45 protein-coding genes and 1 pseudogene (1 of these 46 cut by a window edge) are annotated in these 57,671 nt (G+C 53.0%); 18 read left to right on the forward strand and 28 right to left on the reverse strand.

Annotation, left to right across the window (positions count from 1 at the left end):
- From VSR74_RS05085 to VSR74_RS05095, 3 genes are all read left to right on the forward strand, one after another.
- A protein-coding gene (locus VSR74_RS05085) for a sensor histidine kinase (protein ID WP_347793704.1) crosses the window boundary here: on the forward strand, window positions 1-955 show its 3' portion. It extends 335 nt beyond the left edge of the window; the window shows 955 of its 1,290 coding nt (coding positions 336-1,290); its start codon lies off the left edge, out of view; it ends in the stop codon at window positions 953-955.
- Window positions 955-1,581 carry a response regulator transcription factor gene (locus tag VSR74_RS05090; RefSeq protein WP_347793705.1) on the forward strand — a complete coding sequence of 209 codons (627 nt, stop codon included), beginning with the start codon at window positions 955-957 and terminating at the stop codon, window positions 1,579-1,581. The genes VSR74_RS05085 and VSR74_RS05090 overlap by 1 nt, the downstream gene beginning before the upstream one ends.
- 91 nt (window positions 1,582-1,672) lie before the next feature.
- Window positions 1,673-2,167: a GlcG/HbpS family heme-binding protein gene (locus tag VSR74_RS05095; protein WP_347793706.1), complete on the forward strand. Its 495-nt coding sequence runs from the start codon at window positions 1,673-1,675 to the stop codon at window positions 2,165-2,167.
- 81 nt (window positions 2,168-2,248) lie between these two features.
- Here VSR74_RS05095 and pepN read toward each other — a convergent pair whose 3' ends face one another.
- The gene (pepN, locus tag VSR74_RS05100) at window positions 2,249-4,861 is read right to left on the reverse strand and encodes an aminopeptidase N (RefSeq protein ID WP_347793707.1); all 2,613 of its coding nucleotides are present in this window, start codon (window positions 4,859-4,861) and stop codon (window positions 2,249-2,251) included.
- 265 nt (window positions 4,862-5,126) lie between these two features.
- On the opposite strand from pepN, the gene pncB reads away from it, so the two are divergent.
- The 4 genes from pncB (at window position 5,127) to VSR74_RS05120 (ending at window position 10,955) form a co-directional block, all read left to right on the forward strand.
- Window positions 5,127-6,329, forward strand: a complete 1,203-nt coding sequence (gene pncB / locus VSR74_RS05105) for a nicotinate phosphoribosyltransferase (protein WP_347793708.1) — start codon at window positions 5,127-5,129, stop codon at window positions 6,327-6,329.
- Window positions 6,330-6,495: 166 nt separating this feature from the next.
- A complete protein-coding gene (gene asnS / locus VSR74_RS05110; RefSeq protein ID WP_347793709.1) occupies window positions 6,496-7,896 on the forward strand; it encodes an asparagine--tRNA ligase in 1,401 nt (466 codons plus the stop codon).
- A 599-nt stretch (window positions 7,897-8,495) separates the two neighbouring features.
- Window positions 8,496-9,578, forward strand: a complete 1,083-nt coding sequence (locus VSR74_RS05115; RefSeq protein WP_347793710.1) for a porin — start codon at window positions 8,496-8,498, stop codon at window positions 9,576-9,578.
- 186 nt (window positions 9,579-9,764) lie between these two features.
- Window positions 9,765-10,955: an amino acid aminotransferase gene (locus tag VSR74_RS05120; RefSeq protein WP_347793711.1), complete on the forward strand. Its 1,191-nt coding sequence runs from the start codon at window positions 9,765-9,767 to the stop codon at window positions 10,953-10,955.
- Between the two features lie 45 nt (window positions 10,956-11,000).
- Here the strand turns inward: VSR74_RS05120 and VSR74_RS05125 are convergent, their stop codons facing one another.
- The 7 genes and pseudogenes from VSR74_RS05125 to cmoM form a co-directional block, all read right to left on the reverse strand.
- A complete protein-coding gene (locus VSR74_RS05125) occupies window positions 11,001-11,648 on the reverse strand; it encodes an MBL fold metallo-hydrolase (RefSeq protein ID WP_347793712.1) in 648 nt (215 codons plus the stop codon).
- 15 nt (window positions 11,649-11,663) lie between these two features.
- On the reverse strand, window positions 11,664-12,215 hold the full coding sequence (locus VSR74_RS05130) for a YcbK family protein (protein WP_015965080.1): 552 nt from the start codon (window positions 12,213-12,215) through the stop codon (window positions 11,664-11,666).
- Window positions 12,216-12,397: 182 nt separating this feature from the next.
- The gene (gene ldtD, locus VSR74_RS05135) at window positions 12,398-14,194 is read right to left on the reverse strand and encodes a L,D-transpeptidase (RefSeq protein WP_347793713.1); all 1,797 of its coding nucleotides are present in this window, start codon (window positions 14,192-14,194) and stop codon (window positions 12,398-12,400) included.
- Between the two features lie 215 nt (window positions 14,195-14,409).
- Entirely contained in the window at window positions 14,410-18,858 is a 4,449-nt protein-coding gene (gene mukB / locus VSR74_RS05140; protein WP_347793714.1) for a chromosome partition protein MukB, read from the reverse strand.
- Window positions 18,858-19,562 (reverse strand): chromosome partition protein MukE, encoded by a 705-nt coding sequence (gene mukE, locus VSR74_RS05145; RefSeq protein WP_347793715.1) that lies wholly within the window; start codon window positions 19,560-19,562, stop codon window positions 18,858-18,860. The genes mukB and mukE overlap by 1 nt, the downstream gene beginning before the upstream one ends.
- Entirely contained in the window at window positions 19,543-20,865 is a 1,323-nt protein-coding gene (mukF, locus tag VSR74_RS05150; RefSeq protein ID WP_347793716.1) for a chromosome partition protein MukF, read from the reverse strand. Before mukF ends, mukE begins: the two co-directional genes overlap by 20 nt.
- Window positions 20,862-21,648 (reverse strand): annotated as a pseudogene (cmoM, locus tag VSR74_RS05155) (tRNA uridine 5-oxyacetic acid(34) methyltransferase CmoM). Before cmoM ends, mukF begins: the two are co-directional and overlap by 4 nt.
- Before the next feature lie 122 nt (window positions 21,649-21,770).
- Here cmoM and elyC point away from each other — a divergent pair.
- Window positions 21,771-22,550 carry an envelope biogenesis factor ElyC gene (gene elyC, locus VSR74_RS05160; protein WP_347793718.1) on the forward strand — a complete coding sequence of 260 codons (780 nt, stop codon included), beginning with the start codon at window positions 21,771-21,773 and terminating at the stop codon, window positions 22,548-22,550.
- On the opposite strand, the gene VSR74_RS05165 is transcribed toward elyC, so the two are convergent.
- The 13 genes from VSR74_RS05165 to VSR74_RS05225 all read right to left on the reverse strand — a co-directional run bounded on the left by VSR74_RS05165 (window position 22,527) and on the right by VSR74_RS05225 (window position 37,506).
- Window positions 22,527-23,420: a YcbJ family phosphotransferase gene (locus VSR74_RS05165; protein WP_347793719.1), complete on the reverse strand. Its 894-nt coding sequence runs from the start codon at window positions 23,418-23,420 to the stop codon at window positions 22,527-22,529. The two genes, elyC and VSR74_RS05165, sit on opposite strands and share 24 nt — an antisense overlap.
- A gap of 140 nt (window positions 23,421-23,560) precedes the next feature.
- Complete coding sequence (kdsB, locus tag VSR74_RS05170) at window positions 23,561-24,307, reverse strand: 3-deoxy-manno-octulosonate cytidylyltransferase (RefSeq protein ID WP_347793720.1); 747 nt, start codon at window positions 24,305-24,307, stop codon at window positions 23,561-23,563.
- The gene (ycaR, locus tag VSR74_RS05175) at window positions 24,304-24,486 is read right to left on the reverse strand and encodes a protein YcaR (protein WP_347793721.1); all 183 of its coding nucleotides are present in this window, start codon (window positions 24,484-24,486) and stop codon (window positions 24,304-24,306) included. Before ycaR ends, kdsB begins: the two co-directional genes overlap by 4 nt.
- A 53-nt stretch (window positions 24,487-24,539) precedes the next feature.
- The gene (locus VSR74_RS05180) at window positions 24,540-25,769 is read right to left on the reverse strand and encodes a winged helix-turn-helix domain-containing protein (RefSeq protein ID WP_347793722.1); all 1,230 of its coding nucleotides are present in this window, start codon (window positions 25,767-25,769) and stop codon (window positions 24,540-24,542) included.
- Window positions 25,770-25,812: 43 nt separating this feature from the next.
- A complete protein-coding gene (gene lpxK, locus VSR74_RS05185) occupies window positions 25,813-26,793 on the reverse strand; it encodes a tetraacyldisaccharide 4'-kinase (RefSeq protein ID WP_347793723.1) in 981 nt (326 codons plus the stop codon).
- Window positions 26,790-28,538 carry a lipid A ABC transporter ATP-binding protein/permease MsbA gene (gene msbA / locus VSR74_RS05190; RefSeq protein WP_347793724.1) on the reverse strand — a complete coding sequence of 583 codons (1,749 nt, stop codon included), beginning with the start codon at window positions 28,536-28,538 and terminating at the stop codon, window positions 26,790-26,792. Before msbA ends, lpxK begins: the two co-directional genes overlap by 4 nt.
- A 36-nt stretch (window positions 28,539-28,574) precedes the next feature.
- Complete coding sequence (locus VSR74_RS05195; protein ID WP_347793725.1) at window positions 28,575-30,842, reverse strand: ComEC family protein; 2,268 nt, start codon at window positions 30,840-30,842, stop codon at window positions 28,575-28,577.
- 242 nt (window positions 30,843-31,084) lie between these two features.
- The gene (ihfB, locus tag VSR74_RS05200) at window positions 31,085-31,369 is read right to left on the reverse strand and encodes an integration host factor subunit beta (RefSeq protein WP_015965094.1); all 285 of its coding nucleotides are present in this window, start codon (window positions 31,367-31,369) and stop codon (window positions 31,085-31,087) included.
- A 154-nt stretch (window positions 31,370-31,523) separates the two neighbouring features.
- Entirely contained in the window at window positions 31,524-33,197 is a 1,674-nt protein-coding gene (gene rpsA, locus VSR74_RS05205) for a 30S ribosomal protein S1 (protein WP_015965095.1), read from the reverse strand.
- Window positions 33,198-33,309: 112 nt separating this feature from the next.
- Window positions 33,310-33,993, reverse strand: a complete 684-nt coding sequence (gene cmk, locus VSR74_RS05210) for a (d)CMP kinase (protein ID WP_347793726.1) — start codon at window positions 33,991-33,993, stop codon at window positions 33,310-33,312.
- 189 nt (window positions 33,994-34,182) lie between these two features.
- Window positions 34,183-35,466 (reverse strand): 3-phosphoshikimate 1-carboxyvinyltransferase, encoded by a 1,284-nt coding sequence (gene aroA, locus VSR74_RS05215; protein WP_347793727.1) that lies wholly within the window; start codon window positions 35,464-35,466, stop codon window positions 34,183-34,185.
- A gap of 69 nt (window positions 35,467-35,535) precedes the next feature.
- On the reverse strand, window positions 35,536-36,624 hold the full coding sequence (gene serC, locus VSR74_RS05220) for a 3-phosphoserine/phosphohydroxythreonine transaminase (RefSeq protein ID WP_347793728.1): 1,089 nt from the start codon (window positions 36,622-36,624) through the stop codon (window positions 35,536-35,538).
- Window positions 36,625-36,813: 189 nt separating this feature from the next.
- On the reverse strand, window positions 36,814-37,506 hold the full coding sequence (locus VSR74_RS05225; protein WP_347793729.1) for a DUF421 domain-containing protein: 693 nt from the start codon (window positions 37,504-37,506) through the stop codon (window positions 36,814-36,816).
- Window positions 37,507-38,001: 495 nt separating this feature from the next.
- On the opposite strand from VSR74_RS05225, the gene ycaO reads away from it, so the two are divergent.
- From ycaO to pflA, 4 genes are all read left to right on the forward strand, one after another.
- Complete coding sequence (gene ycaO / locus VSR74_RS05230) at window positions 38,002-39,768, forward strand: 30S ribosomal protein S12 methylthiotransferase accessory factor YcaO (protein WP_347793730.1); 1,767 nt, start codon at window positions 38,002-38,004, stop codon at window positions 39,766-39,768.
- Between the two features lie 399 nt (window positions 39,769-40,167).
- Window positions 40,168-41,025 carry a formate transporter FocA gene (gene focA, locus VSR74_RS05235; RefSeq protein WP_347793731.1) on the forward strand — a complete coding sequence of 286 codons (858 nt, stop codon included), beginning with the start codon at window positions 40,168-40,170 and terminating at the stop codon, window positions 41,023-41,025.
- 55 nt (window positions 41,026-41,080) lie between these two features.
- Complete coding sequence (gene pflB, locus VSR74_RS05240) at window positions 41,081-43,363, forward strand: formate C-acetyltransferase (protein WP_347793732.1); 2,283 nt, start codon at window positions 41,081-41,083, stop codon at window positions 43,361-43,363.
- 207 nt (window positions 43,364-43,570) lie between these two features.
- Entirely contained in the window at window positions 43,571-44,311 is a 741-nt protein-coding gene (gene pflA / locus VSR74_RS05245; protein ID WP_347793733.1) for a pyruvate formate lyase 1-activating protein, read from the forward strand.
- 59 nt (window positions 44,312-44,370) lie between these two features.
- Here pflA and VSR74_RS05250 read toward each other — a convergent pair whose 3' ends face one another.
- On the reverse strand, window positions 44,371-45,219 hold the full coding sequence (locus VSR74_RS05250; RefSeq protein WP_347793734.1) for a MurR/RpiR family transcriptional regulator: 849 nt from the start codon (window positions 45,217-45,219) through the stop codon (window positions 44,371-44,373).
- A gap of 121 nt (window positions 45,220-45,340) precedes the next feature.
- On the opposite strand from VSR74_RS05250, the gene VSR74_RS05255 reads away from it, so the two are divergent.
- Genes VSR74_RS05255 through VSR74_RS05275 form a run of 5 tightly spaced genes read left to right on the forward strand, consistent with a single transcriptional unit; the run spans window position 45,341 to window position 49,136 of the window.
- Window positions 45,341-45,616: a PTS sugar transporter subunit IIB gene (locus VSR74_RS05255; RefSeq protein WP_347793735.1), complete on the forward strand. Its 276-nt coding sequence runs from the start codon at window positions 45,341-45,343 to the stop codon at window positions 45,614-45,616.
- Window positions 45,617-45,633: 17 nt separating this feature from the next.
- Window positions 45,634-46,899: a PTS ascorbate transporter subunit IIC gene (locus VSR74_RS05260; protein WP_347793736.1), complete on the forward strand. Its 1,266-nt coding sequence runs from the start codon at window positions 45,634-45,636 to the stop codon at window positions 46,897-46,899.
- Between the two features lie 10 nt (window positions 46,900-46,909).
- On the forward strand, window positions 46,910-47,707 hold the full coding sequence (locus tag VSR74_RS05265) for a transketolase (protein WP_347793737.1): 798 nt from the start codon (window positions 46,910-46,912) through the stop codon (window positions 47,705-47,707).
- On the forward strand, window positions 47,707-48,618 hold the full coding sequence (locus VSR74_RS05270; RefSeq protein WP_347793738.1) for a transketolase family protein: 912 nt from the start codon (window positions 47,707-47,709) through the stop codon (window positions 48,616-48,618). The genes VSR74_RS05265 and VSR74_RS05270 overlap by 1 nt, the downstream gene beginning before the upstream one ends.
- A gap of 53 nt (window positions 48,619-48,671) precedes the next feature.
- Window positions 48,672-49,136 carry a PTS sugar transporter subunit IIA gene (locus tag VSR74_RS05275; protein WP_347793739.1) on the forward strand — a complete coding sequence of 155 codons (465 nt, stop codon included), beginning with the start codon at window positions 48,672-48,674 and terminating at the stop codon, window positions 49,134-49,136.
- Between the two features lie 63 nt (window positions 49,137-49,199).
- Here VSR74_RS05275 and VSR74_RS05280 read toward each other — a convergent pair whose 3' ends face one another.
- Entirely contained in the window at window positions 49,200-49,793 is a 594-nt protein-coding gene (locus VSR74_RS05280) for an NAD(P)H oxidoreductase (protein WP_347793740.1), read from the reverse strand.
- Window positions 49,794-49,892: 99 nt separating this feature from the next.
- Here VSR74_RS05280 and VSR74_RS05285 point away from each other — a divergent pair, with 99 nt between their 5' ends.
- Window positions 49,893-50,831 (forward strand): LysR family transcriptional regulator, encoded by a 939-nt coding sequence (locus tag VSR74_RS05285; RefSeq protein WP_347793741.1) that lies wholly within the window; start codon window positions 49,893-49,895, stop codon window positions 50,829-50,831.
- Here VSR74_RS05285 and VSR74_RS05290 read toward each other — a convergent pair.
- The 5 genes from VSR74_RS05290 to serS form a co-directional block, all read right to left on the reverse strand.
- Window positions 50,804-51,952 carry an MFS transporter gene (locus VSR74_RS05290; RefSeq protein ID WP_347793742.1) on the reverse strand — a complete coding sequence of 383 codons (1,149 nt, stop codon included), beginning with the start codon at window positions 51,950-51,952 and terminating at the stop codon, window positions 50,804-50,806. The two genes, VSR74_RS05285 and VSR74_RS05290, sit on opposite strands and share 28 nt — an antisense overlap.
- 275 nt (window positions 51,953-52,227) lie before the next feature.
- Complete coding sequence (locus VSR74_RS05295; RefSeq protein WP_347793743.1) at window positions 52,228-53,091, reverse strand: dimethyl sulfoxide reductase anchor subunit family protein; 864 nt, start codon at window positions 53,089-53,091, stop codon at window positions 52,228-52,230.
- A 1-nt stretch (window position 53,092) separates the two neighbouring features.
- Window positions 53,093-53,710, reverse strand: coding sequence for a dimethylsulfoxide reductase iron-sulfur subunit DmsB (gene dmsB / locus VSR74_RS05300; RefSeq protein WP_015965110.1), 618 nt, complete (start codon window positions 53,708-53,710; stop codon window positions 53,093-53,095).
- Window positions 53,711-53,720: 10 nt separating this feature from the next.
- Window positions 53,721-56,165 (reverse strand): dimethylsulfoxide reductase subunit A, encoded by a 2,445-nt coding sequence (gene dmsA, locus VSR74_RS05305; RefSeq protein ID WP_347793744.1) that lies wholly within the window; start codon window positions 56,163-56,165, stop codon window positions 53,721-53,723.
- 200 nt (window positions 56,166-56,365) lie between these two features.
- Window positions 56,366-57,658 carry a serine--tRNA ligase gene (gene serS / locus VSR74_RS05310; protein ID WP_347793745.1) on the reverse strand — a complete coding sequence of 431 codons (1,293 nt, stop codon included), beginning with the start codon at window positions 57,656-57,658 and terminating at the stop codon, window positions 56,366-56,368.
- Window positions 57,659-57,671: the final 13 nt, after the last annotated feature.

A 57,671-nucleotide genomic window follows, 5' to 3' on the forward strand; every position in this document is an offset into this window, starting at 1 on the left:
GCATATCGCCCTGCGCTGGAATAACACCGCACTGTACAACAGCGGTGCCCCGGAGGACGCCGGTTACTGGCGATGGGATAAAACGATTGCCAGCCCTTCTCAACCCTTTGTGCTGTCCGCCGTTGATGGCCCGGAATGGGGACAACTCACCGCAAAAATTATTCTTTTCCCCGCGATCTTCTGGGCGCTTACCCTGTATCTGTTCAGACAGTATCAGATGAACAAAAAACGTCGCGCGATTGCCGATTTACGCGCCAGCTACTCTGAACTGGCGCGGCTGAATACGCTGGGTGAGCTGGCTGCGGGGATCGTGCACGAATTGAATCAACCGCTCACCGCTGCGCTAAGCTATAACCAGGCAGCGCTGCGGCTAATCCAGCAGGATCAGACCAGTGACGTCCCGCCCCTGCTCAGCGCATCGGTTCTGCAAATCAAACGCATTGACGATTTGCTATGTCAGTTCCGTCAGCGACTCACCAGCGAGCACGCGCATTATCAACCCATTAATCTTCAAACGCTCTGGCGTCGGGTACTCACTCTGCTGGATAACGAGATCCGCCAGCAGAAAGTCCAGCCCGCCAGTGCTTTTGCAACGGATCTGCCACTGCTAAACGCTCCACCGCTGTGGGTTGAGCAGATCCTGCATAATCTTTTGAGCAATGCCATTCAGGCTCAGAAAGGACATACCGCCACCCCGTGGGTGCATCTTCAGGTATCAGCAGAGGCAGGCGGCATCACGCTCACCCTTAGCGATGGCGGGCCCGGCTTTTCCCCGGAAGCGCTGCAACGAGCCCTGATGCCTTTCTATACAACCCGCGCTGAAGGAACCGGACTCGGCATGACGTTGGTCGATACGCTGGTTCAGCGCCTTAACGGTAATATCACCCTCGGAAACCAGACTGGCGGCGGCGCATGCATTCAAATCTGGCTTCCCGTCACACCGCAGGAGACATAATGGAACACCCCATCTGGCTTATCGATGACGACGCTGCCGTCGGCGCATCACTCAGCCTGCTGCTGGCAACCGTCGGCTGGAAAACCCAGGCCTTTCAGAGCGTACAGGATTTTCGCAATGCGGCAGGCCCATTGAATCATCTATCCGGCTGTATGTTGCTGGATATCCGTATGCCTGGGAAAAGCGGTTTAACGCTGCTTGATGAGTGGCGCGCCGAGGGACTCACCCTGCCCGTCATCATTATGACCGGTCATGCCAATATCGACTTGTGTCGTCGCGCCTTCAAAAACGGCGCATTTGAGTTCCTGACCAAGCCCGTCGATGCCGATCTCCTGTTTGAGATTGTCGGTACCGCCATGGAACAACAAAAAATCAGTTTTGAGCAACAGCAGAATGCCCGGGAACGGCAGCGCAATCTCGACACCTTAACCCCCAGAGAAAACGCGATGCTGGAGTGGATAGTCCAGGGCTTTTCGAGCAAAGAGATAGCCCGCCAGTGTTCGCTATCTCCGCGAACCGTCGAAGCCCACAGAGCCAGTATTCTGGCAAAACTGGAGGTCAACTCGCTGGCTAAACTCCTGAACAAATATGCCGATCTGCTGCCGTTTCAGCCCCCAACTACGTAGAAATACCTGGAGGGGTGCGTATTCGCCTCAATAGGCGGTGAGTGGCGCAATGCTTATGATTTTCGGACATTACATAAGCAGGAGTTGTCTGATGAAACGTCTATTTTTAAGCCTGTTCGTTGCGAGCGGTATGTTCAGCGTCGCCAGTGCGGCCACAGGCGTAGTAAGCCAGCAAAATCTGACGCTGGCGTTAGCCGGTAAACTGGCTGATAGCGCCATCACGGCCTGTAGCGCAGAGAAATACAATGTCGCCGTTACGGTAGTTGATCGTGCCGGTACGCCTCTGGTCATGAAAAAGATGGATAACGCAGGCCCGCACACACCGGAAGCCAGCCGAATGAAAGCCTGGACGGCGATAACCACCAAAAACAGCAGCGAAGCGGTAATGAAGGCCGCGCAAGCCAACGCGGGCGCTGCCAATATGGGTGATATTCCGGGTCTGCTGCTGCTTGCGGGCGGCGTACCGCTAAAAGTGGGTGATGAGGTCGTTGGTGCCATTGGTATCGGCGGCGCCCCAGGAGGCCACCTCGATCAGGCGTGTGCGCTTGAGGCCATCAAAGCTCATCAGTCTGAACTCGGCGGATAAAAAGAGTTAAAAAAGCCGGGAGGCGGTAACGCCCTACCCGGCTTTCGCAACAACGTTGCATACTGGAGGAGCGAGTATTCGTTACGCCAGTGCTTTCATAATCTTCTCGTAGAGATCCCCGGAAAGATTCTCCAGCCCTTTCAGTTGTTCCAGCGCCGCACGCATCAGAGCCTGACGTTTTTCGTCATAGCGTTTCAGACGGATCAGCGGCTCAATCAGACGCGACGCCACCTGCGGGTTACGACTGTTCAGCTCGGTCAGCATCTCAACCAGGAATTGATAACCACTGCCGTCAAGCGCGTGGAACGCCGCCGGGTTGCTGCTGGCGAACGCGCCAATCAGCGAGCGCAGACGGTTCGGGTTGTTCATGGTAAATGAACGGTGATTCAGTAGCTTACGCACTGTCTCCAGCACGTTATCCGCCGGGCTGGTGGCCTGCAGAATGAACCATTTGTCCATCACCAGACCATCCTGATGCCATTTGTCGTCATATTCCTGCATCAGGGCATCACGGCACGGCAGTTCTGCGGCGACGGATGCCGCTAACGCCGCCAGCGCATCGGTCATATTATCGGCCTGGTGATACTGCTGTTTCACCAGTTTATCGGCCAGTTCACGCTCGCCAAATGCCAGATAGCGCAGGCAGGTATTGCGCAGCGAGCGCTTACCGATGTCTTCATGTTCAACGCGATAGCTCGGCAGTTTGTTGGCGTTATAAATAACCAGGAACTCATCCGCCAGTTCATTAGCCAGCGTGCGGGTCAGCGCTTCACGCACCGCAGCGATCGCTACCGGGTCAATGACCTCGAACAATTCGGCAATTTCATTGGCCGACGGCAGCGTCAGAATTTCAGCCGCCAGCGCCGGGTCGATTTTCTCGTCAAGCAGGATAGCGCGGAAGGCGTCAGCCACATGAACTGGCAGCGACAACGGCTGATTCTGCTGATGACGATTCACGTTGATCTTGATGTAATTCGCCAGCAGGCTCTGTGCGGCATCCCAGCGTGAGAAGTCGTTACGCGCGTGGCGCATCAGGAAAGTAAGCTGCTGATCGCTCCACTTATATTCCAGTTTGACGGGTGCTGAGAACTCGCGCAGTAGCGATGGAACCGGCTGGAAGTAGACGTTATCGAAGATAAAAGTCTGCTCTGCCTGGGTGACGTTCAGCACGTTGTGTACCGGATGCCCGTCCTTCTGCAGTGGGATGACTTTCCCTTCGTTATCGTAGAGCTCAATATCAAACGGGATATGCAGCGGCTGTTTCTCCTGTTGCTCTGCCGTCGCAGGCGTGCGCTGGCTGATGGTCAGCGTATACTGCTCGGTTTCCGGGTTGTAATCATCATGCACGCTGACAACCGGCGTACCAGACTGGCTGTACCAGCGACGGAAATGCGACAGGTCGACGTTAGAGGCGTCTTCCATTGCCTGCACGAAATCGTCACAGGTGGCGGCGCTACCGTCATGGCGCTCAAAATAGAGTTGCATCCCTTTCTGGAAATTCGCTTCGCCCAGCAGAGTGTGCATCATGCGGATCACTTCAGCACCCTTCTCGTACACGGTCAGGGTGTAGAAGTTATTCATCTCAATAACCATGTCCGGGCGAATCGGGTGCGCCATCGGACTGGCGTCCTCCGCAAACTGCAACCCGCGCATGGTGCGCACATTGCTGATCCGGTTAACCGCGCGGGAACCGAGGTCTGAGCTGAACTCCTGATCGCGGAAGACAGTTAGCCCCTCTTTCAGGCTGAGCTGGAACCAGTCGCGGCAGGTCACGCGGTTTCCTGTCCAGTTGTGGAAATATTCGTGGCCGATAACGCGCTCAATATCGAGATAGTCTTTATCGGTGGCGGTATCGGTACGCGCCAGCACATATTTGGAGTTAAAGATATTAAGACCTTTATTCTCCATCGCGCCCATATTAAAGAAGTCGACGGCGACGATCATATAGATATCGAGATCGTATTCGAGACCGAAACGCTCTTCATCCCACTTCATAGAGTTTTGCAGCGAGGTCATCGCCCACGGCGCACGGTCAAGGTTGCCGCGATCGACGTACAGTTCCAGCGCCACTTCACGCCCGGAACGGGTGGTGAAAGTGTCGCGCAGCACCTCGAAGTCGCCCGCTACCAGCGCGAACAGGTAGCACGGTTTCGGGAACGGATCCTGCCACTGCACCCAGTGGCGGCCATTGTCCAGTTCACCTTCCGCCACCCGGTTGCCGTTGGAAAGCAGGAACGGGTATTTCGCTTTATCGGCGGTAATTTTGGTGGTGAAACGCGCCAGAACGTCCGGGCGATCCAGATAATACGTGATGTGACGGAAGCCTTCGGCCTCACACTGGGTGCAGAGTGCTTCACCGGACTGGTAAAGCCCTTCCAGCGCGGTGTTTGCCGCGGGGCTGATTTCATTCACAATTTGCAGCGTAAAACGTTCAGGTAAGCCACTGATGACCAGATGCTTCTCTTCTTCTTTATAGTTCGTCCACGGCTCACCGTTCACATGTAAGGAAATAAGCGTTAAATCTTCGCCATCCAGTCGTAACGGCACATCGGACGCTGCTTGACGGGTAATTTGACTCTGGGCCGTCACAACGGTTTTTGCGGCATCCAGGTCAAAGGCCAGGTCGATATCACTGATCAGGTAGTCCGGCGCACGGTAGTCGCGGCGGTACTTGGCTTGGGGCTGTTGTGTCATAAAAAACCTTTAGCGTCTTTTGTAAAATGTCGTATCCAGTCTATTCCTGTTGTTTAAATCGCGCTATGCAGAATCTTCATCTTTTCCAGACAAATACCAAAAATTGCTACATTTGGATAACGGAGTGGCACGAAATGCTCTAGCGCCATGAATGGTCGTATGATGTGATCGGGGTTCAATAAATGAATAAACAAGGTATACTCCTGCTAATCTCCCTGTTGTTTATTTTACTAAACGCTCCTGTGAGAGGATGCTATTGCGCACCATGACTCAATTCGTGACACCTGTTCTGCATTCGTTGCTTGATACGGATGCCTACAAACTGCATATGCAGCAGGCCGTTTTCCACCACTATTACGACGTCAATGTCGCGGCGGAATTTCGCTGCCGTGGGGACGATCTGCTGGGCATTTATGCTGATGCCATTCGGGAACAGGTAGACGCTATGCGCTCGCTGAAGCTCAGTGATGATGAATATCACTGGTTAGCGGGGCTGCCCTTCTTTAAAGAAGATTACCTGAACTGGCTGCGCGATTTTCGCTATGACCCAACGCAGGTCACCGTCAGTAACGATAACGGCAAACTGAATATCCGCCTTGATGGCCCGTGGCGGGAAGTCATCATGTGGGAAGTACCGCTGCTGGCGGTCATCAGCGAGTTGGTTCACCGCTATCGTTCGCCGGAAGAAGGCGTGCCGCAGGCGCTGGAAATGCTGGAGCATAAACTCGCTGATTTTACGCGTATGACCGCAGACCTCGATATGTCAGCATTCCGCCTGATGGATTTTGGTACCCGTCGTCGCTTTTCACGCGAAGTACAGGAAGCGATTGTCGGACGTTTACAGCAGGAGCCGTGGTTTACCGGCACCAGCAACTATGATCTTGCGCGCCGTCTGAGCCTCACCCCAATGGGCACCCAGGCGCATGAGTGGTTCCAGGCCCACCAGCAAATCAGCCCGGATCTGGCGACCAGCCAGCGGGCGGCGCTTGCTGCCTGGCTGAAAGAATATCCGGATCAACTGGGCATTGCGCTTACCGACTGCATCACGATGGACGCATTCCTGCGCGATTTTGGCCCGGAGTTCGCTACCCGTTACCAGGGTCTGCGCCACGATTCCGGCGACCCGGTTGAGTGGGGCGAAAAAGCGATTGCCCACTATGAGAAACTGGGTATCGACCCGCACAGCAAAGTGCTGGTGTTCTCTGATAATCTCGATTTACCGAAAGCGGTCGACCTTTATCGTCACTTCTCCTCACGGGTGAATCTGAGTTTTGGCATTGGTACCCGCCTCACCTGTGACATCCCCCAGGTGAAACCACTAAATATTGTCATTAAGCTGGTGGAATGCAATGGCAAGCCGGTGGCAAAACTCTCTGATAGCCCCGGGAAAACCATCTGTCATGACAAAGCATTTGTACGCGCTTTGCGCAAAGCCTTCGACCTGCCGCAGGTGAAAAAGGCGAGTTAATCATCAAGGGGAGCCTTTCGGCTCCCTTCTTCTTTATTAATTTCTGAAATCTCCCCTTCACAGTGCGAAATCTGCTTGTCTGATGGCGGATGACAGGTAACATAGATATCTCCCTTATTTAGGGAGCAACTTATTCTTTATTGGACAACTTAACAGAGAGACTATTATGAGCGTTGTGCCTGTAGCCGACGTACTCCAGGGCCGTGCCGCCGTTGACAGCGAAGTCACCGTGCGCGGATGGGTGCGTACTCGCCGAGATTCAAAAGCTGGCTTTTCCTTCCTGGCCGTCTATGACGGTTCCTGCTTTGATCCTGTACAGGCCGTTATTAATAATTCTCTGCCCAATTACAATCAGGAAGTGTTGCGTCTGACCACCGGGTGTTCCGTTATCATCACCGGTAAAGTCGTGGCGTCTCAGGGCCAGGGCCAGAGCTTTGAAATCCAGGCAAGCAGCGTGGAAGTCACTGGTTGGGTGGAAGATCCGGACACCTACCCGATGGCGGCCAAACGTCACAGCATCGAATACCTGCGTGAAGTGGCGCACCTGCGTCCGCGCACCAACCTGATTGGCGCGGTTGCGCGCGTTCGCCATACTCTGGCGCAGGCGCTGCATCGTTTCTTCGACGAACAGGGTTTCTTCTGGGTGTCCACCCCGCTGATTACGGCATCTGATACGGAAGGCGCAGGCGAAATGTTCCGCGTCTCGACGCTGGATATGGAAAACCTGCCGCGTAACGATCAGGGCAAAGTTGACTATGACAAAGACTTCTTCGGTAAAGAGTCTTTCCTGACCGTTTCCGGTCAGTTGAACGGCGAGACCTACGCCTGCGCGCTGTCAAAAATCTACACCTTTGGCCCGACCTTCCGTGCGGAAAACTCCAACACCAGCCGTCACCTGGCTGAGTTCTGGATGCTGGAGCCGGAAGTGGCGTTTGCCGACCTGGAAGATAACGCCGCGCTGGCGGAAGCGATGCTGAAATATGTCTTCAAAGCCGTGCTTGAAGAACGTATGGATGACATGAAGTTCTTCGCTGAGCGTGTGGACAAAGAAGCCATTGAACGTCTGCAACGCTTTATCGAAGCTGACTTTGCGCAGGTGGATTACACCGACGCGGTCACTATCCTCGAAAACTGCGGTCAGACCTTCGAAAACCCGGTTTACTGGGGCGTTGACCTCTCTTCCGAACACGAACGCTATCTCGCTGAGAAACACTTCAAAGCGCCGGTGGTTGTGAAAAACTATCCGAAAGAGATCAAGGCGTTCTACATGCGTCTTAACGACGACGGTAAAACCGTCGCGGCGATGGACGTGCTGGCCCCGGGCATTGGTGAAATCATCGGTGGTTCCCAGCGTGAAGAGCGCCTGGACGTGCTGGATGCCCGTATGGCAGAAATGGGACTCAACAAAGAAGACTACTGGTGGTACCGCGACCTGCGTCGCTACGGCACCGTTCCTCACTCTGGCTTCGGTCTGGGCTTCGAACGTCTGATTGCCTACGTGACTGGCGTACAAAACGTCCGTGACGTGATTGCATTCCCAAGAACGCCGCGTAACGCCAGCTTCTAACGCTCCGCACTCGCATCAAGGCCAGCATACACTGGCCTTTTTTGTGCCCTTAACGTAAATCTTCGTCAATTACCTTAAGGATCAACCCCCTACGCTACGTAGTTTGTTACATCACATTTCTGTTAACGTTTATGCACAAAAAACGTGCAATTTCTTATGGATTTTAGAAATACCTGAGTCGATAGCATTATTTTTAAGCGAAATCATCGGCGCTCTGATACTTAATTTTAACATCTTTGGCAGCTCACATTTACACCAACACGAGCAATAAACAACCAACAACACAATTAAAGATAAGAAATTCATATAGATATCTACTATTTCACTAAATACTTCCTTAACCCCAACAGAACTTTGAGTTGCTTCACAAAGTTCCTTGTTTTTAACTTTTTGTTACACATAATTTCTTTCTGTTACTTAATTAGGATATTTGTAGCACTTTCAGGCTAGCGAAACGGTAGTTTGAATGGAAATATGCCTCTCAGACACAAAAAGACACCAAACTATCATCAATGTTTCTGTAAATTTTTATTGACAGAGGTTATTGGCGGCAGTGGCGAGTGTCGATATAAAAAAAAACCTAATGAGGGTAATAAATAATGATGAAGCGCAATATCCTGGCAGCGGTGATCCCTGCCCTGCTGGTAGCCGGTGCAGCTAATGCTGCAGAAATCTACAACAAAAACGGCAACAAACTGGACTTTTACGGCAAAATGGTCGGTGAGCATGTGTGGACCACCAATGGTGACACCAGCAACTCTGATACCACCTATGCCCGTATTGGTGTGAAAGGGGAAACTCAAATTAACGAGCAACTGACCGGCTACGGTCAGTGGGAATACAACATGGATGCATCCAATGTTGAAGGTTCCCAGGGCACAAAAACCCGTCTGGCCTTCGCCGGTCTGAAAGCCGGTGAGTTTGGTTCTTTTGATTACGGTCGTAACTATGGCGCTATCTACGACGTTGAATCCGCAACCGATATGCTGGTTGAATGGGGCGGCGACGGCTGGAACTACACCGATAACTTCATGACTGCGCGTACCAACGGTGTGGCAACCTACCGTAACTCTGACTTCTTCGGCCTGGTCGATGGTCTGAGCTTCGCGCTGCAGTATCAGGGCAAAAACGAAGACCGCAACATTCAGAAGCAGAACGGTGATGGCATCAGCACCTCTGCCACCTGGGCATTTGGTGAAGGTTTCGCGGTTTCTGCGGGCTATGCTAACTCCAATCGTACCCTCGACCAGAAAACCCAGGCTAACAGCGCCGGCGGCGATAAAGCTGAAGCATGGGCAACGTCTGCGAAGTACGATGCAAATAACGTCTACGCTGCGGTCATGTATTCCCAGACTTACAACATGACGCCGGAAGATACAGGCTTTGCCAACAAAACCCAGAACATTGAAGCAGTGGTTCAGTACCAGTTCGACTTCGGCCTGCGTCCCTCCGTTGGCTACGTTCAGTCAAAAGGTAAAAACCTCGCTTCCCGTCCTGGCTTCGACGGCGGCACTGCTGACCTGCTGAAATATATCGAAGTAGGCACCTGGTACTACTTCAACAAAAACATGAACGTCTACGCTGCGTATAAATTTAACCTGCTGGACGACAACGAATACACCGCGGCTACCGGCTTGTCTACCGACGACCAGGCGGCAGTGGGTATCGTGTATCAGTTCTAATCAGTACGCCACTTTGTTATATGCATAAGAAACAGGGCTTCGGCCCTGTTTTTCTCATTTCAGCCAGTGAATAATCGCGACTTTTGAAAAGGCTCGCGCTTTTCATTGCAAACGGTTGGCATTTTGTAAATCTACCGTTAACCTGATAGCGGATTTCTCCAAGTCACCCATAAATGGAACCTCGTCATGTTTGAGAACATTACAGCCGCCCCTGCCGACCCTATTCTGGGTCTGGCCGATCTGTTTCGTGCCGATGACCGCCCGAGCAAAATCAACCTCGGGATTGGAGTTTACAAAGATGAAACCGGTAAAACCCCGGTTCTGACCAGCGTAAAAAAAGCAGAGCTTTATCTGCTGGAAAATGAAACAACCAAAAATTATCTCGGCATTGATGGTATCCCGGAATTTGGTCGCTGCACTCAGGAGCTGCTGTTCGGTAAAGGAAGTGAAATCGTCAACGCTAAACGTGCGCGCACGGCGCAAACGCCAGGCGGTACGGGCGCGCTTCGCGTCGCGGCGGATTTCCTCGCCAAAAACACCAGTGCAAAACGTATTTGGGTAAGCAACCCAAGCTGGCCGAACCATAAAGGCGTCTTTAACGCTGCGGGTCTGGAAGTTTGTGAATATGACTACTATGACGCACAGAATCATGCGCTCAATTTTGATGGCCTTATCGCCAGTCTGAGCCATGCACAGGCGGGCGATGTGGTTCTGTTCCACGGCTGCTGTCATAACCCAACCGGTATCGATCCAACCCTGGAACAGTGGCAACAACTGGCGAAACTCTCTGCCGAAAAAGGCTGGCTGCCGCTGTTTGACTTCGCCTACCAGGGCTTTGCCCGGGGTCTGGAAGAAGATGCTGAAGGTCTGCGCGCGTTCGCTGCGCTGCATGATGAGCTGATTGTCGCCAGCTCCTACTCCAAAAACTTCGGTCTGTACAATGAGCGCGTCGGTGCCTGTACGCTGGTGACGGCTAATGCTGAAAACGCCGATCGCGCCTTCAGCCAGATGAAATCCGTTATTCGCGCCAACTACTCCAACCCACCGGCTCACGGTGCGTCCGTTGTCGCCACTATTCTCAGCAATGACGCCCTGCGCGCCATCTGGGAGCAGGAACTGACCGACATGCGTCAACGCATTCAACGTATGCGTCTGCTGTTCGTCAACACGCTGCAGGAGAAAGGCGCTAACCGTGACTTCACCTTTATCACCAAACAGAATGGGATGTTCTCGTTCAGCGGCCTGACCAAAGATCAGGTGCTGCGTCTGCGTGAAGAATTTGGGGTGTATGCGGTAGCTTCTGGCCGTATCAACGTCGCCGGGATGACGCCAGATAACATGGCTCCGCTGTGTGAAGCGATTGTCGCCGTGTTATAAGCGATGAAACGATAAAAAAAGCCGCTTAAGCGGCTTTTTTTTGATTTACCAGACCGGCATCTCATCCTGTAAAAACGGATTGTGCAGCCGCTCATAACCGAGCGTCGACAGCGGCCCGTGACCGGGAATAAACGTGACGTCATCGCCCAGCGGCAACAGCTTACGTTTAATCGCGTCGATCAATTGCGCATGGTCGCCGCGCGGAAAATCGCTGCGCCCCACCCCGCCTTTAAAGATAACATCACCGGAAATCAACAAACGTGCCGCATCGTCGAAGAAGACGATATGCCCCGGCGTATGGCCTGGACAATGGAGCACCTGCAACTTCACGTTACCCACGCTAACGGTTTCGCCTTCATTCAGCCAGCGATCGGGCGTCAGGGGCTGACACTCTTCAAGGCCAAACATCCGGCTCTGTTGCGGTAATCCCTGTAACCAGAACTCATCTTCTTTTTCCGGCCCAATCACGGGAATACCGTAATGCGCAGCCAGCTCCGCCGCCGCGCCTACGTGATCAAGATGCCCGTGAGTGAGCAAAATCTGAACCAGGGTGACGCCAGCGGCCTCCACCTGCTCTTTGATTTTCTCCGCGTCACCGCCCGGATCGACCAGCGCCGCAAGTTTCGTTTGCTCGCACCAAATCAATGAACAGTTCTGCGCGAACGCGGTAACCGGAATAATACGATAGTTCATAAGGCTCCTGTTTCGTTACCAGTGCCGCACCGGCCCGGTATCAATATGCACAAAGTTGCTACGTGGGTAGTATCCTACACCACCTGCGCGCATAGATAACGCGGCTTTGCGAATATTGCTTAACGAAACACCTTCAATATGAAAATCCATCGCCCGTCCTTTCGTGTGGTAGCTGTTTTTTGCTACACCACGGCTATGGGCACGTAATTCATTATTCGTATCAATGGCGCGATAGCCAGAGATTAACTGTACCGGGCGATTAGAGCCTAAAAGGCCCTGTAATCGATAAAGCTGATCGAATAATGAAGGGTCGATAGAGGTTATTTTATTCGCGCGAAAATCACGGAAGAAATGATTGAGTTTTGCTAATTCATCCTGAATATAGCCTCTGCCGTCAAAAAACTCGGCTTTAATCAACTCACCCGTATGGAGATTGTTCAGCGTCAGGATCCGCGGACGTGGGGTCGAGAGGGTAGCAAGTGCCGGCGTCGGCAAGATGGCAGCAGCGCCCAGCGCAGCCCCACCCAGCGCCAGCAGTTTGCGGCGATTAGCGTCAAATTTGTCCATGATAATCAGGTCTACAAGTAAATGTGATCGAAATTTATGCACTTCTGGCGCACGTAGGGCACCTTACCGGGCATTACTGCCAGCGTCAAGGCGACCATCCCAGCGCAACCCGCGCCGCCAGGGCTTTCCGGGGCGAAGGTTACGACATAGATACGACCACTAAATTACCTGAACTACTTCATTTATCTGATTAATTGTTCCGCTTTTGGCAAAATTTGTGCGCCAGATCGCGCTGTCACATCATAATTGTAAATATCTGTACGATATTGTGTCCTTCCGTCAGCATCCACAAAAGCGGTGAGGTAATAAAGATTCACCGGGATATTTTGACGAATATTCACGTAGCGCGTATTCCCCTGTTTTAATGCATCGGAAATACGAGCATCATTCCAGCCCGCGTCACCTAATAGCATACTGGCAAGTTCAGATGCCTTATTCACACGAACGCAACCTGAACTTAACGCCCGGCTATCTTTCTGGAACAAATTATGGTTCGGGGTATCGTGCAAATAAATGGCATCCGAACTTGGCATATTGAATTTATAGCGGCCCAGGGAATTACGCGGCCCCGGCGCCTGCTGGAAGCGGAACGGCAAATTGGAGGCGGTAATCGTTGACCAGTCCACTCGCCATGGGTCGATAGTCTCACTGCTGCTCCAGCCGCGCATCATCGTATAGTTATGCCGCTCCAGATAGCCGGGGTCATTGCGCAATTTCGGCAGGATATCGTTACGCGCCAGAGTCGGCGGCACATTCCATGGCGGGTTCACCACCACATTATTCAGCGCACTGCTCATCATCGGCGTTTTGCGATCAGGTCGACCGACAATTACCCGGGAAGACAACACCTGGTTGCCATCAAGGTAATAGACCAGCGAATAGGCTGGAATATTAACCATAATGCCGGTAGAGAGCGTCCCTGGCAGCAGACGCAGACGCTGAATATTCAGGGCAACCACTCCCGCACGTTCAGCACTGGAAAGATTCAACGCATCACGCGTGGCTCCGCCAATCACGCCATCGCTGCCCAGCCCCTGAGATTTCTGGAAGCGCTTAACGGCCTCCACCAGCGTGGCATCATAGGCCGCAGGCCCCGATTTAGCGGTTTTAGTTTTTGCCGATGGGCTGACCGCAGGTTCATCACCTGGCAACGCAATGTTCGGCCCGGAATCCAGCATCCCGTTGCGTTGTAAAATCTCACGCAGCGCAGGCACATCGCTGCTCCACTGACCGGGACGTAAAGAGGCTCCCGTCTTCAGTTTCGGCCAGGGTTTAACATCGGATAACAGCGACAGCAGCGTCTGATGCATCGCCTGATATTGCGGGTGCTGTGGCTCAAGCCCGGCAAGAAATTGCGGCAATGTCCCTTCAGCCAGCGCCAGTTGCCACTGATTGATGACCGACAGCGGCGGCGTCGCCATGGTGTAAGGTTTCGCGCTGTAGAGCCAGCGATTCCCCTGAACGGGGATCCCGCTGATAAAGTGCAGGTAGCCCATCAGGGCATCTGACAGCACAACATCGCGCGCCATGCCACTGACGGCAGGGTCGGTCAGTAACTCAACCCATTTAGTAAACTGCGGCTGAAAACCGGCGATGGCGACTTCGGCCAGTTGTTGCTGAAACGCACGCACCGCATCACGATTTTCCCACATCGGTTTCATCTCGTGAGCGGCGTAGAGCGTGACCAGCGGATTCAGATAGACAGGCGTATAGCCAGCAGGGAGCCATGATTGAATATCAGCGCGGCTTTTCGCCGCCGCGCCTTCAGGGAGCGGTTGAGTCCCTAACAGATTCGCCATAACGGAGGCCTGGCTTCCCGGCACAGCCAGCGCAGGCGCCGTTTCAGCGACCGTGGCGGAACTGTCTGAAGGCACAACTTCTGGCTCATCGGCCTGAGCGTTAAACAGTGGAGCAAACGCCATTGCCAGACAGATGCTCAATGTCGACAATCGACAACTCTTCATTTTATTAAGCAACATCCCTTGCCCCCTGTTATTGCTTTGGTGCTCGTCAATAACGAGCTTACTGTCAGTATATAAAAGCAAAAAAGTTTTTGCCTGACCAAGTGTAAAGAAGTCTAAAGATAATACCTCTTCCACTCCTAAAAGCAGATAGCTAAATGGGGCTTAAACCCTGAATAAGAAAAAACCCGGCGGCTTTCGCGCACCGGGTTCCATATTTACGCCCTTTTACATCACGAGGCGTCAGCCGTTCCCGGCAGCGTCTCTGGCAATTGCGGGGCAAAACCACGCAAGCCGACGACATGAACATGCTCGTGCGTGCCCACAACTTTACGCACCAGTTTATAGGTGGTGCCTTTTTCCGGACTGATGTTTTCTGGTGCGGCAATAATCAACTGCATTTCCAGACGCTCGCACAGCTCAAACAGCGTAGCGATAGAACGGGCATCCAGACGCGCAGCTTCATCAAGGAACAGCAGACGGCACGGTGACAAATCTTTCCCGCGCAAGCGTCGTGCTTCATCTTCCCAGCTCTGTACGACCATCACCAGAATCGACATCCCGGTACCGATAGCTTCACCGGTTGAGAGTGCGCCGGACTCCGCACGGAGCCAGCCGTCGGAACCACGGTTAACTTCCACTTCCATCTCAAGGTAGCTACGATAATCGAGCAGTTCCTCACCGATGGTTTGTGGAGTACGTTGCCCCATATCGATTTGCGGGTTAAGACGAGAGTAAAGCTTTGCCAGCGCTTCAGAGAAGGTCAGGCGATTACTGTTGAAGAGATCCTGATGCTGTTCGTGTTGTTCAGACAGCACATTCAGCAGCGTCGCATGCGTTTCCCGCACGTTGACGTTCAGACGCACGCTGTTGACCTGACCAAACGATACATTTTGCAGGCCCTGGTTCAACTGGCGAATACGGTTCTGCTCGCGCTGAATGGTTTTGCGGATGATATTCGCCACGCTGCGAGAGCTGATCGCCAGCTTCTGTTCGCGCCCGGTCAGCTCTTCGGTCAGACGGCTCAGTTCAATTTCCATCTGTTCAATCGCTTCGACCGGATCATCGGTGCGGATGATATCCTGGCGGATACGCTCGCGCAGATGCTGGTATACAGCAACAAAGAACTGAATTTTGCGCTCCGGACGTTTAGGATCTTCCGACATACGCAGCACATCGCGTAAATGTTCGTTATCCGCCACCGCCAGACGCAGCGCGCCCAGCGCTTTATCCGACATAGAACGCAGATCATCAGCGGAAAGATAGGCCAGTTCACGGCGGTGAAGGCGACGCTCAACGCCGTTATCTTTCACCAGACGCATCACCGCGCACCACCCGGCCTTCGCGCTAACCACCTGTTCACGCATCTCCAGGTAATCACGCTCCAGCTTACGCAGCTTGCGGTTCAGGTTGTCCATCTCCGCTTCGCAGAAGGTCAGCGCTTTTTCCAGTTGATTACGACGCGCACGGTTATTGCTGAGCTGCGCATGCAGCTCATCACGCCGGATACGCGCCCGCTCTTCCGCCCCGCTGTCGGCACGAACGCCGATATCCTGCAACTCTTTGTAGAGATCGTTCAGCAGCTCTTTTTTGGTGTCATAAGAACTTTTCAACGATGCCAGAACCTGGCTGTACTGGCTGAGCTGTGCGGCATGGGTACGCATCGCGTCGCGAGCGCGAGTACGTTCGCTCTCCGCCTGCTCCAGGCGCTGGCGCAGTTTTTCGTTGAGATCGCTATTCCCGCTGAGCATTTCCGCGGAGTCGGAGTAACTAAAGTGCGCGCGGCGCTGTACCACTTCCGTCAGGGCAAATGCCTGCTGACGCGCTTCGCGCTGTACCTGCTGCGACCAGGCGTAATCCTCTTTCAGTTGTTCAAACTGCTCCGGGTCACTCTGCAGTACCGAAACGACCGGTTCCAGCTTCGCCAGTTGATTACCGTGCTGCTGAATAAAGCGCGCGGCTTCCTGCGCTTCATCCAGACGTTCCTGAATTTCATCAACGCGATCGGCCAGCGTTTCATCCGCCAGCAGACTCAGACGCGGCAGCAGGCGGTTCAACTGGGCGACGCCCTCTTTCGCCTGCTCAAACTGAGTACGCTGCTGTTGGTTATCGCTTTCGTGCGTATTCAGGGCACGTTCCAGCTCGCCACGGCGGGTATTCAGTTTACGAATTTCCGCTTCCGGATCGTCGTCAAATGCCACCGACAGATGACTACCGATAAAGCGGCTAAAAGCCTGATGTAAACGCTGAGTTTTTTGTACATCGAAGGAGAGCGTGGCAAACCGCTCTGACAACACCTCACGCTCGGCATGCAGACTTTCAATACGGTTTTCACGCGCAGCGCGGCCAAACAGTGGCAGCGTCGGGAAGCGAGAGTAACGCCACTGGCGATCGGCAATCTTCACCACCACCGCTTTTTCCAGCTCATCCACGCTAAAGACGCTGTCATCGAACGACTGCGGATCGCCCTCGATCAGATAGAGATCTTCCGGACAATCTTCCAACCCTTCAAGCTGCTCGGCAATTTGCGAGAGATCCGGCACCACAATCGCGTGACGGGACGGGCCGTAAAGCGCCGAGAAGTACGGCGCATCGTCAAGGCTGACATCGTCATAAATTTCTGACAGCAGCACGCCGCCAAAGCGTTCGGCCAGCGCGTTAAGACGCCCATCTTCCGAGCCGCCAGGCTGACTTAAGCGTTCGATCTCTTCGTCAATTTCACGTTTACGAGTACCGACTTCATCACGCTCAACAATCGCTTCGCGCTCACGCTCCAGCAGTTGCTGCAAATACTCGGTCACATCGGAACTGGACTCGAACTGCTCACCGCTCTGTTCACAAAGCTGGTTCAGGCTGTTCTGCGCCGCCAGCCAGACCGGCGCGCGGTGCATCAGCGCAGAGATGCGCGACTGCAACGTTTCCAGCTCCTGGCGCAGGGACATGCGCTGCTCGCTGGCGCTGGAAACGCTGTCGGAAAGCGCAGTAATACGCGCTTCCAGCTCCTGATGCAGGTTTTCCAGATCTTCAATATCGTAGTGTTTACCCTGACGTTTGCAGAACTCGGCCAGCAGACGTTCCGCTTCTTGTTGCTCGCGCAGACGCTGTTCCAGTTCGTTCAGGCGGCTACGCAGAGCATGGCTCTGTTCCGCCAGGTGACGCTGGTTAACACCGTCACGCAGCAGTTCGCGGGCCACGTTCCAGGCTTCATCACGGGCAACCGGGCCGTTAATCGCCGCAACAATTTGGTAGGCTTGTTCGAACTGGCTGTGGGCGGTTTGCGCCACGCTCATTTTCTGTTCGAGAGAGAGCAGTTTTTCAGTCGCTTCTTGCTCTTTGGCCTGGAAAGTTTCCAGCCATTGATCGGCGCTGTCTGGCGTTAGATCCGGCAGGTGGCACAGCTCTTTGGCGCGAGCCAGCGCCTGCTGCGCCTGGTTGTACTGAATGGCGCGAGTTTGCTGTACGTCCAGCGCCTGCTGGTAGTCAGCAAGCTGGCTTTTCAGCTCATCCACTTCCAGTTCAGCGGCTTCGGCACGGGCTTCGTTATCTTCCTGCTGCTCCGCCGCTTCGGCGACCACTTCGTTCTGTTCTTCAAGACGAACCTGTAGCTCTTCTAAATCCGCTTCGTAGCGCTCAATTTTTTCCTGCTGGCGCAACGCGGTCTGTACCAGGTTCAGGTGATCGCTTGCCGCCTGGTGATCGGCCTCGAGATCGCCTTCCGCGCCGTTGTGCTCCTGCAACTCACGGGCCATATCGACGTGTTTATACTGCTCCGCCGCCAGTTGCTGACGCGAGGTAAACAGTTCACGACGATATTCCAGCGCTTTATCCAGATGAATGCGGCGCTCGTTGGCGTGACGCATATAATCCGCCGCCACGTAATCCGTCGCTTCGGAAATCAGGTGCTTGAACAGGTCTCGGTCTGACTGGGTGACACGAATCGCTTCCAGCGTCATGCGGTTTTCACGCAGCGCCGCTTCCATATCCTGGAAGGCTTTACGCACACCGCTGTTTTCCGGCAGCAGGTAGTCGCGCAGAGAACGGGTAATGGCGCTGGAGATCCCGCCGTACAGTGAGGCTTCAATCAGGCGATAGAACTTGCTACGGTCAGACGCGGAACGCAGACGACGCGCCACGATGCCCAGATCGAACATCAGCGAGTGATAATCAGTGATTGAGTTGAACTGCTTAAACTGGACGCCTTCGATGGCTTCAAGCTTTTCTTTCAGCTCCTGAAGAGTCAGTACGCGCGCCTGGCGCTCGTTGAGCGTTTCGGTGAGCAGCGACGTCGGCTGCATGGAGGTCGGCAAGCCCTGAATGGCGAACGGTTTGATGTCGACTTTACGGTCGCGCCCGGCGACCTGCTGCAGACGTACACCCACCACCACGCGCTGATGGCGCGAGTTCATGACATCCAGTACCGAATAGCAGACGCCTGCTTTCAGTTTACCGTGCAGGCCTTTATCACGCGAACCGCTGGTCGCGCCCGCTTCGGTGGTGTTACGGAAGTGCAGCAGGGTTAAATCCGGGATCAGCGCCGTGACGAAAGCCGCCATGGTGGTGGATTTCCCTGCCCCATTACCGCCCGACAGGGTGGTGACTAATTCATCAAGGTCAAAGGTACGGGCGAAGAACCCGTTCCAGTTAATCAGCGTTAGCGAACGAAATTTACCGCGATCGATCATTACTCTTCCTCCCCGCTATCCGGCTGACTGTCTTCATTCTCATCATTGAGTTGCAGATGGTTTTCAATTGCCATCGCTTCGCCGTCGCGGATCATACGCAGTTGCGCTTCACGCGGATCGTCGCCAGAGCGCACATCTGCGCCAAAGCGAAATACGGATTCGGTGATGCGGAATTTACTGCTGTCGTGTCCCATAAACCACACCATTCCCAGACGGCGCAGACGGTTGAGGGACGAACGAACTTTCTCCTGCAATTTCTGGCGATCGAGATCGGAACCGGTGGAGCGGTTGTTCACCAGCTTCAGCAGTTTGGCTTCATCCGCTAAGGTCAGCAGCTCATCGTAGAGCTCCTGCTGGGTGAAGATCCCCTCATTCGCCAGGCGCTCCGGGCTCAGGTAGAGGTAACAGAGGATTTTACCGACCATCATATCCAGTTCAGAAAGCACCGAACGCGGGATAAGCGTAGTCGAACGCGGGCGCAGGTAGAAGAACCCTTCCGGCGCACGAATCAGCTCAACGTTATAGCGAGCATAAAACTCTTCCAGATACTCCTGGAAATCCATCAAAAAGGCGTGATTATCCAGCTCATCCAGACCGATATGCCGACCCGCACGCAACGCGCTATCCAGCGCCGGAAAAATAGGATTGGCCAGGGCCTGCGCCAGCTTGACTGGCATCACTTGTTCAATATTTGTCGATGACATGCGCCTGTACCTTGGCTCCGTAATCATTAATTGGCTGCCATTTTGCGGGCAACCCGGTGAAATCTGCTTGTGCAAAGCCTAAACGAACCGCCTGATCGACCACGATACGCGCCACATCAAAGTGCCGCGCCCGCGGATACTGGAGCAGGTATTCTTTCACGACAAGACCCAGATCCAGCGGCAATTCTTTGGTTTTATAAATGGCCAGTTGTTGTTCAATCAACGCCGCCAGTTGCTCGCGGATTTCGTTAAACTCTTCGTACTCTAAATCAGGCGGAAGTTCACCCATTACTTCTTCATCGCGCAACGTCATCTCTTCATCACGCATATCCAGCAGGCGATCGGCGCTGGCGTAGGTCAGTGCCCACGGTGCATCGAAGTACGTTTGAACCGACTGACGCAAGCGCTGGGCAAACACCCGGTTTTTATCCATATCGATAGCGGTACGAATAAACTTATGTACGTGGCGATCGTAGCCAATCCACAGATCAATCGCCTGCTGGCCCCAGCTCACAATGCGGTCGAGCTTGCTCTGCAAGTCAAAGACCAGATGATCGACAAAATGCAGGTCATCATGGCTCAGCGTCGCGTCCTGGATGCGCAACAGGTTTGCCTGCAGCTTATCGCCCGCCGCGTCCAGCGTATCCTGCAGTTCGCGCAGGGTGCCGGACGTTTCAGAAAGCAGCATCTCACAACTGGAGATGGCTGCGCGCCAGTCTTTATTCAGCAACTGGGCGATATCGTCTTTTACCGATTGCTGCTGCTCATCCATGATGCGCTGCGTGAGATCGATACTGTCGAAAATTTCGGCCACGGAATATTTCAGCGGCGCATAAACGTTACGGTGCCAGTGGAACTCATCACCGCCTTCGGTGGCGGCATCGGCGGCACGCTTGAGTTCACCTGCCACAATAGAGAGTTGCATCGACAGGCGTAACGTTGAAAATTCACGCTGGCGAATATAGTAATCGGTGATGCCGATCCCAAGTGGTGTCAGACGGTAAATCGAGTTACCTTCCGTCACTTCGCTGGTAAAGCGGTTCAGCAGACGTTGTCGAACCAAATCGTTAATCGCGTTGTTGGCACGCGTACTGATGGTTTCACTGGTTTGCTCAAACGCATCACTCACATGACGAAACGCGTCCACCAGCTCGCCTTCCGTCATTTCACCCTCCAGTCGTTCACCGTTCAGCGTCGCAACAGCCAATAAAAACGAGAGCCTGTCGACCGGAAGCGAGATGGCAAAATCGTTTTTTCTGGCCCAGGCAACCAGTTCGGGGACTGTCTGGGAAAATTCACTCATAGTTTATCCTTGCTTCTGCGGCTTCAGCGCGGTGACATGAATATAACGCCCCAGGCTAATGTAAGGCTCCTGACGGCAATAGCGCGTCTCTAATTCCAGCAACATCTCATAGTTGTCGTGTTGCCGATGCTTTTCGCGCAGATAGTCATGAAACACTCGCACGCCGGTTTTCCCGGTGACCTGCCAGCCAGCCTCTTCCAGCCAGCTATAGACCTGTTGCGGATCGCGCGGATAGTTCGGCGACAGCGTCCGCTTTTTCTTTTTCGGCATACCGATCATGACATAGTCAAAATTGCCGGCCACCATGTTATGCATCAACAAGCCGTTTGCATTGTAGAACATTAATGATAATGCGCCGCCCGGACGTAGTACGGACCATAACGCATCAAGCGCGTCTTTCGGTTCCGCCACCCACTCCAGCACAGCATGAAACAATATCAGATCAACCGGGGTTTCCAAATGCTGAGCCACATCCTGAACCGCGCATTGTATAAAATGCATGTTGTCGCTCACACCTTTGTCGCTGGCAGCCTGTTTTGCACGGGCAATCATCTCAGCGGAAAGATCGCACAGAATCACCTCGTGACCAAGCTGGGCCATTTTAATCGCCGTCTGCCCTTCACCGCCACCCGCGTCCAGGACGCTGAGTTTTCGTGAACCAAACGTTTCCAGCAGCCGGTTCAGATCCTGCCATAAAATGGCCTGACGCAATTGACCTTTGGTGGTTCCATAGATATTGCGCGAAAATTTTTCCGCGATGTCATCAAAATTGCGATCCTGCACAGGACGACCCCACTCGCCAACAACAAGGCGGCTATTTTGTCACACCCACGGCGATAATGAAGCTATCTGTTGTAATATCCCTGCGTTGATCCACTTAGATGGTTAAAAAAGGAACCATTCAGATGCTTTTTATGCTGAAAAAGTATATTGGCGGGATGATGTTGCCACTGCCGCTGCTGCTTTTACTGACGGGGCTAGGATTATTCCTGGTTTGGTTTACGCGTTTTCAGAAGACGGGCAAAACGGCGATCACCGCAGGCTGGCTCCTGATATTGCTGTTAAGCCTACAGCCTGTTGCCGATGGCTTACTGAAACCTATTGAGGATAAATATCCCACATGGCGCGGAGAGCAACACGCTGAATATATCGTGGTGCTGGGCGGCGGATACACCTGGGATCCGGAATGGGCCCCCAGTTCAAACCTTATAAACAACAGCCTGCCACGCCTCAATGAAGGCATTCGCCTGTGGCGAGCGAATCCGGGTTCAAAAATGATCTTCACCGGCGCCCGTGCGCTGACCAACCCGGTCAGCACTGGCGAAGCCGGTGCCCGCGTGGCGGAAAGCCTCGGTGTCCCACGCAGCGAGATAATTGTACTGGACACCCCAAAAGATACGGAAGAAGAAGCGGCGGCGGTGAAAACCGCGATTGGCGATGCACCGTTCCTGCTGGTGACATCCGCTTCACATCTGCCGCGCGCGATGATCTTCTTCCAGCACGCCGGCCTTAACCCGCTTCCCGCACCGGCCAACCAGCTCGCGATCCAATCACCGCTGAATCCGTGGGAGAGAGCGATCCCCTCCCCCGTCTGGCTGATGCACAGCGATCGCGTCGGCTATGAGACGCTCGGGCGCATCTGGCAGTGGTTGAAAGGGATTTCAGGAGAGCCAGGGAAGCAGTGATTTGCTCGCCAGCTCGAAGTTCGCGCGATTAAAACGCCCGGTATTGACCAACTGGGCAACTTCATCCCACAGCAAGTAGAGCCAGCGTCGCCAGAGGAAGGATTCCGCCACTGGCGCGCGCTGGAGGTAGCGCCACAGTAGCCCTTCCGCCAGGCCCCCCTCCGTAAGACGAAACAGTTCGAACTCGCGTGGAGCCCACAGCATCGCCCCCGGGCCAACCATCGCCAGCAACTGATCGCTGCGCGCGTCTTTGAGCATACTGCGCAGCGTTAAGTTACCGTGAATAAGGACGCTGTTATCGTTGAAGCCTTCAAACAAGGCAGGCAAACATTCGCGTGTACGGAACAGGATGCGTTTGTCCTGCATTGTCATCCCGGTGTTTTGATAGAGGTTGAGTGTTCCCCAAAGCACCTCGACGCGCTGGCGATACCAGTGCGGCCAGAGATTTTCCTGGGTGCTATCGACAAACCCCACCAAACCGCCGCTATCTTGCCGATGCCAGGCCAGTAACCCCTCGACAATCTGATCTTTTAGTTGCTCCCAGCGCTCCGGAGTACGGGCTGGCGCCTCCACCGGCACACCACGCAAACGTTCCAGCAACAGCACGTCCGGGCCGGGGTGTTCCTCATGAGTCATCACGCCATAAACGACCGGCATACGCACGGTGCCGCTGCGGGCGAGCATAGAAATTTTCCATGCCAGTTGCCGCGCCAACCCAGGCGTTGTGAAACTTCTGGCCAACAAAGGAAGTGGATGACCGTGGGCGTCGTACAGTGACCACAGCGCGGTATCGGGCTTTTCGTTGATGCACTCCACCCGGCTGAGTTGTTCACCCAGAAGGTGGCTGAGTTCGGCACGCAGTTGTTCCATTTCAGTTTGCCCTCATAAAAGCTACTGCTTTTATAATGAGCACATGACAGGCAGTTGTCACCGGATAAGATCAAAACTGTTACAGAAAACAGGGGAATACGTAGCGGTAAGCAGCCCCCGCAGAAACGGGGGCAAGAGGATCATTTCATTTCAGCACGAACGCGCGCCAGGTCTTCCGGCGTATCCACACCAGTGCCCGGCACTTCCTGCGCAACGGCAACGTGAATTTTTTCGCCGTACCACAGCACACGCAGTTGCTCGAGCATCTCGATCTGCTCAAGCGGACTCGGCGCCCAGCCGACGTAACGACGGATAAATCCGGCGCGATAGCCGTAAATGCCGATATGGCGCAGCAAGGAGTCTCCCACCGTTTCACGGCTTTGCGCGAAGCGGTCACGATCCCACGGGATGGTAGCGCGGGAGAAATAGAGTGCATAGCCCTCTTTGTCCATCACCACTTTCACCGCATTCGGGTTAAAGGCTTCTTCTGCGTTGTCGATAGGTACCGCAAGCGTCGCCATACCGGCTTTACTGGCCGCCAGGTTGTCCGCCACCTGACGAATAATAACCGCAGGGATCATCGGTTCATCACCCTGTACGTTCACCACAATGGTGTCATCGCTAAAGCCGCACTTCTCTACGACTTCCGCCAGACGTTCGGTACCGGACTGATGATCGGCTCGGGTCATGCACACCTCCCCGCCAGCCGCTTCCACCGCTTTAGCGACCTCAGCGTGATCGGTCGCCACAATGATGCGATCCGCACCGGATTCGCGAGCGCGTTCCAGTACGTGGACAATCATCGGTTTGCCATTGATATCCTGCAACGGTTTACCAGGCAGGCGCGTAGAAGCGAAACGCGCCGGAATAATGACGACAAAACTCATGGTCTGCTCTCTTCTACCGCCAGCGGACGGGCTTCATGTTCTAACAATACCGGGATCCCATCACGGAACGGAAACGCCAGATTATCAATTTTGCAGATCAGTTCCTGCTTATCCTGGCTGTAGTAGAGTTTGCCGTTACAAACCGGGCAAGCGATAATTTCTAGTAAACGGTGATCCATGGTTCCTCCTGATGCACCGGGTAGGCCTCGATGCAGCATATCATAGTGCCATCTCAGGCAACGTCAATTTCCCAACCATCCCGCTGATGCGAAAAGAGCTTTTCCGGTAGCCGCTGAAGGCGGATCCGCTCTGCGCCCTGCCAGCGAGCAAAATCATCCAGCGCCTGTTTGATGCCCTTTTCCAGTGAGGCGCTGATCCGCGTCCCTTCTTCCAGATAAAGTGCAAAAATTTCCAGTACGCCCTCTTTACGGTGCATTTTACTGTCGATGCGCCCTACCAGCTTACCCTGATGCAATATCGGCAAAACAAAATAGCCATACTGGCGTTTCGAAGCCGGGGTATAGCATTCGAGGCGATAGGTAAAATCAAAAAACTGCTCGGCGCGTTTACGATCCCAGACGATGGGGTCGAAAGGCGAAAGTACGGTACTGTGCGTCGCCTTCAGCTTCCCTTCCGCCGCCCGAGCAAGCAGTGGCAACATATCCGCATGCACCCACATTTCGCCCAGTTGTTCGACCTGTACGGGGATCGCCTGCTGTGCCTCCTGCCAACGCGCCAGTAACGACGGCAGGTCGGGTTGTCGCAGACGATAGTAATCCGCGAGCCATTGCGGGCGGAAAATCCCCAGGCTGCGCGCGCTGTTTTCCAGCATTATCGCTTCGGCATCATCCTGTGAAAGCGCATGCAACTCATCCTGCCAGCCTGGCATCACCCGATGGGTCAGATCATACACGCGCTGGAAGTTTCGCCGTTCTATCACCATCACTTTTCCGGCGGTGAATAGTCCCTCGAGGTGACGTTTGTGGGGCTTCCACTCCCACCAGCCGCTTGCGCCTTTGCGGGGATGAACAAAATCCGCCGAACGAACCGGGCCGTTTTTAGCAATATGGGTAATCAGTGAGTCAATTTCTTCGGCGTGTTCCGCCATCCACTCCGCATGATATTTCCAGCCCATATTATGCGGTGAGAGCATCTTATGACGCACTAAGGGGAAATCTGAACGGGGTAAGAAACAGGCTTCGTGTGCCCAATACTCCATCAACTCACCGCGCGTCAGCGCGTCATCCAGCCAGTTCTGCGGATAGGCGCCAAGACGGCTGAAGAGCACCAGATAGGGGCTGCGAGCGACAACGTTGATGGTATCAATTTGCAGCAGCGACATACGCTGAATAGTGGAGAGAATATCTGCTGGTTTTGGCCGACGCCGTGGGCGATTTAATAACCCCTGTGCGGCAAGGTGGAGATGGCGCGCTGCGCTAAGGGTCAGATGCAACTCTGGCATGTTACGTCCCCATATTAAGCCCTTGCGCCATCCGCCCCGGCGGTTATTTTTGCGCCAGAGCGATCAGTTCCTGAAGCAGTCTTTGCGCCTGCTGCCCGCCTAATTCGGCATCAACCGGCAGATACCACCAGTTATCCCGGGCGAAAGCCCGACACTTCACGGCGTCTTTTTCAGTCATAATAAGTGATTGCCCCGGCGCGGTTAGCGCCAGGACATCAGACTCAGTGAGCGCCTGATGGTCGGCCAGCGCCACGGTTTTCACCGGATGCAGGCCACTGTTTTCGAGCGTGGCAAAAAAGCGTGGTGGATGACCAATACCCGCCATCGCCACCACATTGTGCAACGCTGTTAGCGGGGCGTGTTCACCAGTCAGCAAATTCACCGCCAGGCCTGGTTGTAGGCGCATGGGTATTTCACCCGCCAGCGGCGTACCGCCGTTGGTGATCACCGCATCTACCGACTTTAAACGTGAAGCGCGTTCGCGCATCGGCCCGGCAGGAAGCCACCAGCCATTACCAAAGCGGCGTATACCATCCACCACCACAATCTCTTTATCACGCGCCAGGCGGTAGTGCTGTAAGCCATCGTCGGTGATGATGAGTTGCAGAGGATGGGCGGCAAGCAGCGCGTTAACAGCGTCAGAACGGACAGGCGATACGGCCACTGGCGCGCCCGTGCGCTGAAAAATCAGCACGGGTTCATCACCCGCCTCAGCGGTGGTGGTTTGCGCGTTGAGCAACAACGGATAGCTTTCCGCTTTCCCGCCATAGCCGCGAGAAACCACACCAACGCGAATACCCTGCTTTTGCAATTGCTCAACCAGCCAAATCACCACCGGCGTTTTCCCGTTACCGCCTGCTGTCAGGTTGCCTACGACAACCACGGGCACCGGTGCTCGCCAGGCTTTTTTAAGGCCCAGCTTATAGCTCAGACGGATAAGCCCACTCACCAGGCCATATAGCCAGGAGAGCGGTAACAGTAGCAACCAGAGCGGTGATTCGCCCGACCAAATGCGCGCTATCATTCGCCAAATTGCATCTTATGCAATTGTGCGTAGACGCCGCGATGTGCAAGTAAGTCTGCGTGGCTACCGCGTTCAACAATGCGACCATCTTCCACCACGACAATTTCGTCCGCCTGTTCGATAGTCGACAGGCGGTGCGCAATCACCAGCGAAGTACGGTTTTTCTGTAGCTCGTCAAGAGCAGCCTGAATGGCGCGTTCCGATTCCGTATCCAACGCAGAGGTGGCTTCGTCCAGGATCAGTATCGGGCTGTCGCGCAGCAGCGCACGGGCAATCGCGATACGCTGACGCTGACCACCGGAAAGCAGTACCCCGTTTTCACCAATAATCGTATCCAGCCCCTGATCCATCTTGTTGATGAAGTCCATGGCATAAGCCATTTCAGCCGCTTTCTCGATCTGCTCACGACTGAACTCTTCGGTACGCGCATACGCAATGTTATTCGCCACCGTGTCGTTGAACAGGTGAACATTTTGCGACACCAACGCCACCTGATTACGCAGCGAAGGCAAAGTGTATTCACGCAGATCGTGACCATCCAGCAGAATTTGCCCCTGGTCGATGTCGTAGAAACGGGTGATCAAGCTGGCAATCGTCGATTTACCAGAACCTGAACGGCCAACCAGCGCAACCGTCTTTCCTTCCGGGATGGAGAGATTGATATCGCGCAGCGCAGGCGCTTCACGCCCAGGGTAAGTAAAGGTGACATCACGGAACTCGAGATCCCCTTTCGCGCGCTTAATAACGCGCGTCCCTTCGTCTTTTTCCTGTTCGCTGTCGAGGATGGCAAACAGCGTCTGGCAAGCGGCCATCCCGCGCTGGAACTGAGCATTGACGTTAGTCAGGGATTTCAGCGGACGCATCAGTGCAATCATCGATGAGAAAACAACGGTGATAGTACCGGCAGTCAGGGTTTCCATCACGCTTGGGAAACTGGCGGCATAGAGTACGAATGCCAGTGCCAGAGAGGCAATAAGCTGAATGATCGGGTCAGAGATAGACGATGCCGAGACCATTTTCATGCCCTGGGTACGCATCTTATTGCTGACCTTATCAAAGCGTTTCGTTTCGACTTCCTGCCCACCGAAAATCAGCACCTCTTTGTGCCCTTTCAGCATCTGCTCCGCACTGGTGGTCACCTGCCCCATCGTGTTTTGCATGTTTTTACTGATGCTACGGAAGCGTTTAGAGACCACCCGGATAGCGATTGACACAACCGGTGCCAGCACGATGAGGATCAGCGACAACTGCCAACTGTAATAAAACATCATGATGAACAGGCCGATAATCGACGCCCCTTCACGCACCACGGTAATCAGCGCACCGGAAGAGGACGAAGCCACCTGCTCAGAGTCGTAAGTGATACGCGAAAGCAGCGTCCCCGTCGATTGCTTATCGAAGAAAGAGACGGGCATCCCCATCATATGACTGAATAAGCGGCGACGCATGGTCATCACCACTTTGCCGGAAACCCAGGAAATACAATAGCTTGAGATATAACTGGTGATGCCCCTCAGGATCATCAACCCGATAACCACCAGCGGCATCCACAGCAGCACTGACCTGTCAGTTTTACCAAAACCCTCATCCAGTAACGGTTTAAGGAGCGATAGCATGAAGGTATCGCTGGCTGCGTTGAAAACTAATGCAACCGCAGCCACAATCAGCCCCGCTTTAAATGGCGCAATGGTTGGCCAGAGTCGGCGGAAGGTCTGCCACGTGGAGAGATCTTTGTCGTTCTGCATTCAAAAAACCAGCTTATGTTGAAATAGCCGCATATTCTACCCGTTATCCTGCCCCTCGCCAAACCACTGATGATACCAACGAGGTAAAAGTTGATCGCGTAAGCCCTCAATTTTCCATCCTTCAGTGGAAAAAGTGACCGTAATCTGCCCCTGATGCGGGGTGTCGAACCATGCATAATTATGCTGTCGGTAGCGAGCTTTCACTTTAGCCGAAGGCAGGCGCCACGCGTTATAGCGTGATGCCGACGCCAGGGCTGCTTGACCGTCGACCTGCTGTATTAACGCGATGCCCGACGAGGTATTACTGCCGTGATGTGGCACCTGAATAATTGTAGACCTAAGATGCTGCCAGTAATGGCTTTGCATGGCCATTTCCGCCGATAATTCAATATCTCCGGTCAGTAACAGGCTGTTTTTCCCATCATCAACACGAATTACGCAGGATCCATTATTACCCGTTTGTCTTTTACCCGGTAATGGCCAAAGCACCTGAAAAGATAAATCCTGCCAACGCCAGCTATCGCCGCGAAAACATCCGCGATGCCCTACCCAACCCAGAGGGCTACGAACCCAACTTTTCGGCCAGGCATTTTGCAGGCTGTGGAAGCCGCCCCGGTGATCCAGATGTTCGTGGCTCAGAATAATGCCTTCAGGGGTAAGATGCCGCCAGCGTAGCCAGGGAATAATCAGTTGCGTTCCACTATCACCACCGGGCCATGCCAACCCGGTATCGTAGACGATGGCTTTTCCATTACGCGAAATGATGACTGAAAGCCCCTGTCCAACATCAAGCATCGTGGCCTGCCAGCGAGAGCCCGGCGATGTGCGCCAGAGAGGGAAAGTCAGCAAAGCAAACGCTGACAGATAAAGTGCCGGAAAAGTCCACCATCCGTGCAAGCGCCAGATAATCAGTATTATCCACGGTATCAGGGTTGCCCATTCCCAGCGCGCATCCACACTTAGCCAGCCCTCCGGAAGTATTCGCAGATAGGCAAACACCCAGCCCGTCACCCTATCAGCGCAAACCCAGACCGCCGTTTCAATCCCCCAGGAGCCACAAAGATGAAGCAGCATCCCCAGTAGCACCAGCGGTACAACGACAAACGTCACTATTGGCACGGCGAAGATGTTTGCCACCAGAGACGTCGTGCTGACACCATGAAAGAGCATAACTTGCAACGGGGTAAGTAACAGCATTAACCCCAATTGCAGATAAATCATCTCTTTAAGAAAACGCTGTAGCGTATTGCCCTTCCACCGCGGCGGTGGCGCCCACTGATACCAGAAGATAAGCGTGGCGACTGCAAAGGCGGAGAGCCACAGACTGTCGGAAAGCACCGCCAGCGGGTCTGTAAACAAGATTGCCGCTATGCAGCATAACCAGACTTCCCAGCCGCTCCACCGCCGCCCAGACAGGCGCAGCAGCGTCCAGATGGCTCCGGCAACCACTGTGCGTACCGCTGGGGGCTGTAACCCGGTAAGCCAGGCATACAGAAAGCTTCCGATTAACGCGCCAAACAGCGGCAATCGCCAGTTAATCAGGCGACATGGCAGGAAAAATTGTATCGCCCGAATGATTAACCAGCCCAGCGATGCGCCAAGCGCAATATGCAACCCCGAAATAGCCATCAGGTGTGATGTTCCGGTTTGTTGCATCAACAGCTTTATTTCCGGATCAACGCTCAGACGCTCACCGAGACCCAGCGCCAGAAGCACATCCCGCCATTCGTATTCAGCCAGTGTGGCCCGTAGAGATGCCAGAAACTGCGCCCGCAGGCTGCATGTCACATCCAGCGGAGTGGCTTCGATTAATCGCCCGGTAAGCGGCTGGTGCTGTGACAGCGCGTAACGTTGAGAATCAAACCCGCCATCGTTGAGTTGACCATGTACGGCTCTGGCGCGAATCTGCATTGCCCAGCGCTGCCCGGCGCAGGGCTGCTGCGGTAAATAGTTACCATAGAGCGTTATCTGCGGGGCGGGGAAAAGGCGCTGTCCGTTAAGTCGCACGATTTTCCCCTGATGCGTGGTTTGCCCGTCAGTCTGGCCGAGCACTATCTCCACGAACTGATTCCGCCCGGGAATGCGCTCTGCAGGAAGCTGAACCTGCCAGGCAGCCAGTATGCCCCAGCAAAACAGCAGCCCGACCATGCACGGGATGCGAACTAATCGTCTGCGACAAAGCAGCGCCAAAGTACTCAGCACGATTATCGCCCCCTCAACGACAGGCAACGCCGGCAGCACTGGCAGCCAAAGCAGAGGAAGAACACCCAGAATCACGCAGCAGGCAAAGTATGGTACACGCATCAACATCTCCTTGTTGCATGGAGTGTCGCGCGTGAATGCGGCGCTGTCGCCGGGCAAAATCAGAAGTGTCGAGCCGCCTTCCGGATATCTTTTCAGTTACTGAAAAGACGATGCGGTTTTGCGAGAAAGATTCAGGAAAGCGTGATGTGGGAAGAAGGTTTTATCGCAGGGAGGAAATGAAAAAAGCACCCGCAGGTGCTTTTTTCGCAATCAAGTTAAACCGTTAAGTGACGGTTCAAAACTCAATCGTAAATATTGGCGCGATCGCGCAGTTCTTTACCAGGCTTAAAGTGCGGCACATACTTGCCTTCCAGTTCCACTTTATCGCCAGTCTTCGGGTTACGCCCGGTACGTGGTGCTCGATAGTGCAGAGAGAAGCTGCCGAAACCGCGGATTTCAATGCGCTCACCCTGTGCGAGGGTTGAGGCCATATGCTCCAGCATCTCTTTTACCGCATCTTCCACTGCTTTCGCAGGGATATGTGATTGCTGGCTGGCAAGTCTTTCAATCAATTCTGACTTGGTCATAATTCCTCCGGTTTCCTTAATAAGGAAAATTAGCTAACAGCGTAAACAAGGGCGGCCGTAGCCGCCCTTTGTGCTTGATTACAGAACGAAAACCGTAATCTGTCAAGTAATCTCATGATTCTTCGACTGATAATCAGAGCGAAGAGTAAGAGAATTACTCGCCTTTAGCTGCTTTGAATGCTTCAGCCATTGCGTTGGAGAAGTTGCCGTCTTCCTGTTTGTTGTTAACAGTAGCGATTGCATCTTTCTCGTCAGCTTCGTCTTTAGCACGTACAGACAGGCTGATTGCACGGTTTTTGCGGTCAACACCGGTGAATTTAGCTTCAACGTCGTCGCCTACGCTCAGAACCAGAGTTGCATCTTCAACGCGGTCACGGGATGCTTCAGAAGCACGCAGGTAACCTTCAACGCCGTCAGCCAGTTCTACGGTTGCGCCTTTAGCGTCAACTGCAGTTACTTTACCGTTTACGATAGCGCCTTTCTTGTTCAGAGCAACCCAGTTGTTGAACGGATCTTCTGCGAGCTGTTTAACGCCCAGGGAGATACGTTCACGTTCTGCGTCAACCTGCAGTACAACTGCAGCGATTTCGTCGCCTTTTTTGTATTCACGAACTGCTTCTTCGCCTGCAACGTTCCAGGAGATGTCAGACAGGTGAACCAGGCCGTCGATGCCGCCGTCCAGGCCGATGAAGATACCGAAGTCAGTGATAGACTTGATTTTACCTTCAACACGGTCACCCTTGTTGTGGGTTTCCGCGAACTGCTGCCATGGGTTGTTTTTGCACTGCTTCAGACCCAGGGAGATACGACGACGTTCTTCGTCGATATCCAGAACCATAACTTCCACTACGTCGCCAACGTTAACAACTTTGGACGGGTGGATGTTTTTGTTGGTCCAATCCATTTCGGAAACGTGAACCAGGCCTTCAACGCCTTCTTCGATTTCAACGAAGCAGCCGTAGTCGGTCAGGTTGGTCACGCGACCAGTCAGTTTGGTACCTTCCGGATAACGCTTAGCGATAGCTACCCATGGATCTTCGCCCAGTTGTTTCAGGCCCAGAGATACACGAGTACGTTCGCGGTCGAATTTCAGCACTTTAACAGTGATTTCGTCGCCAACGTTTACGATTTCGCTCGGATGCTTAACGCGTTTCCATGCCATGTCGGTGATGTGCAGCAGGCCGTCAACGCCACCCAGATCAACGAATGCACCGTAGTCAGTGAGGTTCTTAACGATACCTTTAACTTCCATGCCTTCTTGCAGGTTTTCCAGCAGTTGATCGCGTTCTGCGCTGTTTTCGGATTCGATAACGGCACGACGGGAAACAACAACGTTGTTACGTTTCTGATCAAGCTTGATTACTTTGAACTCAAGCTCTTTGCCTTCCAGGTGCAGAGTATCGCGAACCGGACGAACGTCTACCAGAGAACCTGGCAGGAACGCACGAATACCGTTCAGCTCAACAGTGAAGCCACCTTTAACTTTGCCGTTGATAACACCGGTAACAGTTTCAGCTTCTTCGTATGCTTTTTCCAGCGTGATCCAGGCTTCGTGACGCTTAGCTTTCTCACGGGACAGCAGAGTTTCACCGAAGCCGTCTTCTACTGCATCCAGAGCAACGTCAACTTCGTCACCAACCTGGATTTCCAGTTCGCCAGCCGCGTTTTTGAACTGTTCTGCCGGAATAGCAGACTCAGATTTCAGGCCCGCATCAACCAGAACGACGTCTTTATCGATAGAGACAACAACGCCACGAACGATGGAACCCGGGCGGGTTTCGATTTCTTTTAAGGATTCTTCAAAGAGTTGAGCAAAAGATTCAGTCATGTTTAATCTTCAGGTTTCATATTTAACGTCCACCTGGCTCCGTGCCGGATGGGGTTGTTTAACATACCCGCTGTCAATCCATTGCAACGGGGGTACTGCAAATTCGGTCGCTTTACGCGAGAGCCAACTTTTGGCGCGCGTATTGTAGCGCTTTTTCAATCACTTGCTCAATGCTTAAGGTGGTGGAATCCAGCACTAAAGCATCAGCAGCAGGAACCAGCGGCGCCACGGCGCGGTTGCGATCGCGGTCGTCACGTTCCTGTATCTCGGCCAAAAGGCGTTCAAAGTTAACACTAAAGCCCTTTTCCTGCAACTGCAGCATTCGGCGATTCGCGCGCTCTTCCGAGGAGGCATCAAGGAATATTTTTACTGGCGCATCAGGGAAGACCACCGTGCCCATATCGCGGCCATCGGCAATCAGACCCGGGGCTTCACGAAACGCGCGCTGGCGGCGCAGTAACGCTTCGCGAACACGAGGGAAAGCCGCCACTTGCGACGCGGCATTCGCCACATCCTGGGTGCGGATTTCACCGCTAACGTCTTCCCCTTCCAGAATCACTTCCAGGTTGCCTTCCGTAGAGACAAAACGGACATCCAGGTGAGCGGCCAGCGGAACCAGCGCATCTTCCGACGTCAAATCGACGTGGTGATGCAGCGCGGCCAGCGCCAGAACACGATAGATGGCTCCCGAGTCCAATAAATGCCACTGTAAAGCCTCAGCCATCGCTTTACACAGGGTGCCTTTACCCGCACCGCTTGGTCCATCAATTGTGATTACCGGGGCAACTGCCGTCATCTTTATCTCCTTCAACACAAGGCGTATAGAACCTAAACGCGCGCATTATACGCATGTCTACGCCTGACAGTTACCTTTGTCTGCGAATTACGAAATTAACGCCAAAAATGGTAGGAATAGTGAACACTAATTATAGCGGGCTGGCGCAGGGCCAGCCCGAAAGATGACAATGTTTTACTTTTTGCTTGATTAAGCCAACGTACTAATACGCGCCAACTGTTCGAAGTAGTCCGGGAAGGTCTTCGCCGTACATTTCGGATCGAGAATAGTCACCGGCGTGTCTGACAATGCCACCAGTGAGAAGCACATCGCCATACGGTGATCGTTATAGGTGCCGATTTCCGCAAATTGCAGTTTTTCCGGCGGCGTGACGCGAATGTAATCTTCGCCCTCTTCCACTTCCGCACCCACTTTGCGCAGCTCGGTCGCCATCGCGAACAAGCGATCGGTCTCTTTGACACGCCAGTTGTAAATATTACGCAGCGTGGTCGTGCCCCTGGCAAACAGCGCCGCCGTGGCGATGGTCATCGCGGCATCCGGGATATGGTTCATATCCATATCAATGGCGTTCAGTTCACCACGAGTACAGGCGATGAAATCGTCGCCCCAGGTGATAGTTGCGCCCATTTTTTCCAGCACATCGGCAAAACGAATATCGCCCTGCACGCTATTACGACCAATGCCGGTGACTTTTACCGTACCGCCACGGATCGCACCGGCCGCCAGGAAATAGGATGCAGAAGACGCATCGCCTTCAACCAGATACTGACCCGGTGACTGATATTGCTGACCACCACGTACAACAAAGTGTTGGTAGTGCTGGTTTTCCACCTCAACACCAAAGGTTTTCATCAGGTGCAGGGTGATATCGATATACGGTTTGGAAACCAGATCGCCTTTAATGGTGATGGTAGTGTCGTTTGGCGCTAACGGCGCGGTCATCAACAACGCAGTCAGGAACTGGCTGGATACGGTGCCGTCAACCTCAACATTGCCGCCACTAAAACCGCCCTGCAAACGCAGCGGAGGGTAGTTTTCCTGTTCCAGATATGTGATTTGCGCTCCGCCCTGACGCAGCGCGTCAACCAGATGACCGATCGGACGCTCTTTCATGCGCGGTTCGCCGGTCAGCACGATATCGTTGTGACCCAGACAGAGCGCCGCCGCCAGAGGGCGCATCGCCGTGCCCGCGTTCCCGAGGAACAATTCCAGTGATTCATTGGCCTGCAACGGGCCTGCGTTCCCCGTGACTTCACAACGGGTGCGATCGGCAGACAAGGTGTAATGAATTCCCAGCGCACTCAGCGCATTCAGCATGTGGCGGACATCGTCGCTGTCCAGCAGGTTGGTCAGGACAGTGGTGCCGCGCGCTAAAGCTGCCAGCAGCAAGGCACGGTTAGAGACACTCTTTGAACCTGGCAGGTTAATGGTGCCATCAACACGCGCAATGGGTTGTAACGTCAGGGATTCCATGAAACTCAACTCTCAAATTCGCAAATAAAACCCCCCGCAGAAAGGCTGCGGGGGATGAAAAAGTAAAAATTAACCGTGACGACGTTCGAAGTCCTGCATGAAATCGGTCAAGGCCTGAACGCCCGCCAGCGGCATCGCGTTGTAGATTGACGCACGCATCCCACCGACAACGCGGTGGCCTTTCAGCGAATGCAGACCCGCCGCGAAGGACTCTTCAAGGAAGACTTTATCCAGTGCGCTGTCCGCCAACTGGAACGGAATATTCATGCGCGAACGGTTAGACGCCGCCACATCGTTACGATAGAAATCGCTGTGGTCGATAACGCCATAAAGCAGTTCAGCTTTCTGCTGGTTGATGCGATCCATTGCCGCCACGCCGCCCTGCTCTTTCAGCCATTTGAAGACCAGACCCGCCAGATACCAGGCAAATGTCGGCGGCGTGTTGAACATCGAGTCGTTCTCGTTCAGCACGGAGTAATCCAGAATGGACGGACAGGCAATGTTGGCTTTGCCAAGCAGATCTTCACGCACAATGACCAGCGTCAGGCCTGCCGGGCCGATGTTTTTCTGTGCGCCCGCGTAGATCACGCCGAAACGGCTGACATCAATCGGACGAGAAAGAATCGTTGAGGAGAAGTCCGCCGCAACGACCACATCTTTACCGAAATTCGGCGTTTCATCGATGGCGATGCCGTCGATGGTTTCATTTGGGCAGTAGTGCAGATAAGCGCTATCCGCGGAAAGCTGCCATTCGCTCATCGGCTTAACAGCGCGTTTGCCGTCAACGGTGATTTTGGCGTCAATCACATTCGGCGTGCAGTATTTCTTCGCTTCTTTTACTGCGCTGGCCGCCCAGTAACCGGCGTCAACATAGTCTGCGGTGGTTTTATCACCCAGAATGTTCAGCGGCACACCAGCGAACTGCCCGCGACCGCCGCCATGGCAAAACAACACTTTATAATTGGAAGGGATATTGAGCAGGTCACGGAAATCCTTTTCTGCTTCTTCCGCCACGTGGATAAACTCTTTTCCACGATGGCTGACTTCCATTACTGATGTACCCAATCCGTTCCAGTCGCGTAATTCATTCTGCGCCTGTTTAAGGACATCTGCCGGTAGCATTGCCGGACCTGAACTGAAATTAAAGACCTGAGCCATTTCCCCTCACCGCGTTGCAATGTTGTCTACCCGTGTGCATTCACACGGGTATAAGTTATTCCTGTGGATATCGGTTTTATCATTCAGTGACACGCGCCGCAATGGGTAATACTGAGAGGTAAGAAAATGTGCCGTAGTTCACACAACAGATTCGTCCATATTGACGGAATAAAATGGAGAAATCCGCTATCAGGTGATACGTTTCGCGGTGCTGGCCTTCGACCATTCTGGATTTGCACAGCGTGGACATAATTGATGCTCCCCGGCTTTCAGATTGAAAATTGCGCTGCAACGAATGCAGGCATAGTCAGCCGTCTCCGGCACGACACGGTATCGCTCAGTACAGGAGGCCGGCAGAATCACCAGTCCCGCTTTCACCTCATCATCGGCGTAGTAATAAAGGCTGATTTGCCCATTCGTTTCCATGATAGCCAGACGAAGTTGCCCAAGTTGCTCGACACCCCCGAGCCTGAGCTCCATAAAAAACTCAAACTCTGTCATGTTCGCCGATTGCAGTTTCTCCCATGCCAGCTCACCCTCTTCGACGATTACGACGGGCTTACCTTCCAGTAAGTCCTCCAGCTTTTCGCTATGTGACATTAGCCACATCACGAGGCGATAGAGTGCCGCAAGCGTTAAGAAAACGGCCAATACGGGCAACATGGGCACATCGTCATAAAACGCGACATCGCCTGCCGCAGAGCCTAATGTAAGAATAATCAGTACTTCAAACAGAGACATCTGGCGCACACCACGTCGCCCTGTGATTTTCAGAAAGAGAAAAACAAGCACAAACGTATAAAGCGAGCGGAGCGCTACTTCGCCAAGGAAATCCAGAGGGACTTTATCCAGCGCCATACGGTGAAGGTCGAACGATTTCATTTTTATACCTGACAGGGGAGTTGCGAATAAGAATAGACCAGGCGGGGTGACACTGTGGGGATGGGGATTTTGTGAGCTGCTTGTACGGCAGTGAACTTAACCAACTGTGCTGGAAGACTTCCGAGATGTTTCTAAGCTGCCCATACGGCAGTGAACCGACGCGTCTGCGTCTTCCTGCCGTCGAGAATTTTCTAAGCTGCCCATGCGGCAGTGAACTCAACCCTTCCCATTCTATCCGACTGTTTTCTTAGATAAAAACGCTAATACCACCCCTTGCCCCATTTTTTTCTTACCTCATAAACCCCGAATAAAAATCAACAACTTACAAGCAGCCGCAAATAAAGAGTTTCGTGGCAGCCAAAATATTCACATCTTCCATCTCGCTTTCTGAGGTCACACTCCGCCCCTGTTCGACCTTAAAATCAATGAAGATAGCGTCATTCATCCAAACCCCGTATCATTGCGCACCTTATGCACAATAGAAATGAGACCGTCATGACGCAAACCTATATCCCCGGCAAAGATGCCGCACTGGAAGATTCCATCGCTCGCTTCCAGCAAAAACTGCTCGACCTGGGCTTTAACATCGAAGAGGCCTCCTGGCTGAATCCGGTGCCAAACGTCTGGTCTGTGCATATTCGCGACAAAGCGTGCTCGCTGTGCTTTACCAACGGTAAAGGCGCAACCAAAAAAGCCGCGCTGGCGTCTGCATTAGGGGAGTATTTCGAGCGCCTGTCGACTAACTACTTCTTCGCCGATTTCTGGCTGGGCGAGAAAATCGCTAACGGCCCATTCGTGCATTATCCGAACGAAAAATGGTTTCCAATCCCGGAAGATGACGAATTGCCGGAAGGCCTGCTCGATGCGCGTCTGCGTGCGTTCTACGATCCGGACGATCAACTGACCGGCAGCCTGATGGTCGATCTGCAATCGGGCAACACCGATCGCGGTGTTTGCGGCCTGCCGTTTACCCGCCAGTCCGATGGTGAAACTATTTATATTCCGATGAACATCGTCGGCAATCTGTACGTTTCTAACGGTATGTCAGCGGGCAACACTGCTAACGAAGCGCGTGTGCAGGGCCTGTCGGAAGTGTTTGAGCGTCACATCAAAAACCGCATTATCGCCGAGAGCATCAGCCTGCCGGAAATTCCGCAAGAGGTGATGGCGCGCTACCCGGGCGTCGTGGCATCTATCGAAAAACTGGAAGCGGAAGGTTTCCCAATCTTTGCTTACGACGGTTCTTTAGGCGGCAAATACCCGGTTATTTGCGTCGTGCTGTTCAATCCGGCAAACGGCACCTGCTTTGCCTCCTTCGGCGCGCATCCGGACTTTGGCGTCGCGCTCGAGCGTACCGTCACAGAACTGCTTCAGGGCCGTGGCCTGAAAGATCTGGACGTGTTCACACCGCCAACCTTCGATGATGAAGAAGTCGCCGAGCACGCCAACCTGGAAACCCACTTCATCGACTCCAGCGGTTTGATCTCCTGGGATCTCTTTAAGCAGGATGCCGACTACCCGTTTGTGGACTGGAATTTCTCCGGCACCACTGAAGAAGAGTTCGCTACCCTGATGGCGATTTTCAACGCGGAAGATAAAGAAGTGTACATCGCGGATTACGAGCATTTAGGTGTATATGCCTGCCGTATCCTGGTGCCGGGCATGTCCGATATCTATCCGGCGGAAGATCTGTGGCTCGCTAATAACAATATGGGTAGCCACCTGCGCGAAACCATTCTGACGCTGCCAGACAGCAAGTGGGAAAAAGAAGAGTACCTGAATCTCATCGAACAACTTGATGAAGAAGGGCTGGACGATTTCACCCGTGTGCGTGAATTACTGGGCCTTGCGACCGGCAAAGATAACGGTTGGTATACGCTGCGTGTCGGCGAACTGAAAGCCATGCTGGCGTTGGCAGGCGGAGATATGGAACAGGCGCTGATCTGGACGGAATGGACGATGGAATTTAACGCATCGATATTCAGCGCGGAGCGGGCTAACTATTATCGTTGTCTGCAAACCCTGCTGCTGCTCTCGCAGGAAGAGGATCGTCAGCCACTTCAGTACCTGAATGCCTTTGTGCGCATGTATGGCGTTGACGCCGTAGAAGCCGCCAGTGCCGCACTGAGCGGTGAAGCGCCGTTCTACGGTTTACAGGCTGTCGACAACGGCCTGGAAGCCTTCCCTGCGCACCAGTCACTGCTTGAAGCCTACGAAAAGCTGCAGTGTGCAAAAGCTGCGTTTTGGTCAAACCAGGGCTAAAAGCCCTGAGAATAAGTAGGTTTAAAGATTACTCTACGCTATATTATGGGGCCGTTTAACGGCCCTTTTTTTATTTTAAAAAATACGCAAACTGATTTGTGATAATTAAGTTACGTATGGGTAAACACTATTATTGGTAGCTTACCAATAATGTTAATTTAAATGATCATTACTCCATTTTAATTAACTGCCAAAACGGGAGGTAAACGAAAAAAATCAACTGAAATTGCAAACTTTAAAATTTATTTTTACTTTGATAATCAAAAAGTTATGCCGCTTTCGATGAAAAACCACTCGATTTGCGGGCCTATAAGCCAGGCGAGATATGATCTACATCAAATTCTCATCTATAATGCTTTGTTAGTATCTCGTCGCCGACTTAATAAAGAGAGAGTTAGTGTGAAAGCTGACAACCCTTTTGATCTACTTGTTCCTGCAGCGATGGCCAAAGTGGCCGAAGAAGCAGGTGTCTATAAAGCAACGAAGCATCCGCTGAAAACCTTTTATCTGGCGATCACTGCGGGCGTGTTCATCTCCATTGCTTTTGTTTTCTACATTACTGCCACCACAGGAACCGCGGGGATGCCTTTTGGCGTCGCGAAACTGATTGGGGGTATCTGCTTCTCACTAGGCTTGATTCTCTGCGTCATTTGCGGGGCTGACCTCTTTACCTCGACGGTGCTGATTGTTGTGGCGAAAGCCAGTGGTCGAATCACATGGGGTCAACTGGCGAAAAACTGGTTGAACGTCTATTTTGGTAACCTGGTAGGATGTCTGCTCTTTGTTCTGCTAATGTGGCTTTCCGGCGAGTATATGACCGCCAACGGGGGATGGGGCCTGAATGTCCTGCAAACCGCTGACCACAAAATGCACCATACATTTATCGAAGCCGTTGCACTCGGTATCCTGGCGAATCTGATGGTATGCCTGGCCGTCTGGATGAGCTACTCTGGCCGCAGCCTGATGGATAAAGCCATGATTATGGTTCTTCCGGTTGCCATGTTTGTTGCCAGCGGCTTTGAGCACAGTATTGCAAACATGTTTATGATCCCAATGGGGATTGTGATTCGCAACTTTGCAAGCCCGGAGTTCTGGACCGCAGTTGGTTCAACCCCGGATAGTTTTTCTCACCTGACTATCATGAACTTCATCACTGATAACCTCATTCCGGTAACCATCGGGAATATCATTGGCGGAGGCCTGTTAGTTGGGCTGACATACTGGGTCATTTACCTGCGTGAAGGCGACCATCACTAAAGTGAGCGTTGTGTCAGGCAGTAAATAAAAAATCCACATAAAAGGTAGGTGTTACATGTCCGAGCTTAATGAAAAGTTAGCCACAGCCTGGGAAGGTTTTACTAAGGGTGACTGGCAGAATGAAGTCAACTTACGTGACTTCATCCAGAAAAACTACACTCCATACGAGGGTGACGAGTCCTTCCTGGCAGGTGCTACTCAAGCAACTACCGAGCTGTGGGACAAAGTAATGGAAGGTGTTAAACTGGAAAACCGCACTCACGCGCCAGTTGACTTCGACACCGCTGTTGCTTCTACCATCACCTCCCACGACGCGGGCTACATCAACAAGTCGCTGGAAAAAATCGTTGGTCTGCAGACCGAAGCTCCGCTGAAACGCGCGCTGATTCCGTTTGGCGGCATCAAAATGATCGAAGGTTCCTGCAAAGCGTACAACCGCGAACTGGATCCAACCATCAAAAAAATCTTCACCGAATACCGTAAAACTCACAACCAGGGCGTGTTCGACGTTTATACTCCGGACATCCTGCGCTGCCGTAAATCCGGTGTTCTGACCGGTCTGCCAGACGCATACGGTCGTGGTCGTATCATCGGTGACTACCGTCGTATCGCCGTTTACGGTATCGACTACCTGATGAAAGACAAATTCGCTCAGTTCTCCTCTCTCCAGTCTGACCTGGAAAACGGTGTGAACCTGGAAGCGACTATCCGTCTGCGTGAAGAAATCTCTGAACAGCACCGTGCGCTGGGTCAGATCAAAGAGATGGCTGCTAAATACGGCTACGACATCTCTGGTCCGGCTACCAACGCTCAGGAAGCGATTCAGTGGACTTACTTCGGCTACCTGGCCGCGGTTAAATCCCAGAACGGCGCTGCAATGTCCTTCGGTCGTACCTCCAGCTTCCTGGATATCTACATCGAACGTGACCTGAAAGCAGGCAAAATCACAGAACAAGAAGCTCAGGAAATGATTGACCACCTGGTCATGAAACTGCGTATGGTTCGCTTCCTGCGTACTCCTGAATATGATGAACTGTTCTCCGGTGACCCGATTTGGGCAACTGAATCCGTCGGTGGTATGGGCGTTGATGGCCGTACCCTGGTGACCAAAAACAGCTTCCGTTTCCTGAACACCCTGTACACCATGGGCCCGTCTCCGGAACCGAACATCACTATCCTGTGGTCTGAAAAACTGCCGCTGGCGTTCAAAAAATACGCTGCGAAAGTGTCCATCGATACCTCTTCTCTGCAGTATGAGAACGATGATCTGATGCGTCCTGACTTTAACAACGATGACTACGCTATCGCTTGCTGCGTAAGCCCGATGATCGTTGGTAAACAAATGCAGTTCTTCGGTGCGCGTGCTAACCTGGCGAAAACCATGCTGTACGCAATCAACGGCGGCGTTGATGAAAAACTGAAAATGCAGGTTGGCCCGAAATCTGAACCGATGAAAGGCGATGTGCTGAACTACGACGAAGTTATCGACCGTATGGATCACTTCATGGATTGGCTGGCTAAACAGTACGTCACCGCACTGAACGTCATCCACTACATGCATGACAAATACAGCTACGAAGCTTCTCTGATGGCGCTGCACGACCGTGACGTTATCCGTACCATGGCTTGCGGTATCGCGGGTCTGTCCGTTGCGGCTGACTCCCTGTCTGCAATCAAATATGCGAAAGTTAAACCGATTCGTGACGAAGACGGTCTGGCTATCGACTTCGAAATCGAAGGCGAATACCCGCAGTTTGGTAACAACGACGCTCGCGTCGATGACATGGCTGTTGACCTGGTAGAACGTTTCATGAAGAAAATTCAGAAACTGACTACTTACCGCAACGCTATCCCGACTCAGTCTGTTCTGACCATCACTTCTAACGTTGTGTATGGTAAGAAAACCGGTAACACCCCAGACGGCCGTCGCGCAGGCGCTCCGTTCGGCCCAGGTGCTAACCCGATGCACGGCCGTGACCAGAAAGGTGCTGTTGCCTCTCTGACCTCCGTTGCAAAACTGCCGTTTGCTTACGCTAAAGATGGTATATCTTACACCTTCTCTATCGTTCCGAACGCACTGGGTAAAGACGACGACGTTCGTAAAACCAACCTGGCAGGCCTGATGGATGGTTACTTCCACCACGAAGCTTCCATCGAAGGTGGTCAGCACCTGAACGTTAACGTAATGAACCGCGAAATGCTGCTCGACGCGATGGAACATCCGGAAAAATATCCGCAACTGACCATCCGCGTATCTGGCTACGCAGTACGTTTTAACTCCCTGACTAAAGAACAGCAGCAGGACGTTATTACTCGTACCTTCACTCAGTCCATGTAATGGATTTGACTGAAATCGCGATTTAAAAAGCGTACAATAAAGGCTCCACGCAAGTGGGGCCTTTCTTATAAGTGCCCCACTCTCTCCGAGCCTATTTTGCGGGTTAATCTCTATAATGAAATTAACGTGCAAAATAAACTCAAGACGGCCTGAAGTCATGATCGTCACCCCTGCCGGACGCGGGGAAAAACTGGAGATAACACTGCAATGTCTGTAACTGGTCGCATTCACTCCTTTGAATCCTGTGGCACCGTTGATGGCCCGGGTATCCGTTTTATCACCTTCTTCCAGGGCTGCCTGATGCGCTGCCTTTATTGCCATAACCGCGATACATGGGACACGCACGGCGGCAAAGAAGTCACCGTTGATGAACTCATGAAAGAGGTGGTGACCTATCGCCACTTTATGAACGCGTCCGGCGGCGGTGTAACCGCATCCGGCGGCGAAGCCATTCTTCAGGCAGAGTTCGTGCGTGACTGGTTCCGTGCCTGCAAAAAAGAGGGCATCCACACCTGCCTCGATACCAACGGTTTTGTGCGTCGCTACGATCCTGTTATCGATGAATTGCTGGAAGTCACCGACCTGGTGATGCTCGATCTCAAACAGATGAACGACGAAATTCACCAGAATCTGGTTGGCGTCTCCAACCATCGCACACTGGAATTTGCACAGTATCTGTCGAAAAAAGATATCAACGTCTGGATCCGCTACGTGGTGGTTCCAGGCTGGTCAGACGATGACGACTCCGCGCACCGTCTGGGCGAGTTTACCCGTGATATGGGCAACGTCGAGAAAATCGAACTGCTGCCGTACCACGAGCTGGGTAAACATAAGTGGGTTGCGATGGGCGAAGAGTACAAGCTGGATGGTGTCCATCCCCCCAGGAAAGAGACCATGGAACGCGTGAAAGGCATTCTGGAGCAGTATGGTCATAAGGTGATGTACTAAAGCCTTTAGCGTGGCAGATTATACGCGGAAAAAAATCCGTGAAATCTGCCATGCTTTCCCTACGACATAAAATACTCAGACAACTTATTCGTCACGCTTTCAATCGAGAAGATGCGTTTCTGATGTGCTTTTCGGCACTGAATATAACGTTCATCCTGCTCTGCCAGCGCACTGAGAATACGATCTGCCACCATCATCGCGCCCGCAATTTCCGCAAAACCAGACTCACCATCTCCCTGAAGCGCCACAGCAGCCTGTAAGTTCCAGTCCGAGAGACGATTCAACTGCACAAACGACCCACGCGTCAGCGACAATATTTTGATCCCCTGCTCTTTCGCCAGAGACAGCGCCTGCATCATATCGGTAGACGTTTGTTCGGTATGGATAACAATGATTCCCGTCTTCTGGTTATCGGCGAGAGGAGAAATGGCCGTCGGATAGGATCTGTCAATAAAACTCGCAATTTTCCCCATCTGCACCAGGTGCATCTGGAGGAAAAGCGCGACCGGCACAGCAGTCCCCACCGCATAAATAGCAATATTCCCCAGTTGATTCAGCCATGATGCAATGGCCTGCAGCTCAATGCTGTCGATAATGGCATTGCTGTCACGAATACTGGCCAATACCGCAGAGGTCTCGTCATCACTCCGTTCGTCAGATCGGGCAGCCCCCTGCTCCAGCGCCAGCGCGGTTCTGAAGTCAGAGAAACCTTTGAATCCAAACGCCCGACAAAATCGGGTAATGCTCCCCTCGCTGGTATCGATGGAATCAGCCAGCTCGGTAATGGTGTGCCTCATCACAAAATCGGGATTTTCAGTAATAAAACGCCCTACCTTTTCGAGGATCGGGCTTAGCCCGGATGCCTCATTTCGTATATTTATCAACAAATTACTGCCTGTCTGGCTCATTTTTCGCCTTTTTACACAAAATGCATATGCTGTCACATATTTCGGCCGGGATTGTGATAATAATTTTTACCGAGTTAATGATAGTTAAAAATAATTATTTTCACAAACAGAAGGACATCCTATGAAAGGGCTTATCGTCTGTCGTACCGGCATGGGCAGCTCACTCATGCTCAAAATTAAAGCACAAAAAATCATCGATAAACACGGATGGGACATCGATCTCGAACACGATGTGCTTTCCGGGCTGGCGACCTGGCAAGGCGTTGATTTTGTCATCACCATGCGCGATCTCACCGATGAAGTAGAAGCAGCCGGGTTCAGGGCTATCGGTATTACCGATTTGATGAACAGCGAAGAAATGGAATCTGCGCTCACCAGCGTCGTTCAGAACAACTAATCTCTCTCGGGGGAAATATGGATCTCCTAAAGTTCATTGTATTCGACATTCTGGGTGTAACCCCACTTTTAGTTGGCTTTATTGCATTAATCGGACTGCTTATCCAGCGGAAACCCATCGAAAAAGTCCTTTCCGGTACGTTTAAAACCATCGTGGGATTTCTGGTATTTGCCGGAGGTGCCGGGCTTGCGGTGACCTCGCTGGGAAACTTTCAGACGTTATTTAGCGATGGATTCGGCCTGAAAGGTGTCATGCCATTAGCGGAAGCATTAACTGGGCTTGCTCAAACCAAATTCGCCATGTGCGTCTCGCTCATCATGGTCATTGGTTTTGGCTGGAACCTTGTATTCGCCCGCATAACCCCCTTTAAATACATATTCCTTACCGGGCAGCATAACCTTTACCTCTCCGCCCTGCTCACCGTTACGCTTAAAGCGTTGGGCTACAGCGACATGACTACCATCATTGTTGGTTCCGTGCTTCTGGGACTCGCGGCCTGCCTCTATCCGGCCATCGCGCAGCCCTGGATGCGGAAGATCACCGGCAACGATGAAATTGCCATGGGCCATTACGTCACCCTGGCTTACGCTATCTCAGGCTGGATAGGCGCAAAAGTTGGCGATCCGAAACAATCGACAGAGAAATTAAATTTACCGGGCTGGCTGGGGATATTTAAAGACTATATCGTCTCTGTATCCATTTCTGTCAGTATCTTCTACTACATCGCAGCGCTTGCTGCCGGTAAAGCTGCCGTCACCGCCGCGGCAGGCGGCATGCACTGGCTGGTTTATCCGCTGTACCAGTCGCTAACTTTTACCGCATCGTTGTACATCATTATCACCGGGGTTCGCTTGCTTTTGTCTGAAATTGTTCCTGCATTTCTGGGCATTTCAGAGAAATTTATTCCCAATGCAAAGCCCGCGCTGGACTGCCCTGTTGTGTTTCCCTATGCGCCGACAGCAACCGTGCTGGGTTTCATCTCATCGTTTATCGGTGGCTTAGTCGTCATGGGTTTCCTCGCCATCCTCGGCCAGACGGTCATTATCCCTGTCGCAATCCCTTATTTCTTTATTGGTGCGACCGCCGCGGTATTTGGTAACGCCTCCGGTGGCTGGAAAGGCGCAATTGTTGGCAGTTTTGTGACCGGGATATTGATAGGCATTGGGCCAGCATTGATTTACCCGATCATGGAATCCGTAGGTTTATCAGGCACCAGCTTCCCGGAAACCGACTTTGTTGCCCTCGGATTGGTGGTGTACTACATCGGCAAAATGCTGCCATAGGAAGGAAAAAATGAATATAGAGCAACTTGAGTCTCACGCACTCGCAGCACGTCGCGACATTGTTAGTATGATTTACGAATCCGGAATCGGACACCCTGGAGGCGCTTTATCGATCATCGATATCCTGACCTGGATCTATAACGAAGAGGTTGATTTTACCGCCTCCCCTCGGACTCGCGTGGTCATGAGTAAAGGTCATGCCGTGGCAGCACAATACGCCATGCTGTATCAGAAAGGGCTCATAGCGCGCAGCGAATTTAAGACGTTCAGACAAATTAATTCCCGCTTACAGGGCCACCCCAGCATCAAAGCGATGCCTGAGGTTGACGCTACCACAGGGCTGCTCGGGCAGGGGTTGTCCATTGCCTTCGGCATGGCTGCCGCGAAGAAACAGCGTGGAGAAACTGAACGCGTATTCGCCATTATTGGTGATGGCGAAATGCATGAAGGGCAAATCTGGGAGACTTTGCAACAGGCTGGTCATATGAAAATGGACAACCTGGTCGCCATTATCGACTACAACGGATTCTCCTCACATGACCCGGTTAATCAGGTCGTCAACCTTGAGCCCCTGGCAGATAAAGTGCGTCATTTTGGCTGGCACGTTCTTGAGCTTCAGAATGGTAACGATATGCACCAGGTAGCCAATACACTGAGCTTATCCCGCCATCTGAAAGGTAAGCCAATCGCCATCATCGCACATACCACCAAGGGCTGTGGTGTGAGTTATATGGAAAATAACGGCGACTGGCACTCAAAAACGCCATCAACGGAGCAATATCATCAGGCAATGGAGGAATTACAATAATGAAAGCCCCACGCGATGAAATTGGCAAAGCACTTATTGCCCTGAAAAATAAAGGTTATCCTATAGTCGCTATCGACAGCGATCTCGCGAGCTCAACGCGAACCGATCAATTCCAGTCTGCGTACCCGGCGTGCTTTTTTGAAATGGGGATCGCCGAAGGTTCCGCGATGAGTTTTGCCGTTGGGCAGGCAATCGAAGGCAATATTCCCTTCTACGTCAACTTTGCCATGTTCGTTACCGGAACCGCATGGACTCAGTTGCGTCAGGCTTGCTACGCCAAAGCCAATATCAAACTGGTTGGTAGCCACCCGGGGATGGACGATGGCCCTGATGGCGCTTCACACCATGCACTGGAAGATCTGGCCCTGACTCGCGTCCTGCCAGGGTTGACGATTCTTACTCCTGCCGACGCCGACGAAATAGAAGGCGCTTTCGAACAGGCGGTGAACATCGACGGGCCTGTTTACATCCGCGTTGCGCGTGAGCCCATGCCAATACGCGATAAATCTGTTATTCCGCGTGTTACCGATATTGCCGCCATTGCAGAGAACGGCAATGACTTTGCCATTCTCTTTGAAGGCACGGTAATGGAACAGGCTATGGAGGGTTACGAAAAGCTCGTGGCCGACGGTAAGAAAGGCAAGCTTATCCATGTTGCCAAACTTAAGCCGTTTAATCACGACGCTTTTTACGCGTTGATTGAGGGTTGCCCTTCGCTCGTTACCATTGAGAATCATACGGTCAACGGGGGGCTGGGTGGACAAATCGCGGAAGCCATGACGCAGATGGGCATTGCTGCAAAACTGTGTCGTTTGGGAACCCAGGATACGTTCACAGAATCCGGAAATAGCCGCGAGCTAAAAGCTAAGTACGGGATCTCTGGCGCAGCCATTTACCAGGCGCTGAGTTAGTCACTGCACGGGCTGTTCCCATCCAGGAGCAGCCCGCTCTCAGGAGCGTTGCTATGGATAACCCTTTCTTTAGCGCTTATCAGCACATAAATCATCCGATTGACTGGAAGCACGCCATCAAACTGGCCTGTTTTCCGTTAGAACAACAAGGGAAAGTGTCTGCTGGCTACGCTGGCGCGATCATTCAGGCAACAGAGGAAAACGGCCCGTGGTATATTCTTAGCCCCGAATTTGCGCTTCCACACGCCCGTCCTGAAGAAGGCGTCCTCAGCCAGCAAAGTTGCTTATCGCTATTGTGCTGCAGCGAGAAAATTGAATTTCCTGGTCATCCGGATGTTCGATTTATCATTGTGCTGGCTGCCGCGAACAGCCAGCAACATATCCTCATGATCCAACGGTTAGTGAGTTGGTTAGATGAACGCGATCGTTTACATCAGTTGAGTCATATTCACCATCAGGATGAACTCTCTAAACTCGTCACATCGATGTCGTGGCCAGTTACTGACGTGACGACTTAATGGCTATGCCAACAATATAACCCATCCACCAAACCCGCACGTGGTGCGGGTTTGGCTGGCGACTTACAGCGTTTTTACCATCTCACGCGATTGTGTAAACAGCGCTTGATAGTGCTCTTCGCGATTATCAATGTCTTCCTCCACGCCAATCGTGTTGTACAAATAAGTCACATCCACATCAGTCACGCCGAGATAACCTGCAACATTGATCAAATAATCACTCATATTTTTACGCCAACCGTAAAGCTCAAACTTATCTTCCGCACCGCCCACTAACGCGACCCAGCGAATTTTTTTAAAAGGCAAGGCGCCTCCCTCACCATAGACCAGGCCATTATTCCATACCCGATCGATATACCCTTTCAATATTGCAGGGAAGCTATACCACCAGACCGGGAACACAATGACCGCCGTATCATGTCCCTGCATCTGCGCAAAGAGTTTATGCACTTCCGGGGCATAAGTCTTATGCGGGTTGGCCCAGTCCGGTTCATCCTGCATGCGCAATACCGGATCGAAATCCATACGATAAAGATCGAGCGTATCAACCGTAATCTGCTGATCTTCCGCCTGCTGCTGAATTTCCTTTACCACCTGCGCAGTGAGAGAATCACGGCGAGGGTGCGCCCAAATCAAATAGATATTTTTGGTTTCCATTGTTACCTCAGCTATATGGGATTTGCCAGCCACTTTACTGAGGTGAGATAATTCTGTGAATTTGATTATTCAGCATGGGTTAGTGAGGGATTTTCATCAATGAAAGCCAATATCGCCGATTTCGCCACCTTTCTTGCTGTTGCCCGTCATCAAAGTTTTCGCGGCGCGGCGGATGCATTGGGTCTATCGCCTTCCGCCATTAGTCACGCCATTAAACAACTGGAACAGAGACTAAAAATCCGTTTATTCAACCGCACGACACGGAGCGTTGCGCTAACGGAAGCGGGACGCAGTCTCTATGAACGACTTCGACCCGCTTTTGAAGATATCCAGACCATGCTGGATGAAGTAAATAACTTCCGTGAAACGCCGTCAGGAACTCTGCGTTTTAACGCGGCTCGCATCGCGGCACGCGTTTTTCTAATGCCGCTGCTTACAAAATTCACCCGTCGTTATCCTGACATAAAGATTGAAGTCTCTTCGGACGATCGCCTGGTTGATATTGTGGCTGAGGGATTTGACGCCGGGATTCGACTGGGCGCCATTGTCGAACAGGATATGATTGCTGTCCCCATTGGCCCACCTATTCGCTTAACGGTCGTCGCGACACCCGCGCATTTCGCTCGTTTTGGTCGGCCTGAGCATCCGCGTGATTTGTTGCAACACCCCTGCGTTGTCTTCCGTTATCCCAGCGGCAGGCCCTATCACTGGGAGTTTCATGGGCCAGAGGGTCAACTGGATGTTGCCACAACAGGAAATATCACCGTTGATGACATTGATGCCGAACTGGATGCCGTGTTAATGGGTGCAGGTGTTGGCTACCTGTTGAACGAACAAGTGGATGAACATCTCAAAAGCGGAAGGCTGGAATCGGTGCTGGAAGAGTGGCTGCCCGCCCGGCCGGGCTTCCAGCTTTACTACCCGAACAGGCACTATATGTCCTGTGGGCTTCGGGCATTTCTCGACTTTATTAAACAGCCCGATAATGATGAGATTAACGGGCCGAATAATCAGGCATGCGCCACCGGCGTCGGATGATGCCCGGCTTTGCGCAGCAACATAAGAAGATAAATAAACGACACACAAGCGATCATCACAAACAGCAGGTTGTCGGAGTAGTTCTGCATCAGCATCGCCGTCAGCGTTGGGCCAAGCAGGCTACCGATGGTATAGCTCAACAACAGCGCCTGGTTCATTGACACCAGTTGGTGATGTTCAACTTTCTCACAGGCCCATGCCATCGCGACCGGGTAGAGCGTAAACCCGGATGCGCCGAGGATAAACAACGCAGGCGCCATCGCCGCGTGACTCAGCATCGCCAGGCAGCCGAGGATCACCACAAAGACCTGAACGCGAAGAACTAACAGGCGACCATAACGGTCGGCCAGTCGCCCGACTGGCCACTGACCAACGATACCCGCACTCACCATCACCGCCATCCAGAAACCAATGCCGGAATCGCTAACGCCCTGGTGGTTGAGATAGAGCGGCATCAGGCCATAAAGCGACCCCAGAACAATCCCGGAAATGATGCAACCGTTAACGCCCAGACGCGCCTGGCGCAGCGAGAACATCGACCAGACACGCGTTGAGGTATGGGATTCATCCTGCTGATTATTAATACGGGCAAACAGCATCGGCAGTATCGCTGCCAACACCAGGCCCGTCATTACCGGTAAAACGGTCACCAGGTCTGTTGGCAGTTTGCTGACCATCAACTGGCCGAGTACGGTACCGACGTAGTAGACCATCATATACGCCGCCAGCAAGCGACCACGATTGCGTGACGTTCCGCTACACATCAGCGCACTTTCTACCACCACCCAAATCATGGCGCAGCCGACGCCCGCGACAAAGCGCCAGAACATCCAGCTCCAGAAACCGACCATCACCCCTAACCCCACGCAGCCAGCGGCGAAAATAGCCGACGCGATGTAGTAGCTACGGTTAAACCCCATGCGTTGAATTAAACGCCCGGTCAGCAGTGTTCCCACCAGGTTACCGGTGAAATAGGAGGAGCCAACCATCCCAACCTGCCAGGTCGGAAGGTTTTCATGGGCGAGCCAGAGCGGGACGAGCGTATTTAATACGGCAATCGCCAGCGTCAGCAGAAGTAAGCCACAGAGCAGTAACTGCACCGGGCGAGTGTAGGTGGACATGGGTATAAACCGTGAGGGTGATCAGATTTCGAGCGCATCATGCCACGGCCATTTTTAAAGTCAATCGCCCGGATGGCGGGGGCTGCGGGGTTTTCAGGCCAACGATTGATGTTTCTTATCCAGCGAAGCGCAAACTAATTCACGCCAATTATCATTCTATTGTTTTTATTGGCTAATTGCCGGAACATGCCGGAAGGATTGGTCGAAAAATTTCATGGTAAAAAGCATAAAAAAGCCAGGGCGGTATACCCTGGCTTTCAGAAACAAACATCGACTTAACTGGCTATCGCCATTCCAACGGTCATATGCAGGCCGTAGAAAACGCCACGACCAATTAGCTCACCGGCAATAACCAGAACGACCGCAATACTCAGCAGCGGCAGTGCAGGCTGGTAGCCGCGCAACTGCGGAGCCACCCAGCATGCCAGCGCCAACGCAATCAGCACCACACGCCAGGCCATCAACGAGCCATAATCCGGCACCAGCGCCGATGCCTGCTGGATAGAACTGTGGATCGTTGCCAGCTCAGCGCCCTGCATCAATGCAACCACCACGCTCACCACCAGCGCCACGATGCTGATAGCAGGCAGCAGACGCATCGCCCAGCCGCTAACATCCGCCGCGCGCAGCAGCAGGTAGCCCAACAGCGGCCCGCCGATGAACAGCGTCAGGAAGAAGCTCATCGGTGTCCAGACACTGTACCAGGTCGGCACGGTATCAATGCTGTTATACACGCGCGCCATCATCCAGACGAATATGACGCCCAGCACGGCAGTGAGGATCAGCCATAAGCCACGCAGCGCAGGAGACAGTTTTTTTGCCATCGCCAGCAGCCAGCCCAGGCCGCCCACCGCAAAGAAGATTGCGCCACTGGCAATTTCATTACTCAGCGCAGAAGAACCCACACGGTTGAGTGAGTTAAACGCACGCATCGGAGAGCCCAGGTGCAGCGTCGAGGCGATAAAGGCGATCCCCATCAGTACCCACAGGGCAAGCATCCCGGTAATTATGCGTTGCTGTGCGTTGGGACGTAAATCGCCCTTCAGCAGCGCCAGCGCCAGCACAATGAATGCTCCCACGACACACTGACCAAAGACCGTGAAGATCATCAACGGCCATTCATGCCATCCACTTCCCATCTCACACCTCCTTCGGATTGGCTAAATAGCCGGTGGTGTCGCCGGTTGGGCGACTGTTGGCATTCGGCTTAATGACGATGCTCGGTTTGGTAAAATGCGCGGACGGCAGCGGTGCAACGGCGGCAAGGTTGCCGTGTTTTTTACGCAGTTCGTCAATCGGGCCGAAATCAAGCGCGCGCAGCGGGCAGGACTCAACACAGATAGGCTTTTTACCGTCAGCCACGCGATCGTGGCAGCCGTCGCACTTAGTCATATGCCCCTTCGCCGCATTGTACTGCGGCGCGCCGTAAGGACAGGCCATATGGCAGTAGCGGCAACCGATACAGACGTCTTCGTCCACTACCACAAAACCATCTTCGCGTTTATGCATCGCACCGCTCGGACAGACCTTGGTACAGGCCGGGTCTTCACAGTGGTTGCACGAAATAGAGAGGTAATAGGCAAAGACATTCTGATGCCAGACGCCATTATCTTCCTGCCAGTCGCCACCCGCGTATTCATAGATACGACGGAAGCTGACATCCGGCCCCAAATCTTTGTAGTCTTTACACGCCAGCTCGCAGGTTTTGCAGCCGGTGCAACGACTCGAATCAATATAAAAACCATATTGGGTTGTCATCGATTACTCCTTACACCCTTTCAACCTGAACGAGATTTGTATGTGACGGATTACCCTTCGCCAGCGGCGACGGTCGCTGCGTCGTCAGAACGTTGATACAACCCGCCTGATCCACACGTTTAGCATCCGGGTCATACCATGCCCCTTCGCCCAGTGCGACAACGCCCGGCATCATACGCGGCGTCACTTTCGCCTCGATGTGCACTTCGCCACGGTCGTTAAAGATGCGCACACGATCGCCGTTGGCGATACCGCGTTTCTGCGCATCCAGTGGGTTGATCCACATCTCCTGACGGCAGGCCGCTTTCAATACTTCTACGTTGCCATAGGTGGAGTGAACACGGGATTTATAGTGGAAGCCGGTCAACTGTAACGGGAATTTTTCCGCCAGCGGATCGTTATAGTTCTCGAATCCCGGGGTGTAAATTGGCAGCGGATCGATAACATCCCCTTCTGCCAGCTCCCAGGTCGCGGCAATTTTCGCCAGTTCCTGAGAGTAAATCTCAATTTTACCCGATGGCGTGGTCAGCGGATTCGCCTGCGGATCTTCACGGAACGCTTTATAGGCGACGTGATGGCCTTGCGGATCGCGCTGTTTGAAAATGCCCTGTTTGCGGAAGGTATCGAAATCCGGCAGCTCAGGAATCGCTTTACGCGACTGCTCGTACAGATGGCGCATCCACTCTTCCTGGTTGCGGCCTTCAGTAAACTGCTGCTCGACCCCCATCCGTTTGGCAATCTCACTCGTCATGTCATAGATGGTTTTACACTCAAAGCGCGGTTTGATGGCCTGATCGGCAAAGATCACATACGACATATTGCCGCAGGAGGCATCCAGCGCGAAGTCCATCTGCTCAGAGGCGGTGCAATCCGGCAGAATAATATCGGCATATTTCGCTGAAGAGGTCATATGGCAGTCGATCACCACAATCAGCTCGCACTTTTTGTCATCCTGGAGAATGTCATGGGTACGGTTAATCTCTGAATGCTGGTTGATCAAGCAGTTACCTGCGTAGTTCCAGATCATTTTGATCGGCACATCGAGCTTATCTTTCCCGCGCACACCATCACGCAGCGCCGTCATCTCCGGGCCACGCTCAATCGCGTCAGTCCACATAAACATGGAGATGCTGGTTTCAATCGGGTTTTCCAGCGTCGGCATGCGTACAAACGGCAGGGAATATGAACCTTCGCGCGCGCCACTGTTGCCGCCGTGGATACCTACATTGCCCGTCAGAATGGAGAGCATGGAAATGGCACGAGTCGCAATTTCACCGTTCGCATGACGCTGCGGCCCCCAGCCCTGGGAGATAAACGCTGGCTTAGCGGTGGCGATTTCACGCGCCAGCTTCACAATGCGTTCAACCGGAATACCGGTAATCGAGGCGGCCCATTCCGGCGTTTTCGCCACGCCGTCATTACCCTGGCCGAGAATATAGGCTTTATAGTGGCCATTTGCTGGCGCACCTTCCGGCAGCGTTTTCTCGTCGTAGCCAACACAATATTTATCCAGGAACGGTTGATCGACCAGATTTTCGTTGATCATCACCCACGCCAGCGCAGAAACCAGCGCGCCATCGGTACCCGGACGGATGGGGATCCATTCATCTTCACGCCCCGCACCGGTATCGGTATAGCGAGGGTCGACGATGATCATGCGCGCATTCGATTTCTGTCGCGCCTGTTCGAGATAATATGTTACCCCGCCGCCGCTCATGCGCGTCTCGCCCGGGTTATTCCCGAACAGGACAACCAGTTGGCTGTTTTCAATGTCGGATGGGCTATTACCGTCTGCCCAGCCGCCGTATGTATAGTTCAGACCTTCAGCAATCTGTGCGGATGAGTAATCACCATAATGGTTCAGATAGCCGCCGCAGCAATTCATCAAACGCGCAACCAGGGTATTTCCTGGCGGCCAGGAGCGCGTCATCGTGCCCCCCAGCGTACCGGTACCATAGTTGAGGTAAATAGATTCGTTACCGTAGTCTTTGATCAAGCGCTGCATGTTGTTAGCGATGGTGTCAAACGCCTCTTCCCAGCTAATGCGCTCAAATTTCCCTTCACCGCGTTTCCCCACGCGTTTCATCGGGTATTTTAAACGATCCGGGTTATAGACACGGCGACGCATGGATCGCCCACGCAGACACGCGCGAACCTGATGTAAACCATCGTAGTTATCATCACCGGTATTATCGGTTTCGACGTATTTGATCTCACCGTCCACGACATGCATACGCAACGGGCAACGGCTGCCACAGTTAACGGTACATGCACTCCATGCGATACGCTCAGCGGCATTCTTCGGCGCTAACGCATCAGCGGCGCTTACCATTCGGCTGAACGGGAGCGTGAAGGCACTGCTGGCCATTGCCAGGCCGCCGATTGCCGTGGTTTTCATTAAACCACGACGGCTGACCTCGGCTGCCAGCAAGGCATCGGGGGTCTTAATTTTCATGGATACTCACTTCGTTGCTCACATTGAAAACAAAATCGATATATAGAAATTTATATAGCGATATTATGAAATTTTAGTTTTATATGCTGCTTGTTACTTCGGAGGGAGTATTTATCTTTTGAATGGAAGAGGTATTGTTCAGTGTCAATGATGGGTATAAAAAAAGCGCCCGAAGGCGCTTTTTACATAAGAAGTATCGATTAACCGATAAATTCCAGGCCGTTCATGTATGGGCGCAGAACTTCCGGCACCTCAATACGACCATCAGCCTGCTGGTAGTTTTCCAGCACCGCAACCAGTGTACGACCCACTGCCAGGCCGGAGCCGTTCAGAGTATGCACAAGGCGGGTTTTCTTATCCGATTTGCTACGGCAACGCGCCTGCATACGACGCGCCTGGAAATCCCAGACGTTGGAGCAGGAGGAGATCTCACGGTAGGTATTCTGCGCCGGAACCCATACTTCCAGGTCATAGGTTTTGCAGGCGCCAAAGCCCATATCCCCTGTGCACAGGATGATTTTGCGGTAAGGAAGACCCAGCAATTGCAGCACTTTCTCTGCATGACCAGTCATCTCTTCCAGCGCCGCCATGGAATCTTCCGGGCGAACAACCTGCACCATCTCAACTTTATCGAACTGGTGCATACGGATCAGACCACGCGTGTCACGACCATAAGAACCCGCTTCTGAACGGAAGCATGGCGTGTGTGCGGTCATTTTGATCGGCAGGTCGTCTTCGTCGATGATTTCATCGCGTACCAGGTTGGTCAGCGGCACTTCTGCCGTTGGGATCAGCGCATAGTTGCTGCTGTCGGCTTCTTCTTCCAGCGGACGCGTGTGGAACAGGTCGCCGGCAAATTTCGGCAATTGACCCGTACCGTACAGCGTGTCCTGGTTTACCAGATACGGCACATAGTTCTCGCTGTAACCGTGCTGTTCGGTGTGCAGATCCAGCATGAACTGCGACAACGCACGGTGCATACGCGCGATTTGGCCTTTCATCACCACAAAGCGGGAGCCCGTCAATTTAACGGCCGCAGCGAAATCGAGTCCGCTGTGCATTTCGCCCAGCGTTACGTGGTCGCGAACCTCAAAATCAAACTCACGCGGTGTTCCCCAGCGGCTGACTTCAACGTTGTCGTTTTCGTCTTTACCAACCGGCACGTCATCGTGCGGGATGTTCGGGATGGTCAGTGCGATATCGCGGATTTCCGCCAGCAGCACGTCCAGCTCGGATTTTGCGGCATCAAGCTGCTCACCGAGTTTGTTCACTTCCAGGCGTAATGGCTCGATATCTTCCCCGCGCGCTTTCGCCTGGCCAATGGATTTCGATCGCGAGTTACGCTCCGCCTGCAGATTTTCGGTTTCTACCTGCAGTACTTTACGACGCTCTTCAAGAGCGCGAAGTTTATCTACATCCAGCTTAAAGCCCCGGCGTGCCAGTTTTTCTGCGACTGCGTCTGGCTCGGTACGCAGCAGATTGGGATCGAGCATGCTTATCCTGTGC

The organism is Pseudocitrobacter cyperus, from assembly GCF_039889165.1.
GTDB lineage: Bacteria > Pseudomonadota > Gammaproteobacteria > Enterobacterales > Enterobacteriaceae > Pseudocitrobacter > Pseudocitrobacter cyperus.

Bases quoted from the DNA above. Each gene is read 5' to 3' on its own strand.
- dmsB (WP_015965110.1), bottom strand. From the start codon at position 53,710: ATGACAACCCAATATGGTTTTTATATTGATTCGAGTCGTTGCACCGGC.
- VSR74_RS05295 (WP_347793743.1), bottom strand. From the start codon at position 53,091: ATGGGAAGTGGATGGCATGAATGGCCGTTGATGATCTTCACGGTCTTT.
- VSR74_RS05120 (WP_347793711.1), top strand. From the start codon at position 9,765: ATGTTTGAGAACATTACAGCCGCCCCTGCCGACCCTATTCTGGGTCTG.
- VSR74_RS05130 (WP_015965080.1), bottom strand. From the start codon at position 12,215: ATGGACAAATTTGACGCTAATCGCCGCAAACTGCTGGCGCTGGGTGGG.
- VSR74_RS05095 (WP_347793706.1), top strand. From the start codon at position 1,673: ATGAAACGTCTATTTTTAAGCCTGTTCGTTGCGAGCGGTATGTTCAGC.
- VSR74_RS05180 (WP_347793722.1), bottom strand. From the start codon at position 25,769: ATGCCAGAGTTGCATCTGACCCTTAGCGCAGCGCGCCATCTCCACCTT.
- VSR74_RS05125 (WP_347793712.1), bottom strand. From the start codon at position 11,648: ATGAACTATCGTATTATTCCGGTTACCGCGTTCGCGCAGAACTGTTCA.
- VSR74_RS05225 (WP_347793729.1), bottom strand. From the start codon at position 37,506: ATGAAATCGTTCGACCTTCACCGTATGGCGCTGGATAAAGTCCCTCTG.
- dmsA (WP_347793744.1), bottom strand. From the start codon at position 56,165: ATGAAAATTAAGACCCCCGATGCCTTGCTGGCAGCCGAGGTCAGCCGT.
- pflA (WP_347793733.1), top strand. From the start codon at position 43,571: ATGTCTGTAACTGGTCGCATTCACTCCTTTGAATCCTGTGGCACCGTT.
- VSR74_RS05165 (WP_347793719.1), bottom strand. From the start codon at position 23,420: ATGGAACAACTGCGTGCCGAACTCAGCCACCTTCTGGGTGAACAACTC.
- serC (WP_347793728.1), bottom strand. From the start codon at position 36,624: ATGGCTCAGGTCTTTAATTTCAGTTCAGGTCCGGCAATGCTACCGGCA.
- VSR74_RS05090 (WP_347793705.1), top strand. From the start codon at position 955: ATGGAACACCCCATCTGGCTTATCGATGACGACGCTGCCGTCGGCGCA.
- msbA (WP_347793724.1), bottom strand. From the start codon at position 28,538: ATGCAGAACGACAAAGATCTCTCCACGTGGCAGACCTTCCGCCGACTC.
- pepN (WP_347793707.1), bottom strand. From the start codon at position 4,861: ATGACACAACAGCCCCAAGCCAAGTACCGCCGCGACTACCGTGCGCCG.
- ldtD (WP_347793713.1), bottom strand. From the start codon at position 14,194: ATGTTGCTTAATAAAATGAAGAGTTGTCGATTGTCGACATTGAGCATC.
- rpsA (WP_015965095.1), bottom strand. From the start codon at position 33,197: ATGACTGAATCTTTTGCTCAACTCTTTGAAGAATCCTTAAAAGAAATC.
- ycaO (WP_347793730.1), top strand. From the start codon at position 38,002: ATGACGCAAACCTATATCCCCGGCAAAGATGCCGCACTGGAAGATTCC.
- mukB (WP_347793714.1), bottom strand. From the start codon at position 18,858: ATGATCGATCGCGGTAAATTTCGTTCGCTAACGCTGATTAACTGGAAC.
- mukE (WP_347793715.1), bottom strand. From the start codon at position 19,562: ATGTCATCGACAAATATTGAACAAGTGATGCCAGTCAAGCTGGCGCAG.
- cmk (WP_347793726.1), bottom strand. From the start codon at position 33,993: ATGACGGCAGTTGCCCCGGTAATCACAATTGATGGACCAAGCGGTGCG.
- VSR74_RS05280 (WP_347793740.1), bottom strand. From the start codon at position 49,793: ATGGAAACCAAAAATATCTATTTGATTTGGGCGCACCCTCGCCGTGAT.
- serS (WP_347793745.1), bottom strand. From the start codon at position 57,658: ATGCTCGATCCCAATCTGCTGCGTACCGAGCCAGACGCAGTCGCAGAA.
- asnS (WP_347793709.1), top strand. From the start codon at position 6,496: ATGAGCGTTGTGCCTGTAGCCGACGTACTCCAGGGCCGTGCCGCCGTT.
- VSR74_RS05260 (WP_347793736.1), top strand. From the start codon at position 45,634: ATGGATCTCCTAAAGTTCATTGTATTCGACATTCTGGGTGTAACCCCA.
- VSR74_RS05290 (WP_347793742.1), bottom strand. From the start codon at position 51,952: ATGTCCACCTACACTCGCCCGGTGCAGTTACTGCTCTGTGGCTTACTT.
- VSR74_RS05265 (WP_347793737.1), top strand. From the start codon at position 46,910: ATGAATATAGAGCAACTTGAGTCTCACGCACTCGCAGCACGTCGCGAC.
- VSR74_RS05115 (WP_347793710.1), top strand. From the start codon at position 8,496: ATGATGAAGCGCAATATCCTGGCAGCGGTGATCCCTGCCCTGCTGGTA.
- kdsB (WP_347793720.1), bottom strand. From the start codon at position 24,307: ATGAGTTTTGTCGTCATTATTCCGGCGCGTTTCGCTTCTACGCGCCTG.
- pncB (WP_347793708.1), top strand. From the start codon at position 5,127: ATGACTCAATTCGTGACACCTGTTCTGCATTCGTTGCTTGATACGGAT.
- lpxK (WP_347793723.1), bottom strand. From the start codon at position 26,793: ATGATAGCGCGCATTTGGTCGGGCGAATCACCGCTCTGGTTGCTACTG.
- VSR74_RS05195 (WP_347793725.1), bottom strand. From the start codon at position 30,842: ATGCGTGTACCATACTTTGCCTGCTGCGTGATTCTGGGTGTTCTTCCT.
- aroA (WP_347793727.1), bottom strand. From the start codon at position 35,466: ATGGAATCCCTGACGTTACAACCCATTGCGCGTGTTGATGGCACCATT.
- ycaR (WP_347793721.1), bottom strand. From the start codon at position 24,486: ATGGATCACCGTTTACTAGAAATTATCGCTTGCCCGGTTTGTAACGGC.
- VSR74_RS05275 (WP_347793739.1), top strand. From the start codon at position 48,672: ATGGATAACCCTTTCTTTAGCGCTTATCAGCACATAAATCATCCGATT.
- VSR74_RS05250 (WP_347793734.1), bottom strand. From the start codon at position 45,219: ATGAGCCAGACAGGCAGTAATTTGTTGATAAATATACGAAATGAGGCA.
- VSR74_RS05285 (WP_347793741.1), top strand. From the start codon at position 49,893: ATGAAAGCCAATATCGCCGATTTCGCCACCTTTCTTGCTGTTGCCCGT.
- ihfB (WP_015965094.1), bottom strand. From the start codon at position 31,369: ATGACCAAGTCAGAATTGATTGAAAGACTTGCCAGCCAGCAATCACAT.
- pflB (WP_347793732.1), top strand. From the start codon at position 41,081: ATGTCCGAGCTTAATGAAAAGTTAGCCACAGCCTGGGAAGGTTTTACT.
- elyC (WP_347793718.1), top strand. From the start codon at position 21,771: ATGCTTTTTATGCTGAAAAAGTATATTGGCGGGATGATGTTGCCACTG.
- VSR74_RS05270 (WP_347793738.1), top strand. From the start codon at position 47,707: ATGAAAGCCCCACGCGATGAAATTGGCAAAGCACTTATTGCCCTGAAA.
- VSR74_RS05255 (WP_347793735.1), top strand. From the start codon at position 45,341: ATGAAAGGGCTTATCGTCTGTCGTACCGGCATGGGCAGCTCACTCATG.
- mukF (WP_347793716.1), bottom strand. From the start codon at position 20,865: ATGAGTGAATTTTCCCAGACAGTCCCCGAACTGGTTGCCTGGGCCAGA.